General features: G+C 67.0%; 52 protein-coding genes and 2 pseudogenes (2 of these 54 running past the window's edge). 43 read left to right on the top strand and 11 right to left on the bottom strand.

Annotation, left to right across the window (positions count from 1 at the left end):
* The 18 genes from BVG12_RS30745 to BVG12_RS30830 all read left to right on the top strand — a co-directional run.
* Positions 1-1,447 carry the end of a sarcosine oxidase subunit alpha family protein gene (locus tag BVG12_RS30745; protein ID WP_075795721.1) on the top strand. It extends 1,592 nt beyond the left edge of the window, so the window shows 1,447 of its 3,039 coding nt (coding positions 1,593-3,039); its start codon lies off the left edge, out of view; the stop codon is at positions 1,445-1,447.
* The gene (locus BVG12_RS30750) at positions 1,440-2,135 is read left to right on the top strand and encodes a sarcosine oxidase subunit gamma (RefSeq protein WP_083685539.1); all 696 of its coding nucleotides are present in this window, start codon (positions 1,440-1,442) and stop codon (positions 2,133-2,135) included. Before BVG12_RS30745 ends, BVG12_RS30750 begins: the two co-directional genes overlap by 8 nt.
* Positions 2,136-2,146: 11 nt before the next feature.
* Complete coding sequence (locus BVG12_RS30755; protein WP_075795722.1) at positions 2,147-3,523, top strand: L-serine ammonia-lyase; 1,377 nt, start codon at positions 2,147-2,149, stop codon at positions 3,521-3,523.
* A 19-nt stretch (positions 3,524-3,542) separates the two neighbouring features.
* Complete coding sequence (glyA, locus tag BVG12_RS30760; protein ID WP_075795723.1) at positions 3,543-4,814, top strand: serine hydroxymethyltransferase; 1,272 nt, start codon at positions 3,543-3,545, stop codon at positions 4,812-4,814.
* 26 nt (positions 4,815-4,840) lie between these two features.
* Positions 4,841-5,812: a dipeptidase gene (locus BVG12_RS30765; RefSeq protein ID WP_075795724.1), complete on the top strand. Its 972-nt coding sequence runs from the start codon at positions 4,841-4,843 to the stop codon at positions 5,810-5,812.
* A gap of 43 nt (positions 5,813-5,855) precedes the next feature.
* Positions 5,856-6,377 (top strand): DUF5943 domain-containing protein, encoded by a 522-nt coding sequence (locus tag BVG12_RS30770; RefSeq protein WP_075795725.1) that lies wholly within the window; start codon positions 5,856-5,858, stop codon positions 6,375-6,377.
* A gap of 9 nt (positions 6,378-6,386) precedes the next feature.
* The gene (locus tag BVG12_RS30775) at positions 6,387-8,447 is read left to right on the top strand and encodes an NADH:flavin oxidoreductase (protein ID WP_075795726.1); all 2,061 of its coding nucleotides are present in this window, start codon (positions 6,387-6,389) and stop codon (positions 8,445-8,447) included.
* Position 8,448: 1 nt separating this feature from the next.
* Positions 8,449-10,317, top strand: coding sequence for a (Fe-S)-binding protein (locus BVG12_RS30780; protein ID WP_075795727.1), 1,869 nt, complete (start codon positions 8,449-8,451; stop codon positions 10,315-10,317).
* Complete coding sequence (locus BVG12_RS30785; RefSeq protein ID WP_075795728.1) at positions 10,318-11,424, top strand: electron transfer flavoprotein subunit alpha/FixB family protein; 1,107 nt, start codon at positions 10,318-10,320, stop codon at positions 11,422-11,424.
* A gap of 17 nt (positions 11,425-11,441) precedes the next feature.
* Complete coding sequence (locus BVG12_RS30790) at positions 11,442-12,218, top strand: adenine nucleotide alpha hydrolase family protein (protein ID WP_075795729.1); 777 nt, start codon at positions 11,442-11,444, stop codon at positions 12,216-12,218.
* 1 nt (position 12,219) lies between these two features.
* Entirely contained in the window at positions 12,220-12,591 is a 372-nt protein-coding gene (locus BVG12_RS30795; RefSeq protein WP_075795730.1) for a hypothetical protein, read from the top strand.
* Between the two features lie 62 nt (positions 12,592-12,653).
* Complete coding sequence (locus BVG12_RS30800; RefSeq protein ID WP_075795731.1) at positions 12,654-13,643, top strand: GlxA family transcriptional regulator; 990 nt, start codon at positions 12,654-12,656, stop codon at positions 13,641-13,643.
* Between the two features lie 153 nt (positions 13,644-13,796).
* Positions 13,797-15,347 (top strand): BCCT family transporter, encoded by a 1,551-nt coding sequence (locus BVG12_RS30805; protein WP_075796665.1) that lies wholly within the window; start codon positions 13,797-13,799, stop codon positions 15,345-15,347.
* 81 nt (positions 15,348-15,428) lie between these two features.
* The gene (locus BVG12_RS30810) at positions 15,429-16,619 is read left to right on the top strand and encodes a hypothetical protein (protein ID WP_075795732.1); all 1,191 of its coding nucleotides are present in this window, start codon (positions 15,429-15,431) and stop codon (positions 16,617-16,619) included.
* Positions 16,620-16,760: 141 nt separating this feature from the next.
* Positions 16,761-18,002, top strand: a complete 1,242-nt coding sequence (locus BVG12_RS30815) for an aromatic ring-hydroxylating oxygenase subunit alpha (protein WP_075795733.1) — start codon at positions 16,761-16,763, stop codon at positions 18,000-18,002.
* A gap of 3 nt (positions 18,003-18,005) precedes the next feature.
* Positions 18,006-19,097: an FAD-binding oxidoreductase gene (locus tag BVG12_RS30820; protein WP_075795734.1), complete on the top strand. Its 1,092-nt coding sequence runs from the start codon at positions 18,006-18,008 to the stop codon at positions 19,095-19,097.
* 33 nt (positions 19,098-19,130) lie between these two features.
* A complete protein-coding gene (gene fdhA / locus BVG12_RS30825) occupies positions 19,131-20,333 on the top strand; it encodes a formaldehyde dehydrogenase, glutathione-independent (protein ID WP_075795735.1) in 1,203 nt (400 codons plus the stop codon).
* A gap of 60 nt (positions 20,334-20,393) precedes the next feature.
* Positions 20,394-21,362 (top strand): GlxA family transcriptional regulator, encoded by a 969-nt coding sequence (locus tag BVG12_RS30830; protein WP_083685543.1) that lies wholly within the window; start codon positions 20,394-20,396, stop codon positions 21,360-21,362.
* Here the strand turns inward: BVG12_RS30830 and purU are convergent, their stop codons facing one another.
* Positions 21,363-22,235, bottom strand: a complete 873-nt coding sequence (gene purU, locus BVG12_RS30835; protein ID WP_075795737.1) for a formyltetrahydrofolate deformylase — start codon at positions 22,233-22,235, stop codon at positions 21,363-21,365.
* A 197-nt stretch (positions 22,236-22,432) separates the two neighbouring features.
* Between purU and BVG12_RS30840 the strand changes: the two genes are divergently transcribed.
* Entirely contained in the window at positions 22,433-22,939 is a 507-nt protein-coding gene (locus BVG12_RS30840) for a prolyl-tRNA synthetase associated domain-containing protein (protein ID WP_229503760.1), read from the top strand.
* A complete protein-coding gene (locus BVG12_RS30845; RefSeq protein ID WP_156895784.1) occupies positions 22,936-23,334 on the top strand; it encodes a dihydroneopterin aldolase in 399 nt (132 codons plus the stop codon). Before BVG12_RS30840 ends, BVG12_RS30845 begins: the two co-directional genes overlap by 4 nt.
* Here the strand turns inward: BVG12_RS30845 and BVG12_RS30850 are convergent.
* A pseudogene (locus tag BVG12_RS30850) lies at positions 23,327-24,207 on the bottom strand (LysR family transcriptional regulator). The gene BVG12_RS30845 and the pseudogene BVG12_RS30850 overlap by 8 nt on opposite strands.
* 114 nt (positions 24,208-24,321) lie before the next feature.
* On the opposite strand from BVG12_RS30850, the gene sdhC reads away from it, so the two are divergent.
* The 4 genes from sdhC to BVG12_RS30870 all read left to right on the top strand — a co-directional run bounded on the left by sdhC (position 24,322) and on the right by BVG12_RS30870 (position 27,748).
* A complete protein-coding gene (sdhC, locus tag BVG12_RS30855) occupies positions 24,322-24,735 on the top strand; it encodes a succinate dehydrogenase, cytochrome b556 subunit (RefSeq protein ID WP_075795739.1) in 414 nt (137 codons plus the stop codon).
* 5 nt (positions 24,736-24,740) lie between these two features.
* Positions 24,741-25,112, top strand: coding sequence for a succinate dehydrogenase, hydrophobic membrane anchor protein (gene sdhD / locus BVG12_RS30860; protein WP_075792592.1), 372 nt, complete (start codon positions 24,741-24,743; stop codon positions 25,110-25,112).
* 2 nt (positions 25,113-25,114) lie between these two features.
* Positions 25,115-26,893, top strand: a complete 1,779-nt coding sequence (gene sdhA, locus BVG12_RS30865; RefSeq protein WP_075792591.1) for a succinate dehydrogenase flavoprotein subunit — start codon at positions 25,115-25,117, stop codon at positions 26,891-26,893.
* A 144-nt stretch (positions 26,894-27,037) separates the two neighbouring features.
* Positions 27,038-27,748, top strand: a complete 711-nt coding sequence (locus tag BVG12_RS30870; RefSeq protein WP_075795740.1) for a succinate dehydrogenase iron-sulfur subunit — start codon at positions 27,038-27,040, stop codon at positions 27,746-27,748.
* 126 nt (positions 27,749-27,874) lie between these two features.
* On the opposite strand, the gene BVG12_RS30875 is transcribed toward BVG12_RS30870, so the two are convergent.
* A complete protein-coding gene (locus tag BVG12_RS30875) occupies positions 27,875-28,726 on the bottom strand; it encodes an alpha/beta fold hydrolase (RefSeq protein ID WP_075795741.1) in 852 nt (283 codons plus the stop codon).
* A gap of 89 nt (positions 28,727-28,815) precedes the next feature.
* Between BVG12_RS30875 and BVG12_RS30880 the strand changes: the two genes are divergently transcribed.
* From BVG12_RS30880 to BVG12_RS30895, 4 genes are all read left to right on the top strand, one after another.
* Positions 28,816-29,667, top strand: a complete 852-nt coding sequence (locus BVG12_RS30880; protein ID WP_179966248.1) for a LysR family transcriptional regulator — start codon at positions 28,816-28,818, stop codon at positions 29,665-29,667.
* A 114-nt stretch (positions 29,668-29,781) separates the two neighbouring features.
* Complete coding sequence (locus BVG12_RS30885) at positions 29,782-31,023, top strand: benzoate/H(+) symporter BenE family transporter (RefSeq protein ID WP_083685545.1); 1,242 nt, start codon at positions 29,782-29,784, stop codon at positions 31,021-31,023.
* Between the two features lie 12 nt (positions 31,024-31,035).
* Entirely contained in the window at positions 31,036-32,379 is a 1,344-nt protein-coding gene (locus BVG12_RS30890) for an MFS transporter (RefSeq protein ID WP_075795742.1), read from the top strand.
* 97 nt (positions 32,380-32,476) lie between these two features.
* Positions 32,477-33,562, top strand: a complete 1,086-nt coding sequence (locus tag BVG12_RS30895) for a porin (RefSeq protein WP_075795743.1) — start codon at positions 32,477-32,479, stop codon at positions 33,560-33,562.
* A gap of 60 nt (positions 33,563-33,622) precedes the next feature.
* Here BVG12_RS30895 and pcaD read toward each other — a convergent pair whose 3' ends face one another.
* The 8 genes from pcaD to BVG12_RS30935 are packed head-to-tail and all read right to left on the bottom strand — an operon-like array spanning position 33,623 to position 40,475.
* Positions 33,623-34,402 (bottom strand): 3-oxoadipate enol-lactonase, encoded by a 780-nt coding sequence (pcaD, locus tag BVG12_RS30900; protein WP_075795744.1) that lies wholly within the window; start codon positions 34,400-34,402, stop codon positions 33,623-33,625.
* 4 nt (positions 34,403-34,406) lie between these two features.
* On the bottom strand, positions 34,407-35,186 hold the full coding sequence (locus BVG12_RS30905) for a 1,6-dihydroxycyclohexa-2,4-diene-1-carboxylate dehydrogenase (RefSeq protein ID WP_156895902.1): 780 nt from the start codon (positions 35,184-35,186) through the stop codon (positions 34,407-34,409).
* Positions 35,186-36,217: a benzoate 1,2-dioxygenase electron transfer component BenC gene (gene benC / locus BVG12_RS30910; RefSeq protein WP_075795746.1), complete on the bottom strand. Its 1,032-nt coding sequence runs from the start codon at positions 36,215-36,217 to the stop codon at positions 35,186-35,188. Before benC ends, BVG12_RS30905 begins: the two co-directional genes overlap by 1 nt.
* Before the next feature lie 28 nt (positions 36,218-36,245).
* Entirely contained in the window at positions 36,246-36,737 is a 492-nt protein-coding gene (benB, locus tag BVG12_RS30915; RefSeq protein WP_075795747.1) for a benzoate 1,2-dioxygenase small subunit, read from the bottom strand.
* Positions 36,734-38,104: a benzoate 1,2-dioxygenase large subunit gene (gene benA, locus BVG12_RS30920; protein WP_075795748.1), complete on the bottom strand. Its 1,371-nt coding sequence runs from the start codon at positions 38,102-38,104 to the stop codon at positions 36,734-36,736. Before benA ends, benB begins: the two co-directional genes overlap by 4 nt.
* 9 nt (positions 38,105-38,113) lie before the next feature.
* On the bottom strand, positions 38,114-39,034 hold the full coding sequence (gene catA / locus BVG12_RS30925) for a catechol 1,2-dioxygenase (RefSeq protein WP_075795749.1): 921 nt from the start codon (positions 39,032-39,034) through the stop codon (positions 38,114-38,116).
* A 22-nt stretch (positions 39,035-39,056) separates the two neighbouring features.
* On the bottom strand, positions 39,057-39,347 hold the full coding sequence (catC, locus tag BVG12_RS30930; protein ID WP_075795750.1) for a muconolactone Delta-isomerase: 291 nt from the start codon (positions 39,345-39,347) through the stop codon (positions 39,057-39,059).
* A gap of 18 nt (positions 39,348-39,365) precedes the next feature.
* Positions 39,366-40,475, bottom strand: a complete 1,110-nt coding sequence (locus BVG12_RS30935; RefSeq protein WP_075795751.1) for a muconate/chloromuconate family cycloisomerase — start codon at positions 40,473-40,475, stop codon at positions 39,366-39,368.
* A 102-nt stretch (positions 40,476-40,577) separates the two neighbouring features.
* Here BVG12_RS30935 and BVG12_RS30940 point away from each other — a divergent pair, with 102 nt between their 5' ends.
* The 15 genes and pseudogenes from BVG12_RS30940 to BVG12_RS31010 form a co-directional block, all read left to right on the top strand.
* Positions 40,578-41,492 carry a LysR family transcriptional regulator gene (locus BVG12_RS30940; RefSeq protein WP_075795752.1) on the top strand — a complete coding sequence of 305 codons (915 nt, stop codon included), beginning with the start codon at positions 40,578-40,580 and terminating at the stop codon, positions 41,490-41,492.
* Between the two features lie 97 nt (positions 41,493-41,589).
* A complete protein-coding gene (locus BVG12_RS30945) occupies positions 41,590-42,255 on the top strand; it encodes a TetR/AcrR family transcriptional regulator (RefSeq protein ID WP_075795753.1) in 666 nt (221 codons plus the stop codon).
* Positions 42,256-42,424: 169 nt separating this feature from the next.
* Positions 42,425-43,714: an acyl-CoA dehydrogenase family protein gene (locus tag BVG12_RS30950; protein ID WP_075795754.1), complete on the top strand. Its 1,290-nt coding sequence runs from the start codon at positions 42,425-42,427 to the stop codon at positions 43,712-43,714.
* A gap of 2 nt (positions 43,715-43,716) precedes the next feature.
* Positions 43,717-44,352: a hypothetical protein gene (locus tag BVG12_RS30955; protein WP_075796669.1), complete on the top strand. Its 636-nt coding sequence runs from the start codon at positions 43,717-43,719 to the stop codon at positions 44,350-44,352.
* A complete protein-coding gene (locus BVG12_RS30960) occupies positions 44,349-45,077 on the top strand; it encodes a hypothetical protein (RefSeq protein ID WP_075795755.1) in 729 nt (242 codons plus the stop codon). The genes BVG12_RS30955 and BVG12_RS30960 overlap by 4 nt, the downstream gene beginning before the upstream one ends.
* A 107-nt stretch (positions 45,078-45,184) precedes the next feature.
* A pseudogene (locus BVG12_RS30965) lies at positions 45,185-45,496 on the top strand (nitronate monooxygenase); the annotation flags it as partial.
* A 171-nt stretch (positions 45,497-45,667) separates the two neighbouring features.
* Positions 45,668-47,032 (top strand): DUF1329 domain-containing protein, encoded by a 1,365-nt coding sequence (locus BVG12_RS30970; protein WP_075795756.1) that lies wholly within the window; start codon positions 45,668-45,670, stop codon positions 47,030-47,032.
* 25 nt (positions 47,033-47,057) lie between these two features.
* Entirely contained in the window at positions 47,058-48,971 is a 1,914-nt protein-coding gene (locus BVG12_RS30975) for a DUF1302 domain-containing protein (protein ID WP_229503761.1), read from the top strand.
* A gap of 1 nt (position 48,972) precedes the next feature.
* Positions 48,973-51,351: an efflux RND transporter permease subunit gene (locus BVG12_RS30980; RefSeq protein WP_075795757.1), complete on the top strand. Its 2,379-nt coding sequence runs from the start codon at positions 48,973-48,975 to the stop codon at positions 51,349-51,351.
* Positions 51,352-51,361: 10 nt separating this feature from the next.
* The gene (locus tag BVG12_RS30985) at positions 51,362-52,309 is read left to right on the top strand and encodes a WD40/YVTN/BNR-like repeat-containing protein (protein ID WP_075795758.1); all 948 of its coding nucleotides are present in this window, start codon (positions 51,362-51,364) and stop codon (positions 52,307-52,309) included.
* Positions 52,310-52,336: 27 nt separating this feature from the next.
* Entirely contained in the window at positions 52,337-53,818 is a 1,482-nt protein-coding gene (locus BVG12_RS30990; RefSeq protein WP_075795759.1) for a flavin monoamine oxidase family protein, read from the top strand.
* Between the two features lie 22 nt (positions 53,819-53,840).
* Positions 53,841-55,310: a flavin monoamine oxidase family protein gene (locus BVG12_RS30995; protein ID WP_075795760.1), complete on the top strand. Its 1,470-nt coding sequence runs from the start codon at positions 53,841-53,843 to the stop codon at positions 55,308-55,310.
* On the top strand, positions 55,307-56,026 hold the full coding sequence (locus BVG12_RS31000; protein ID WP_083685547.1) for a c-type cytochrome: 720 nt from the start codon (positions 55,307-55,309) through the stop codon (positions 56,024-56,026). Before BVG12_RS30995 ends, BVG12_RS31000 begins: the two co-directional genes overlap by 4 nt.
* 54 nt (positions 56,027-56,080) lie before the next feature.
* Positions 56,081-57,214 (top strand): saccharopine dehydrogenase family protein, encoded by a 1,134-nt coding sequence (locus tag BVG12_RS31005; RefSeq protein ID WP_075795761.1) that lies wholly within the window; start codon positions 56,081-56,083, stop codon positions 57,212-57,214.
* A 12-nt stretch (positions 57,215-57,226) separates the two neighbouring features.
* Positions 57,227-57,671 carry the beginning of a class I adenylate-forming enzyme family protein gene (locus tag BVG12_RS31010; RefSeq protein WP_075795762.1) on the top strand. Its footprint extends 1,109 nt past the window's final position, so the window shows 445 of its 1,554 coding nt (coding positions 1-445); its start codon is at positions 57,227-57,229; its stop codon lies beyond the right edge, outside the window.

The raw sequence follows: 57,671 nt of genomic DNA on the forward strand, positions 1-57,671 counted from the left end.
CTTCCAGAACGACGTCGCCGCGTCCGACATCGAACTCGCGGTGCGCGAGAATTACCGCTCGATCGAGCACGTCAAGCGCTACACGGGCCTCGGCTTCGGCACGGACCAGGGCAAGCTGTCGAACGTGAACGGCTTCGCGATCGCCGCCCGTGCGCTCGGCAAGCCGATCGGCGAAGTCGGCACGACGACGTACCGCCCGGCCTACACGCCGGTCGCGTTCGGCGCGCTGGCCGGGTCGATGGTCGGCGACACGTTCGATCCGCGCCGCTACGCGCCGGCCCAGCAGGCGCACGTCAAGCGCGGCGCGCTGTTCGAGACGGTGGGGCAGTGGATGCGCCCCTGGTACTTCCCGAAACCGGGCGAGGACATGCACGCGGCCGTGAACCGCGAGGCCGTGGCCGCCCGCACCAGTGTCGCCATGATGGACGCGTCGACCCTCGGCAAGATCGACATCCGCGGCCCGGACGCGCGCGAATTCCTCAACCGCGTGTATTCGAACGCGTGGAGCCAGCTCGCGCCGGGCAAGTGCCGCTACGGCCTGATGCTGGACGAGAACGGGATGGTGATGGACGACGGCGTGACCTCCTGCCTCGGCGACCAGCACTTCATGATGACCACCACGACCGGCGGCGCGGCGCGCGTGCTGACGTGGCTGGAGAAGTGGCTGCAGACCGAGTGGCCGGAGCTGAAGGTGTACCTGACGTCCGTCACCGACCACTGGTCCACCTGCGCGGTGGTCGGCCCGAACAGCCGCGCCGTGCTGGAAAAGCTGTGCACCGACATCGACCTGTCGCCGGAAGCCTTCAAGTACATGGATTGCCGCGTCGGCACCGTGGCCGGCGTCCCGGCGCGCGTGTTCCGCATCAGCTTCTCCGGCGAGCTCGCGTACGAGGTCAACGTCGACGCCAGCTACGGCCACTACATGTGGGAGACCTTGATGGCGGCCGGCCAGGAGTTCGACATCACGCCGTACGGCACCGAGACCATGCACGTGCTGCGTGCGGAGAAGGGTTTCATCATCGTCGGCCAGGACACCGACGGTTCGGTCTCGCCGATCGACCTCGGCATGGGCTGGGCGGTGAGCATGAAGAAGCCGTTCAGCTTCCTCGGCAAGCGCTCGCTGGCCCGCGCCGACACGGCCCGCTCCGACCGCAAGCAGCTGGTCGGCCTGACGACGGAAGACCCGAACGTGGTGCTGGCCGAGGGCGCGCAGATCGTCGACGGCAGCGCAGGCAGGGGCCAGGGCGGTGCGCAGCGCAGCGTGGGCCGCGTCACGTCGAGCTACCACAGCGCCTTCCTCGGCCGCTCGATCGCGCTGGCGCTGATCGAAGGCGGCCTCGCCAAGGAAGGCCAGGTATTCCACGCCTGGGACGGCGGCGCCATGACGGCCGCGAAGATCGTCTCGCCGGTATTCATTGATCCTGAAGGGAAGCGTCAACATGTCTAACTCCAATCTGCAGTTTGCCGACGTCGTCGAACCGCAAGCGCGCGCGAAGGTCGCGTTCGCGCCCTACGCGCAAAGCCCCCTGCATGATTTCGGCCTGCCCGCCAAGGCGCGCCGCCCGGACGGCAGCTGCGGCGTGTGGATGAACGAATTGGCCCTGCTGGGCTACGTGATCGTGCGCGGCGACGCCCAGGACCCGGCTTTCGTGCGCGCCGTCAAGAGCGTGCTGGGCATCGCCTTGCCGACCGTCCCCGGCACCGTGACGCCGTTCGCGAACGGCGTCGCCCTGTGGCAGGCGCCGGACGAATGGCTGCTGGTGTGCGCCCGGTCGGCGCGCCAGGCCTGCATCGCCGGCCTGGAAGCGGCCCTGGCGGACATGCATGCCCAGGTCGTCGACAACTCGGGCGGCCTGACGATGGTCTACCTGACCGGCGCCCAGCAGGTCACGTTGCTGCGCCACGTCGGCGTGTACGACTTCGAGACCCTGGGGCCGGGGCGCCTGGCGAGCACCGTCTGCGGCAAGGCCACGATCACCGTGTTCCGCCACGACGACAAGGGCATCTTCCTGATCTTCCGCCGCAGCTTCGCCGACTACATCTGGCGCCTGCTGTCGAAAACCGCACGGCCGTATGGCCTCGGCATCGCCGCGCTCGAGCACAGCACGGCACATCCGGTCCTGCGCCTGGTCTGAGGAGACACACCATGCCATTCAGTGTATTCGACGTGTTCCGCATCGGCATCGGCCCATCCAGCTCGCACACCGTGGGCCCGATGCTCGCCGTGAGCCGCTACCTGCAGGCGCTGCGCCCGCAACTGGCGGAAGTGGTGCGCGTCCGCACCGATCTGTACGGATCGCTGGCGCTGACCGGCGTCGGGCACCGCACCGACTTCGCCGTGCTGCTTGGCCTGTTGGGCGAACAGCCGCACCTGGTCGATCCGGCCGCCTCGCAACTGTACGTCGACCGTGTGCTGCGCGACGGGCGCCTGCTGCTGGGCGGCGTGCATGCGGTGCCGTTCGATGTCGCCACCGACCTGCTGTTCCACAAAAGCGAGACGCTGCCGCAGCATCCGAACGGCATGCGCCTCACCGCGTTCGACGACCGCGGCAACGTGCTGCTGGCCCGGTCGTATTTCTCGATCGGCGGCGGCGCCGTCAAGGACGAGGACGAAATCAACGTGCGCCATGCCGACGCCCACGCCGCGCACGAGGAGCCATGCCCGTTCGCCAGCGCCGCCGAGCTGCTGGCGTGGTGCGAACGGCGCCGCTGCAGCATCGCCGACGTCGTGCTGCACAACGAGTCGCGCTACCACGACCCGGCCGTCACGCGCGACCGCGTGCTGGAGATCTGGCACGTGATGCGCGATTGCGTCGAGCGCGGCTTGCAGACCGAGGGCGTGCTGCCCGGCGGCCTGAACCTGAAGCGCCGCGCGCCCGGCCTGTACCGCCAGGCCATGCACGGCGCCGACGGCAAGCTGCCCGCCGATTTCGCGATCATGGACACGCTGTCCGCGTTCGCGATCGCGGTCAACGAAGAGAACGCGTCCGGCGGCCGCGTCGTGACGGCGCCCACCAACGGGTCGGCCGGCGTGATCCCGGCGGTGCTGAGCTACTACACGCGTTCCCACCCGCGGGCCGGCGACGCGGCCGTGCTGACCTTCCTGCTCACGGCGGCCGGCATCGGCATGCTCTACAAGCGCAATGCGTCGATCTCGGCGGCCGAGATGGGCTGCCAGGGCGAGATCGGCGTGTCGGCCTCGATGGCGGCGGCCGGCCTGGCGGCCGTCATGGGCGGCACGCCGGAACAGGTCGAGAACGCGGCCGAGATCGCGATGGAGCACTTCCTCGGCATGACCTGCGATCCGCTGAACGGCCTGGTGCAGGTGCCCTGCATCGAGCGCAACAGCATGGGCGCGATCAAGGCCGTCAACGCGGCGCGCATGGCGCTGATGAGCGACGGCAGCCACATCGTCTCGCTCGACCAGGTCATCGAAACGATGCGCCAGACCGGCGTCGACATGCAAGTGAATTACAAGGAAACCTCGCTCGGCGGCCTCGCCGTCAACGTCGTCAGCTGCTGAGCCCAACAACGGAGACACCATGTCCAATTCCGCATTCTTCCGCAATACCCTGGCCGAGTCCGACCAGGCCGTCATGGCCGGCATCACCGGCGAACTGCAGCGCCAGCGCGACCAGATCGAGATGATCGCGTCGGAGAACATCGTGTCGAAAGCCGTGCTCGAAGCCCAGGGCTCGGTGCTGACCAATAAATACGCCGAGGGCTATCCCGGCAAGCGTTACTACGGCGGCTGCGACGAGGTCGACGTCATCGAGACCCTCGCGATCGAGCGGGCCAAAGCGCTGTTCGGCGCCGCCCACGTCAACGTGCAGCCGCATTCGGGCGCCCAGGCCAACGGCGCCGTCATGCTGGCGCTGCTGCAGCCGGGCGACACGGTGCTGGGCATGGCGCTGTCGGCCGGCGGCCACCTGACGCACGGCGCCAAGCCGGCGCTGTCCGGCAAATGGTTCAACGCCGTGCAATACGGCGTGCGCCGCGAGGACAGCCGCGTCGACTACGACGAAGTCGAACGCCTGGCCAAGGAACACAAGCCGAAGCTGATCATCGCCGGCTTCTCCGCCTATCCGCGCGAACTGGACTGGGCACGGTTCCGCGCCATCGCCGATGCCGTCGGCGCCTACCTGATGGTCGACATGGCGCACATCGCCGGCCTGGTGGCGGCCGGCGTGCACCCGAGCCCCGTGCCGCATGCGCACATCACCACGTCGACGACGCACAAGACGCTGCGCGGTCCGCGCGGCGGCATCATCATGACCAACGACGACGAGATCGCGAAGAAGATCAACGCGGCCGTGTTCCCCGGCCTGCAGGGCGGCCCGCTGATGCACGTCATCGCCGGCAAGGCCGTGGCGTTCGGCGAAGCGCTGCAGCCTTCGTTCAAGACGTATATCGAGCGCGTCGTCGCCAACGCGAAGGCGCTGGGCGAGGTGCTGGTGGCGGGCGGCGTCGACCTGGTCACGGGCGGCACCGACAACCACCTGCTGCTGGTCGACCTGCGCCCGACGGGCCTGAAGGGCAACGCCACCGAACAGGCGCTGGAACGGGCCGGCTTCACCTGCAACAAGAACGGCATCCCGTTCGACGACGAGAAGCCGACCGTCACGTCGGGCGTGCGCCTGGGAACGTCCGCCGGCACCACGCGCGGCTTCGGGGAGACGGAATTCCGCCGCATCGGCGCCCTGATCCTGGAAGTGCTGCAGGGCCTGCGCGCCAACCCGGCGGGCGACCCGGCCGTCGAACAGCGTGTGCGCAACGAAGTCGCGCTGCTGTGCAAGGAATTCCCGATTTATTAATAACACCATCGACAGGAGGAGAAGACATGAGCAAACTGCACGACGAGTCGGTGGTCATCGACGGCCTGATCATCGCCAAATGGGACAAGGAGATCTTCGAGGACATGCGGCGCGGCGGCCTCACGGCGGCCAACTGCACGGTCTCGGTGTGGGAAGGCTTCAACGACACGGTCGCGAACATCGCCGACATGAAGAAGCTGATCCGCGAGAACAATGAGATGGTGTCGCTGGTGCGCAGCACCGAGGACATCCTGGACGCCAAGCGCAAGGGCAAGACCGGCATCATCCTCGGCTTCCAGAACGCCCACGCGTTCGAGGACAATCTGGGCTACATCGAGGCGTTCGCCGACATGGGCGTCCGCGTGGTCCAGCTGTGCTACAACACGCAGAACCTCGTCGGCACCGGCTGCTACGAGCGCGACGGCGGCCTGTCCGGCTTCGGCCGCGAGGTCATCGCCGAGATGAATCGCGTCGGTATCATGGTCGACCTGTCGCACGTCGGCGGCGCCACGTCGGAAGAGGCGATCCTCGCGTCCACGAAGCCGGTGTGCTATTCGCACTGCCTGCCGTCGGGCCTCAAGGAACACCCGCGCAACAAGAGCGACGAGCAGCTGCGCTTCATCGCTGACCGCGGCGGCTTCATCGGCGTGACCATGTTCCCGCCTTTCCTCAAGCGCGGCATCGAAGCGACCGTGGACGATTACGTCGAGGCGATCGACTATGTCATCAACCTGGTGGGCGAGGATTGCGTCGGCATCGGCACCGACTTCACCCAGGGCTACGACAAGGGCTTCTTCGACTGGATCACCCACGACAAGGGCCGCCACCGCCGGCTGACCAATTTCGGCCGGATCATCAACCCGGAAGGCATCCGCACCATCGGCGAATTCCCGAACCTGACCGCCGCCATGGAGCGCGCCGGCTGGACGGAGTCGCGCATCCGCAAGGTGATGGGCGGGAACTGGGTCAACACGTTCCGCGAAGTCTGGGGCGCTTGAACGCCTCTGCTGTCATTAAAGAATCCACTGAAAGGTTTTGCCGATGAAGCCCCAACTTCCGATCGACGTCAACGAGGAAACCGGCGTCTGGACCACCGACGGCCTGCCGATGTTGTACGTGCCGCGCCACTTCTTCACCAATAACCATCTCGCCATCGAAGCGGCCCTCGGGCGCGATCGCTATGCGGACCAGTTGTACGATGCGGGCTACAAGTCGGCGTATTTCTGGTGCGCGAAAGAAGCCGCGACGCACGAGCTGTCCGGGATGGACGTGTACGAACACTACCTGAAGCGCCTGTCGCAGCGCGGCTGGGGCCTGTTCGCCTTCGAGTCGGCCGATGCCGACACGGGCCACGCCCGCATCACCCTGCACAACTCGTCGTTCGTGCTGGCCCAGCCCGAGGCGCACGACAAGCTGTGCTACATGTTCGCCGGCTGGTTCGCCGGCGCCATGGACTGGGTGGGCAAGGACACCGGCCGCGATTACGTCACCACCAGCCGCGAGGCGCATTGCGCGGCCGAGGAAGGCCACGACCACTGCGTCTTCATCGTCGAACCGAAATAAGAGGCCAGCATGCGTTACCCGAACCTGTTCGCGCCGCTCACCATCAACAAGCTGACGATCCGCAACCGCATCGTCAGCACCGCCCACGCCGAGGTGTACGCGGAAAACGGCGTGCCGGGCGAGCGCTATATCCGTTATTACGAAGAGAAGGCGAAGGGCGGCGTCGGCCTGTGCATCTGCGGCGGCTCGAGCCCGGTGTCGATCGACAGCCCGCAAGGCTGGTGGAAGTCGGTCGACCTGTCGAACGACCGCGTGATCGAGCCGCTGGCGCGCCTGGCCGCGACGATGCACAAGCACGGCGCCAAGATCATGATCCAGGCGACGCACATGGGGCGTCGTTCGAACTACCACGGCGAGCACTGGCCGCACCTGCTCACGCCGTCGGGCGTGCGCGAACCGGTCCACCGCGGCAACGCCAAGACCATCGAGCTGCACGAGATCCGCCGCATCGTCGGCGACTTCGCCGCCGCCGCGAAGCGCGTCAAGGCGGCCGGCATGGACGGCATCGAGATCTCGGCCGCCCACCAGCACCTGATCGACCAGTTCTGGAGCCTGCGCACCAACAAGCGCACCGACGAATACGGCGGCTCGCTCGCCAACCGCATGCGCTTCGGCGTCGAAGTGTTGACGGCCGTGCGCGACGCGGTGGGACCGGACTTCGTCGTCGGCCTGCGCATGTGCGGCGACGAATTCCACGAGGACGGCCTCTCCCACGAGGTGCTGAAGGAGATCGCGGTCGCGATGGAGAAGACGGGGCTGATCGACTACATCAGCATCGTCGGCTCCGGCGCCGACACGCACAACACGCTGGTCAACTGCATGCCGCCGATGGCCTTGCCGCCGGAGCCGTTCGTGCACCTGGCCGCCGGCATCAAGTCGGTCCTTACCCTGCCGGTGATGCACGCGCAAAGCATCCGCGACCCCGTCCAGGCCGAGCGCATCCTGGCCAACGGCATGTGCGACCTGGTCGGCATGACGCGGGCCCACATGGCGGACCCGCACCTCGTCATCAAGATCCGCGACGGCAAGGAAGACCAGATCAAGCAGTGCGTCGGCGCCAACTACTGCATCGACCGCCAGTACAACGGCCTGGACGTGCTGTGCATCCAGAACGCGGCGACCAGCCGCGAACAGACGATGCCGCACACGATCGAGAAGTCGCGCGGGCCGAAGCGCAAGGTGGTCGTCGTCGGCGCCGGGCCGGCCGGCCTCGAGGCGGCGCGGGTGGCGCGCGAGCGCGGCCACGACGTCGTGCTGTTCGAGAAGAACGAGCAGGTGGGCGGCCAGGTGCTGCTGGCCGCGAAGGCGCCGCAGCGCGAGCAGATGGCGGGCATCGTGCGCTGGTTCGACATGGAGACCAAGCGTCTCGGCGTCGACCGCCGCCTCGGTACCGCGGCCACCATCGGCGCCATCATGGCCGAGAAGCCGGACATCGTCGTCATGGCCACGGGCGGAAACAGCCACACGGGCGAGAACCCGAACTGGCACGTGGCCGACGGCCTGGCCGTGAGCAGCTGGGACATCCTGTCCGGCAAGGTCGCGCCGGGCAAGAACGTGCTCGTGTACGACGGCATCAGCGCCCACGCTGGCGCCGGCACGGCCGACTTCATCGCCAGCCGCGGCAACGTCGTCGAGATCGTGACGCCGGACGTGAAGGTGGGCGACGACGTGGGCGGCACCACGTTCCCGATCTTCTACCGCCGCATGTATTCGCAGGGCGTCGTGATGACGCCGAACTACTGGCTGGATTCGGTGACGCGCGAGGGCGACAAGCTGATCGCCACGATCCGCAACGAGTACACCGAGGAGCTGGAAGAGCGCGAAGTCGACCAGGTCGTGATCGAAAACGGCATCACGCCGAACGACGGCCTGTATTGGGAACTGAAGGAGCGGTCGCTGAACCGCGGCGAGACCGACGTGCACAAGCTGTTCGCCGCCGAGCCGCAGCCGCGCCTGGACCAGGAGATCGGGCCGGGCGACTTCCTGCTGTTCCGCGTGGGCGATTGCGTCTCGATGCACAACATCCACGCCGCGATCTACGATTCTCTGCGCCTGTGCAAGGACTTCTGACATGTTCGCCAACATCCTCACCATCTCGTTCTGGGCCAGCATGGCGCTGATGCTGCTTGGGCTGGCACAACGCGCCCGGCTGTGGAGCAACGGCCGCGCCCAACCGGTCGCGCTAGCCAAGCTGTTCGCGATCCCGAAGCGTTATTTCGTCGACCTGCACCACGTGGTGGCGCGCGAGCCGTTCATCGCCCGCACCCACGTGGCGGTGGCCGGCGGCGCCATCCTGGCCATGCTCGTCATCGGCATCAACTACGGGCTGGCGCTGTACTCGCCCGTGCTCGACCGGGTGCTGTTGGGCGCGTCGTGCCTGATGCTGGCCGGCGCCGCCATGGTCGCGTGGCGCCGTCTCGCGCCGCCGGCGCGGCTGTCGCGCGGGCCGTGGATGCGCCTGCCGTTCACCCTGGCCGCGTTCGCGCTCGGCGCCGCGCTGGCCGCCTGGTACGCGCCGCAGGGCGCGCAGGCGCCGGCGCTGCTGGCCATCGTCCTGCTCGCGCTGGGGGCCGCCGAGCTGGCGCTGGGCATCGGCATGGGCGGCCCGATGAAGCATGCCGTCGCCGGCCTGCTCAATCTGGCCTTCCACCCGCGCCAGCAGCGCTTCGAGGGCAAGCGGTCGACCGACCTGCGCCCGCTGAACCTGGAAGGCGGCGACTTCGGCGTGGCCAAGCCGGCCGATTTCGCCTGGAACCGCCTGCTGCAGTTCGACGCCTGCGTCCAGTGCGGCAAATGCGAGGCCGCGTGCCCGGCGCTGGCCGCGGGGCAGCCGCTCAATCCGAAAAAACTCATCCAGGACATGGTCGTCGGCCTGTCCGGCAAGACGGACGCCGGCTATGCGGGCACGCCGTATCCCGGCAAGCCGGTCGGCAAGCATGGCGGCGCGCCGCAGCAGCCGATCTTCCCCGGCCTGCTCGACGCCGACACGGTCTGGTCGTGCACGACATGCCGCGCCTGCGTGCAGGAGTGCCCGATGCTGATCGAGCACGTGGACGCCGTCGTCGACATGCGGCGCTCGCTGACGCTGGTCGACGGCGCCGTCCCCGGCAAGGGCGCGCAGGCGCTGGACAACCTGCGCCACACGCAGACCGTGGGCGGCTTCCCGCGCGCCGTGCGCTACCACTGGGCCGTCGACCTCGACGTGCCCGTGCTCGGCCCGGGCGACCGCACGGACTATCTGCTGATCGCGGGCGAGGGGGCGTTCGACATGCGCTACCAGCGCGCGCTGCGGGCGCTGGTGAAAGTGCTGAAGCATGCGAAGGTCGATTTCGCCGTGCTGGGCGAGGCGGAAATCGACAGCGGCGACCTGGCGCGCCGCCTCGGCGACGAAGCGGGTTTCCAGCAGCTGGCGCGCGCCAATATCGCCACGCTCGGCAAGCTGCACTTCAAGCACATCGTCACGCCCGACCCGCACGTGTTCCATTGCATGAAGAACGAGTACCCGGCGCTGGGCGGCCGCTACGACGTCGTGCACCACAGCGGCTTGATCGCGAAGCTGTTCAGGGAAGGCCGCATGCGCCTGAAGGGCGAGGCGCTGGAAGCGCCGCTGACCTACCACGACCCGTGCTATCTGGGCCGCTACAACGGCGAGCTCGACGCGCCGCGCGACGTGCTGGCCGCGCTGGGAATCGCCGTGCGCGAGATGGAGCGGTCGCGCGAACGCGGACGCTGCTGCGGCGGCGGGGGCGGGGCGCCGTTCACCGACATCCCGGGCACCACGCGCATCCCGGACATCCGCATCGTCGATGCGCGCACGATCGGCGCGGAGGTGGTGGCCGTCGCGTGCCCGAACTGCACCGCGATGCTGGAAGGCGTCGTCGGGCCGCGTCCCGAAGTCATGGAACTTGCTGAGCTGGTTGCCCAGCGCTTGGGAGATTAAATGGAACGTCGTCAATCAACCGCGCGCCGGGTCAATCCGCGCCGCCCGTACGTCATCTCGGCCCGTGGCCTGAAGCGCATCATCCTCGGCGCGGAGGAGGGCTCGCGCGACCTGCTGCTGTCGCACCACGCCGCCGCGCGCAAGCAGCTGCGCACCACGCAGCCGTTCGAGCGGCATATGCTCGTGCTGGTGCACACCGACCGCGGCATGCTCGACGAGCATGCGCGCCAGGCGATCGCCGCGGCCGCACTGCTGGCCGACGGCGTCACCGGCGTCGTCGTGGCCGTGCTGGGCGGCACCACGGCCGACCTGGGGGCTTGCGGCGCCGACGCGGTGATCAATCTGCCGCAGCTGGACGCGATGCGCTTCTGCCCCGAACAGACGCTGGCGCTGGCGCAGCAGTTGATCGCGCGCTACCAGCCGGTCCACATCTTCCTACCGGACCGCAGCGCCGACGGCGACCTGGGACGGCGCCTGGCCGCGCGCACCGGCCGCACCATCGCCACCGACGTCGTCGAGCTGGATGCGAGCGGCGCCTGCCGCCTGGTGCCGGGCGGGCGCTTCGCACGCTGCGCGCTGCCGCAGGTCATGCTGCTGGCGCGCCACGCGGCGGATGCCGACCTGCCGTTCATCGGCCACGGCACGATCGAGGAAGTGGACATTCCCGCGGCGTTGCAGCCGGGCGTGCGCGACCTGGGCCTGGAAACGAGCAGCCCGGATCAGATCGGGCTGGAAGAGGCGGACTTCATCCTCTCGGGCGGCAACGGCATGCGCGACATGGACACGTTCGGCGCGCTGGCCAAGGCGCTGGGCGCCGCGACCGGCGCGTCGCGGGTGGCCGTGGACGACGGCCGCTTCCCGCGCGCCAAGCAGATCGGCGCGACCGGCAAGACCGTGCAGGCCAGCGCCTATCTCGCCCTCGGCATCTCGGGCGCGGTGCAGCACCTGCAGGGCATCAAGGACTGCCGCCACGTCATCGCGGTGAATCTCGACGACAGCGCCCCGATCGTCAAGCGCGCCAACCTCACGCTGGTCGAGGATGCGCAGGCGCTGATGGGGGCCCTGCTGCGGCAGGTGGAAGCGGCGCGCGCGGCCGCCGCGGCATAACGAAGGAAAGGGAAACCATGACGACTACGCTCAGGATCGCGGTACTGGTGTCGACCGCGCGCCATCCCGTCAGCGGCCAGCCGGTGCGCAGCAGCAGCGACGCGGCCGCGTTCGAACTCGGTTGCGGCCTCGCGCCGGCCGGGCGCCTGACGGTGCTCTCGGCCGGCATGACCGGCAAGGAGAATCTGGAAGAGTACCTCGGACTCGGTGTCGAGGCCATCGAAGTGCTGACCGTGGCCGCGACGGCCGACGTGCTGCCGGCGCTGCTGGCGCGCCTGAAGGGCTTCGACCTCGTGCTGTGCGGCATGCGCTCGGACGGCCAGTCCGCGTCCGGCATGCTGCCGTATCTGCTGGCCGAAGGGCTGGGCGTGCCGCTCGTCGGCGACGTGCTGGAAGCGAAGGCGGACCACCGCACGCTGACGGTGCGCCAGTTCCTGCCCAAGGGGATGCGCCGGCGCCTGGAAGTGAGCCTGCCGGCCGTGCTGGCCGTGCATCCGCGCGCGCCGCAGACCCGCCAGTACGCCTATGCGCGGGCGCGGGCCGGACGCGTCACGTATGTCGCGGGCGCGATCGGCGGCGGCCCGGCGGCGCCGGCCTGGCAGTTCGAGCTGGCCACGCGGCGTCCGCGCCCGCTCAAGGCGAAGGTGGTGCAGAGTGGCCACAGCCGGATGATGGGCGCGATCGGCGGCGACGCCGGTGCGCGCGGGGGACAGGTCGTCAAGCAGGGCAGCGCCGAGCAGAAGGCGCAGGTCCTGCTGGACTACCTGCGCGAACACCGGCTGATCGACTTCTGACATGGCCGGCCGATTCATCCCCTGGACCATCGAGGTCCGCGCGCTGGCCACCGAGTTGCGGCGAGGCGGCGCATGGCGGCGCCAGGCCGCCACGGTCGACATCACCGTCCACGCGCTCGCGCCGGCGTTTCCGCAGACGATAGACGACTGCATCGATTACCAGCCGATCTGCGAACACGTGTTGGGCGCCTGGTCGGACGACGCCTCGGGCGCGCTGCCGGAGCAGGCCGTGCGCGATCTGATCGCGTACATCCTCGACCGCGACGGGCGCGTCAAGCAGGTCGACGTGGCGCTGACGACCGGCGGCGTCACCTTGCGGGTGGCGCAGGCGCGCGAAGCATGGGTGATCCGGGAGTCCCGTCTGGTCGCGTGATTGACACGGTGGTAACGCACGGCTAGCATGAATGACGCTGCGCGTTGCCATCCAAGGAAGTCATGTCTCCGTCGTCGGGCCGCCCGGCCCTGCATATCGCTTTTCTCACGTTGCCCGATTACTCGATGATCGCGTTGGCGAACGCGCTCGAAGTGCTGCGCATGGCCAACCGCGCCAGCGGCAAGAACCTGTACCGCTGGACGATCGTCACGCCCGACGGCCGCCCGGCGCGCGCCAGCAACGGCCTGCCGCTCAGCCCCACCGTGGCGCTCGGGCAGGCGGATTCTCCCGACATGGTGTTCGTCTGCGGCGGCGTGCGGGTGCGCGCGGCCTGCGACGCCTCTCTGGCCGCATGCCTCACGCGTCTCGCGCGCAGCGGCGTCGTGCTGGGCGCGCTGTGCACCGGCAGCTATGCGCTCATCAAGACCGGCCTGATGAAAGGCTACCGCTGTGCCGTCCACTGGGAACAGATGGCGGCCCTGCGCGAGGAATTCCCGGACGTCGACTTCAGCGACGGCCTGTTCGTCATCGACCGCGACCGCATCACCTGCTCGGGCGGCACCGCGCCGATCGACCTGATGCTGCACCTCACCGAATCCCGCTACGGCAAGCCCGTGGCCGCCGCCATCTCGGCGCAGTTCACCGTCGAGCGCATCCGCGACGCGGCGCACCCCCAGCACGTGCCGCTCGCCGCGCGCCTCGGCTTCGGCCGCGCGGAGCTCGTGCAGGCGTCCACGCTGATGGAAAGCCATATCGAAGAGCCGCTGGCGATGGCCGAGCTGGCGCGTCGCGTCGGCCTGTCGCCGCGCCAGCTGCAGCGCATGTTCCGGCATTACCTCGACATGGCGCCGCACCAGTACTACCTGCGGCTGCGCCTCGGCCGCGCGCGCGAGCTGCTGACGCAGACCGACATGTCGATCATGGACGTGATGGTCGCCTGCGGCTTCGAATCGTCGCCCCATTTCAGCAGGGCGTATCGCGAACAGTTCGGCCATCCGCCCAGCGCCGCGCGGCGCGGCGGCGCCGTTCAATTACCGGCCGTTACAGGCTGACGAACACAGTCAACAGATTGTCGCAATCCAGACATTTGCCGATCGATGCCCAGCGTATGTTTGAGTCTGGCCGCTGACGAGCAGGCCATGGGGCCCGGGCCCGTCATTCTTACAAAAAACACCGCGACCAATTGCGTCGATTTGGGAGGCAAGATGAAGCACACTGCGGGTGGGGTGGATTTTCGCCCTGAAGCCAATATCAAAGTCCTGGGGTTGAACTTCCATAAGTTCATATTTCCAGTCTCTATCCTTTTCATGCTCGTGGCCGTGGTGGCCGCCCTCGTCGATCCCCCGGCTGCCGGCCGGTTCCTCGAAGAGCTGAAGCAGGCCAGCCTCAAGCATTTCGATTCGTTCACTATGCTTGCTGGCAACATCATGGTGCTGTTCTGCGCGGCGCTGGCGATCACGCCTTGGGGCAGCATCCGGCTCGGCGGCAAGCATGCAAAGCCGGAATTCAAGACGCTCTCGTGGTTCTGCATGATGTTCGCCGCCGGCATGGGCGTCGGGCTGCTGTACTGGGGCGTGGCCGAGCCGGTCGCGCACTACACCGCATGGTTCAAGACGCCCTTGAACGTCATAAAGGACACGCCGGAGGCGGCGCATGCCGCGATGGGCGCGACCATCTTCCACTGGAGCTTCCACCCGTGGGCCATCTACCTGACGACCGCCGTCGTCGTCGGCTACTTCGGCTATAACAAGGGCTTGCCGTTTTCGCTCAGCTCCGGCCTGCAGCCGTTCATCGGCAAGGCGCACAAGGGCACCCTCGGCCACGTCGTCGACGTCTTCACGGTGGTGCTGACGGTGTTCGGCCACGCGACGTCGATCGGCCTGGCCGCCATGCAGGCCACGGCCGGCATCACCCACGTGCTGGGCGTGCCGAACAGCTTCGCCTACCAGATGCTGTTCATCGGCGTCGTCGTCGTCGTCGCCGGATTCACCCTGATGCGCGGCCTCCACAACGGCGTCAAGGTGCTCAGCAACATCAACATGTTCATCGCGCTGTCGCTGTTCCTGGCCGTCGTGGCGGGTGTGGGCTTCACGACCTTCGGGTCGAACGTCGTGAGCACCACCGTCGACTACGCGAAATACTTCCTCCCGTTGAGCAACTGGATCGATCGTCCGGACCAGGAATGGCTGCACGGCTGGACCGTGTTCTACTGGGCCTGGTGGTGCACGTGGGGGCCGCTGGTCGGCGTGTTCGTCGCGCGCATCTCGAAAGGCCGCACGCTGCGCCAGATGGTGGGCGTGGTGCTGGTGGCGCCCACCCTGGTGTCGATCCTGTGGTTCACCGCGTTCGGCGACAGCGCCATCGGCAGCATCCTGCATGGCTCGCCGGCGTTCGCTCAGGGACTCGGCAACGTCGACACGGCGATCTTCCGCTTCCTCGAAACGATCCCGATGTTCGCCTTCACGTCGGTCGCCGTCGTGATGCTCCTCGTGATCTTCATGGTCACGTCGGTCAACTCGGCCGCCATCGTCGTCGACAACCTCGCTGCGGGCGGCAATCCGAACACGCCGGCCATCCAGCAGGTGATCTGGCTGGTCATGATCGCGCTGGTGACGGTGATCCTGTTCGTGATCGGCGACGAATCCGCGCTGAAGGGCATCGAGGCGGGCGCCATCGCGATGGGGCCGCCGTTCCTCGCGCTGATCCTGGTGCTGATGGTCGGCTTCATCAAGGCCGTCGCCCAGGAACCCCGCTAAGCATCCGGCGCGGCCCCGCGCCGCGCCGTTCCCCCATCGACCCGCACATGGCGCCCGCCGGCGCCAGGAGGAGACACGTCCGTGAACGACATCAAATGCCTGTGCTGCGCCGCGCTGCTGGTCGCGGCGTCCGCGCATGCCGAAGACGCCGCCAAATCGCCGCTGCAGATCGGCGGCGCGATCCGTTTCAATTATGTGTATAAAAGCTGGCAGGAAGACCACCCGAACGGCTTCTTCGGGCTGGACACGGCGCGCCTGGACGTCAATTACGACGACGGCACGCTGATCGGCTCCGCGCAGTACCGCTACAACCGCTTTCCGAAGGGGCAGGGCGGCTACTGGCAGACCTTCCTGCATCACGGCTGGGTGGGCATGCGCTTCGCCGACAAGAGCACGATCCATGTGGGGCTCGACAAGAACATGTTCGGCCTGTCGCCCTTCGCATCCAATAACTTCTACGAATCCATCGCGTTCTACACGGGCTTCGAGGACAAGTACGACCTGGGCGCGACGTATGCGAGCCGCCCCGGCCCCGTCGAGTGGCAGCTCGGCTTTTATCCGCGCGACGGCGGTTCCTACAGCGGCGGCAGCAACACGGCCAGCGCCTCCAACCGCTACTCTTACAACATCGTGCCGGACGACGACAAGCAGGGCTTCGGCACCGGACAGAGCGACCGCGAGCGCAACACGCTGATCGGCCGTGTGGTGTGGCACGTCGGCGACGCGCCGCAGCACGAATTCGGCGTCTCCGGGCTGGCGGGCGAGATCCGCAATGGTGCCGGCACCGACACCCGCCGCCATGCCGTGGCGGTGCACTACAAGGGCGCGTACGGCCCGTTCGGCGTGATGCTGGAAGCGCTGCGCTACGACTACCGCACGCGCCACACGGCGACGCAGACCTATGGCGGCCTCGATCCGAACAGCTTCGTGATGCTGGGCGCGTTCGGCTATCCCTACCCGGTGGCGACGAAAGGCGACATCTATATCGCCAACGTCAGCTACGACATTCCCGGCACGCTGGGGCCGTTCAAAGGGTTCAAGGTCTACAACGACTACGGCGTCCTGCGCAAGCGCGTCGCCGGGTACAAGGACTCGGTGCAGAACGTGACCGGCATGAGCTTCGCGGCCGGGAAGTGGTTCTTCTACACCGACTTCATGCTCGGCAAGCACCATCCGTACATGACGCCGGACTTCGGCGGACTGGCCTCGACGTCCGCGGCGCACGACGGCTACACCCGCCGCGTGAACCTGCAGGCAGGTTATTACTTTTGACCGCCGGCGCACGTCGTAAAGCTCGCCAAAGTCGTCGCAAAAAGACAAGTCCCGGCAACGGCTTTGGTCGAACATGAAGTCATACACAAGCGTCATATGTATTCATTTTCGTGTCATATACCTAGCAAGAAAGCGACCGCAATGAACCGTACTCCCGACCTTCGCACCCTCCTGGCCCGCCGCAAGCCCGGCTACAGCCTCGAGGCGCCGTTCTACCTCGACCCTGCGGTGTTCGAACAGGACCTGAAACTCATCTTCGGCCGGCACTGGATCTACGCAGGACCCGAAGCCGCCGTGCCGGAAGACGGCGATTTCTTCACCATCGACATCGGCACGACATCGGTTCTGCTGGTGCGCGACGGCGACGGCGCGGTCAACGCCTTCCACAACGTGTGCCGCCACCGCGGCTCGCGGCTGTGCAATGAGCACAAGGGCGCGGTCGGCAACCTGGTGTGCCCTTACCACCAGTGGACCTACGACCTGAAGGGCGCGCTGATGTTCGCCGAGCACATGGGGGACGATTTCGATCGCAAGACCCACAACCTCAAGCCGGTCCACATCCGCAACATCGCGGGCCTGCTGTTCATCTGCCTCGCGGAGAATCCGCCGGCCGACATCGAGGAACTCGCGGCCGCGATGACGCCCTACATCGAGCAGCACCGCGTGGCCGACTGCAAGGTGGCGGCGCAGATCGACATCGTCGAGAACTGCAACTGGAAGCTGACGATGGAGAACAACCGCGAGTGCTACCACTGCCGCGGCAGCCATCCGGAGCTGACCCGTTCCCTGTTCGAATACGGCTTCGGCTACGCGCCGACGCCCGAGACCTGCGACGGCATCAACGAATACAACCGCATCCTGGAACAGCGCCACGCGCAGTGGGAGGCGCTCGGCCTGCCGTGCCGCGAGATCGACCACCTGGACGACCGCGTGACGGGCTTCCGCACCCAGCGCCTGCCGCTGGACCGAGGCGGCGAAGCGCAGACGATGAACGGCAAGGCCGCCAGCAGCAAGCGCCTCGGCGCATTCCAGCAGTCCGACCTGGGCGCGCTGTCGTTCTGGACCCAGCCGAATTCCTGGCACCACTTCATGGCCGACCACATCGTGACCTTCACCGTGCTGCCGATCGCCGTCGACAAGACGCTCGTGCGCACGACCTGGCTGGTGCACAAGGACGCGGTCGAAGGCGTGGACTACGACGTCGCCAACCTGACCGCCGTGTGGAACGCGACCAATGCCCAGGACCGCAAGCTGTGCGAGCAGTCGCAGGCCGGCATCGCCAGCCCGGCGTACGAACCGGGGCCGTATTCGCCGTTCACGGAAGGCCTGGTCGACAAGTTCTGCAACTGGTACATCGGCCGCCTGTCGACCGAGATCGGATAAGTCATGCACAACCCCACGCTCGCCAACCTGGCCGTCCCGTGGGACGGCGACCGCGACGACACGCTCGTCTGCCGCGCCGTGCGGCAGGAAACGCATGACGTCAAGACCTTCGTCTTCGCGGCCCCGGAACCGCGCCTGTTCCGCTACGCGCCCGGCCAGTTCATCACGCTCGAACTCGAGGTCCAGGGCCAGGCGGTCCAGCGCTGCTACACGCTGTCGTCCACGCCGTCGCGGCCGGACACGGTGTCGATCACGGTCAAGCGCGTGCCCGGCGGCCCGGTCTCGAACTGGCTGCACGACAACCTCGAAGCCGGGGGGCGGGTCAAGGTGCGCGGTCCGGCCGGCGGCTTCTCGTGCTTCCTGCATCCGATGCCGGAAAAGCAGAAATACCTGTTCCTGTCGGCCGGCAGCGGGATCACGCCGCTGATGTCGATGGCGCGCGCGATGCACGACCTGGTGCTCGACGCCGACATCGCGTTCGTGCACAGCGCGCGCACGCCCGACGACATCATCTTCGCGCGCGAACTGGAGCTGATGGCGCACAACCGCGACGGCCTGTTCCGGCTCGGCACCGTGTGCGAACGGCGCGGCGCGCAGGCCGCGTGGTCGGGCTTCAACGGCTTCCTCAGCCTCGCCGTGCTGCAGAACGTGGCGCCCGATTTCCGCGAACGCAAGGTGTTCACGTGCGGTCCCGCGCCCTACATGGCGGCAGTGCGGACGATGCTCGAAGGCGCCGGCTTCGACATGGCCGGCTACCACGAGGAGAGCTTCTCGTTCGAGACCCTGGCGCGGGAATCGGCCGACGAAGCGCCGGCCGCCGCGACGGAGGAATCCGCGTTCAAGGTGACCTTCAGCCGCAGCGGCGACGAGCTCGCGTGCGCACCGGGCCAGACGATCCTCGCCGCCGCCAAGGCCGCGGGCGTCCGCTTCCCGGTCTCGTGCACGCAAGGCCTGTGCGGCACCTGCAAGACCAAGATGGTGTCCGGCCAGGTCGACATGCGCCACGCGGGCGGCATCCGCCAGCGCGAGATCGACCAGGGCTGGATCCTGCCGTGCTGCAGCAAGCCGCTGGCCGACGTCGTCCTCGAACGCTAGGCCATTCAACAATCACATCAAGGAGACAGACAAATGCCGGAAAATCGCGGTGTCGTATATATCGAACAGGGCAGGGTGGAGGTGCAGTCCATCCCGTTCCCGAAACTGCAGGCGCCGAACGGGCGCAAGATCGGCCATGGCGTGATCCTGCGCGTCGTGTCGACCAATATCTGCGGCTCCGACCAGCACATGGTGCGCGGCCGGACGACCGCGCCGGCGGGCCTCGTGCTCGGCCACGAGATCACCGGCGAGGTGATCGAGGTCGGCGCCGACGTCGAGACGCTGAGCGTGGGTGACCTCGTGTCGGTGCCGTTCAACGTGGCGTGCGGCCGCTGCCGCACCTGCAAGGAACAGCACACGGGCGTGTGCCTGTCCGTGAACCCGTCGCGCGCCGGCGGCGCCTACGGCTACGTCGACATGGGCGGCTGGATCGGCGGCCAGGCCGAATACGTGATGGTGCCGTATGCCGACTTCAACCTGCTGAAATTCCCGGACAAGGCCCAGGCGATGGCGAAGATCCGCGACCTGACCTGCTTGTCCGACATCCTGCCGACCGGCTTCCACGGCGCGGTGACGGCCGGCGTCGGTCCCGGCTCGACCGTGTATGTCGCCGGCGCCGGCCCGGTGGGCCTCGCCGCCGCCGCGTCGGCCCGCCTGCTGGGCGCCGCCGTCGTGATCGTCGGCGACGTCAATCCGGCGCGGCTGGAGCATGCGCGCAAGGTCGGCTTCGAGACGGTCGACCTGTCGCAGGACGCCACGCTGGGCGAGCAGATCGAGCAGATCCTGGGCACGCCGGAAGTGGATTGCGCGGTGGACTGCGTGGGCTTCGAGGCGCGCGGCCACGGCCACGCGGGCGCGCAGCACGAGGCGCCCGCCACCGTGCTGAACTCGCTGATGGAAGTCACGCGCGCGGCCGGCAAGATCGGCATCCCGGGCTTGTACGTGACGGACGATCCGGGCGCCGTCGACGCCGCGGCCAGGAAGGGCAGCCTGTCGATCCGCTTCGGCCTGGGCTGGGCCAAGTCGCACAGCTTCCATACCGGCCAGACCCCGGTCATGAAGTACAACCGCCAGCTGATGCAGGCGATCCTGTGGGACCGCCTCAACATCGCGGAGATCGTCGGCGTGCAGCTGATCACGCTCGACCAGGCGCCGGAAGGCTATGCCGCGTTCGACGCGGGCGCGCCGAAGAAGTACGTGATCGACCCGCACCGCCTGCTTGCCGCAGCGGCCTGACTTGCCACGCCACGCCGTCTGTGCCATCTTACGGGGCTCAAACGGCTGGTGGAGGCTCGCATGCCCGCGACGACAGACTTGTGCGCCCTGACGCACTTCGGCTTTGCGCCGCTCGACAGTTTTTCGATGATCGCGTTCACGAACGCGATCGAAGTGCTGCGCATGGCCACCTATCTCGGCTACGAACCGGGCTACCGCTGGTCAGTGCTCAGCGTCGACGGTGGTGAGGTCACGGCCAGCAACGGCCTGTCCATCCCGTCGCAGCGCTTCGATCCCATTGACGCGCCTGACATCGTGTTCGTCTGCGGCGGCGTCGAAGTGGAGGCGGCCACGGGCGCGGACACGCTGGACTGGTTGCGCGCGATCGCGCAACACGGCGTCGCGCTGGGGAGCCTGTGCACGGGCGCGCACGCGCTGGCCGCCGCCGGGCTGCTCGACGGCTACCGCTGCACCAGTCATTGGGAAAACGCGGCGAAGCTGGCCAGGACCTTCCCGCAGGTGACGTTCGCGCCGGAGCTGTTCGTGATCGACCGCGACCGCATCACGTGCAGCGGCGGCATCGCGCCGCTCGACATGATGCTCAACATCGTCGCGGCCCGGCTGGGGCCCGCCGCCGTGGCGCTGATCGCCAGCCAGTTTATCCACGAACACGTGCGCGAGCGCGACCACCGCCAGGCCGTGCCGCTGGCGGCGCGCCTGGCCGATGCGCAGCCGGCCATGCGCGACGTGGTGCAGCTGATGGAGGCGAACGTGGGCGAACCGCTGGCGCTCGGCGAGCTCGCGGCGCTGGCCGGTTCGTCGCCGCGCCAGCTGCAGCGCATGTTCAAGCAGCACCTCGGCATGTCGCCGCTGCACTACTACCTGGAACTGCGCCTGCGCCGGGCGCGCGCGCTGCTGCGCCAGACCGACCTGCCGCTTGCCAGAATCGGCGCGGACTGCGGCTTCCACTCGCCCGCGCGGTTCAGCAAGGCCTATCGCGACATGTTCAAGGTCGCGCCAGGCGCCGAGCGGCGCCTGCACAAGCCTTGATCAGCGCAGCACGACGGTGCGCTGACCGTTCAGGAACACGCGCCGTTCGACCTGCAGCCGGATCGCGCGCGACAGCGCCACGCATTCCATGTCGCGGCCCGTGGCGCGCAACTGGTCCGGGTCGTAGCTGTGGTCGACGCGCTCGACCACCTGCTCGATGATCGGCCCTTCGTCCAGGTCCGACGTGACGTAGTGCGCGGTGGCGCCGATCAGCTTCACGCCGCGGCTGTGCGCCTGGTGGTACGGGCGCGCGCCCTTGAAGCCGGGCAGGAAGGAATGGTGGATGTTGATCGCGCGGCCGGACAGTTGCGCACTCAGGTTCGCCGACAGGATCTGCATGTAGCGGGCCAGCACGACGAGGTCGGCCTGCGTGCGGTCGATCAGCGCGAGCAGCGCCGCTTCCTGCGCGTCTTTCGTATCGGGCGTTATCGGCAGGTGGTGGAACGGGATGTCGTGCGCCGCCGCCAGCGGCCGCAGGTCCGGGTGGTTCGAGACGACGGCGACGATGTCGATCTTGAGTTCGCCCAGCCGCCAGCGGTACAGCAGGTCGTTCAGGCAGTGGTCCAGTTTCGACACCATGATCAGCACGCGCGGGCGCTCCGCGGCGGCGCTGATCGTCCACGCCATGTCGAAGCGCGCGCCGATCGGTGCGAAGCCCGCGCGCAGTTCGGTGAGCGCCAGTCCGGCTTCGGACGTGGGGTGGAACACGAAGCGGGCGAAGAAGCGCTGTTCGAGCTTGTCGTCGAACGCGGCGATGTCGTCGATGTAGCAGCCGCGCTGCTCGAGAAAAGCCGTGACGGCGGCCACCTGTCCGGCCGAACTGGCGCAGGACAGGGTCAGGATGTAATTCGATTCCGCGTGGTGCAAGGTCATGATGGTCTCTAGGGGTGGTCTTCCCCCATTACACAGCAAGCACCGCGCGCCATCGGTCACGGGAGCGCCAGCCAACGAGACAAATGCGACACGATGCGCTTGGCGCCGCGGGACAAGCACATGTCGTTTTCAGTCATGGCGGCTCGGGGCGCGCCACTACAATCGGGACTCGACTGACATTTTGGAAGGACATCGACGTGGAACTTTTGGAAGCGAGTGAGGCGGGCAGTCTGCTGGATCTGTTTTCGCAGCAGAAGTGGGCGTGGGAGGCGGTCGAACACGACCCCGTGTTCACGATCGACGAGGCGCTGGCCGCGGTGCCGCACCTGGGCGGCCTGAAAACCAAGAACGTCTTCGTCCGCGACGGCAAGGGCCAGCGTCACATCCTCGTGATCGTCCCGCACGACCGGCGCGTGGACATGGCCGAACTGGGCCGCCAGTTGCCGGCCACGAGATTGAGCATGGCGTCGCCCGACCGCCTGCAGCGCCATCTCGGCGTGACGCCCGGCGCGGTGAGCATCTTCGCCGTCATCAACGACAAGGACAATGCCGTCGAACTGGTCATCGACGAAGCCGTCTGGAAGGCCGCCAAGGTGCAGGGCCACCCGCTGCGCAACACGGCGACGCTGGCCGTGCCGCACGCCACGCTGGAAGCCTTCCTCGCCCACACCGGACACACGCCGCGCGTGATGCGGGTGCCGTGATGGACCCGTTCGGCGGGCGCAAGGGCCCGGTGATCGCCATCTCCAACCTGGACACGCGCCTCAGGGTCGGCATCTGGGACCACGAGCGCGAATTCCAGCCCGTGCACGTGAACCTGGTGATGGCACCGGATGCGGCGCGCTTGCTGCCGGGCGGCGGCGGCATCGACTACCGGCCCATCGTGCGCTGGGTGAAGGAAGAGTGGCCGTGCGCGCCGCACACGCCGCTGCTCGAGACCCGGCTGCGCGAGCTGATCGACTATGTGTTCGCGTGCGATCTCGGCGTCGTCTGGCTCGACGCGGCGCTGTCGAAGCCGCAGGCGTGTCCGGAGGCGCGCGGCGTCGGCGTGCGCATGGCGTTGTCGCGCGACGACCATGCGGTGTGGTTCGCTAGGTAGACCGCGCGAGCGTCAGAAAGTTGTTCACCTTCGCCGACGTATCGGCCTCGCGCGACGCCAGCGCCAGCTGCGTGACGGCTTCGGCGTCGGTGATGTCCACGTACACCACGCCTTCCGCCTGGATCTGGCCGACCGACGCCGGCACGATCGACACGCCGAATTCCGCCGACACCAGGTTGACCACGGACGACAGCTGCGGCGCCTGCTGGCCCAGCAGCGGTTCGAACCCCGCGTGCCGGCACGCGGACAGGATTTCGTCGTGCAGCATGGGACTGTCCACCCGCGGGATCAGGATGAAGGATTCGCCGGCCAGCGCCGACAACGGAATCCGGCGTTGTTGCGCCAGCGGGTGGGCGACCGGCAGCACGGCCTTGAACTGCTCGCTCGCGATCGGGTGGAGCGCCACCCCCGCGAACGTATGCGTGCCCGGCCGCAGCAGCGCCAGGTCGAGCCGGCCGTCGTTCAGCAATTCCAGCAGCTGCGCCGTCGTGTCTTCGGTGAGGGTGAGGCCCACGCCGGGATACACGCTGCGGTAGGCCCGGATCAGCGACCGGACGATCGGGTGGAACGTCGCGGAGGCCGTCAGCCCCAGGTTCAGGTGGCCGGTCTCGCCGCGGCCCGCGCGCTGCGCATTCAAGACCGCGTCCCGCGCGTCGTTCAATAACCGCTTGGCGTCGACCAGCAGCGTCTTGCCGGCTTCGGTCGGCACGACGCCGTGGCCCGTCCGATAAAAAGCTGCACGTCGAGCTCGCGCTCCAGCGCGATGATCTGCTGGCTCAGCGGCGGCTGGCCGATTCCGAGCCGCTCCGCCGCCCGCGTCACATTGCCTTCTTCCGCCACGGCGATGAAATAGCGAAGATGTCGTAACTCCATGCTGGTATCTGTTTTAGATATGGATCCCAAACGATCCATATATTGGACAGTATAGCCTTTCTTTACGATAATGCATATTACATCCCCTCCACCCCAACCAAGGAAGTCGTGTCAATGTCCGAAGCCCTGCAAAAACAAAGGCAGCCGATCCGTAATGTGAGCATTACGGACATCACGATGAATTACAAACAGCCGCCGTCGGCGATCGTGTCGATCCTGCACCGTATCAGCGGCTTCGTGCTGTTCCTCTGCCTGCCGTTCCTGCTCTACCTGTTCGAGCAAAGCATCCGCTCCGAGATCTCGTTCGCGCACTTCGCCGGGATCGTCAGCCATCCGTTCACGAAGATCGTCATCCTGGGCCTGTCCTGGGGCTACCTGCACCATTTCTGCGCCGGTATCCGCCACCTGTTCATGGACAACCACATGGCGCTCGACAAGGATGCGTCGCAGCGCACCGCGCGCTACGTGTTGTCAATCAGCCTGGTCCTGACGCTGCTGGTCGCTCTCAAACTGTTCGGAGTGTTTTAATTATCATGGCTACTACCCCCAAGAACATCGGACAGCGCCGCCTCGTCGTCGGCGCGCACTACGGCATGCGCGACTGGCTGGCCCAGCGCGTCACCGCCATCGTGATGGTCGTCTTCACCGTCATCCTCTTGGCCTCGTTCCTGACCGGCCAGAATTTCACCTACGAAGGCTGGGCCGGCTTGTTCGCCCGCCAGTGGTTCAAGCTTTTCACGATGGTCACGTTCTTCGGCCTGTTCTACCACGTGTGGGTCGGCATCCGTGACATCTGGATGGACTACGTCAAACCGGTCGGCATCCGCCTGACCCTGCAGATCGCCACGGTGCTCTGGCTGCTCGCCTGCGCCGCCTGGACTGTGCAAATTCTCTGGAGCGTGTAATCGTGGCAGCAATCAACAACAACATCCCCGTCCGTCACTTCGACGTGGTCATCGTCGGCGCCGGCGGTTCCGGCCTGCGCGCCGCGCTGCAATTGTCCGAAGCGGGCCTGAACGTGGCCGTGCTGTCGAAAGTCTTCCCGACCCGTTCGCACACCGTCGCCGCCCAGGGCGGCATCGGCGCCTCGCTGGGCAACATGAGCGAGGACGACTGGTACTGGCACATGTTCGACACCGTGAAAGGGTCGGACTACCTGGGCGACCAGGACGCCATCGAATTCATGTGCCGCGAAGCGCCGAAGGTCGTGTACGAGCTCGAACACTTCGGCATGCCGTTCGACCGCAACCCGGACGGTACGATCTACCAGCGTCCGTTCGGCGGCCACACGGCGAACTTCGGCGAAAAGCCGGTGCAGCGCGCCTGCGCCGCCGCCGACCGTACCGGCCACGCGCTGCTGCACACGCTGTACCAGCGTAACGTCCGCTCGCGCACCCACTTCTTCGTCGAGTGGCAGGCGCTGGACCTGGTGCGCAACGCCGACGGCGACGTGCTGGGCGTCGTCGCGCTCGAGATGGAAACGGGCGACGTCATGATGCTGCAGGCGAAAACGACCGTGTTCGCCACGGGCGGCGCCGGCCGCATCTTCGCCGCCTCGACCAACGCCTTCATCAACACCGGCGACGGCCTGGGCATGGCGGCGCGTGCCGGCATCCCGCTGCAGGACATGGAGTTCTGGCAGTTCCACCCGACCGGCGTGGCCGGCGCGGGCGTCCTGATCACGGAAGGCGTGCGCGGCGAAGGCGGTATCCTGATCAACGCCAACGGCGAACGCTTCATGGAGCGCTATGCGCCGACCTTGAAAGACCTGGCGCCGCGCGACTTCGTGTCGCGTTCGATGGACCAGGAAATCAAGGAAGGCCGCGGCGTCGGCCCGAACAAGGACCACGTGCTGCTGGACCTGCGCCACATCGGCGCGGACACGATCCGCAAGCGCCTGCCGTCGATCCTGGAAATCGGCCATAAATTCGCCAACGTCGACGCGACCAAGGAACCGATTCCCGTCGTCCCGACCATCCACTACCAGATGGGCGGCATCCCGACCAACATCCACGGCCAGGTCGTCGTCCCCGACGGTACCGGTTCGCAGAAAGTGGTCAACGGTTTGTATGCGATCGGCGAATGCTCGTGCGTGTCGGTGCACGGCGCGAACCGCCTGGGCACGAACTCGCTGCTCGACCTGGTGGTGTTCGGCCGCGCGGCCGGCAACCACATCGTCGCGCAGAACCTGAAGGAGCAGGGCAACCGCGCGCTGCCGAAGGATTTCGCGGACTACGCGCTGGGCCGTCTGAACCGCCTGGAAAACTCGACGGGCGGCGAGAAGGTGCAGGACGTGGCCAACGCCATCCGCGCCACGATGCAGAAGCACTGCGGCGTGTTCCGTACGCAGGCGCTGATGGACGAAGGCGTCAAGGAAATCATGGCGCTGGACGAGCGCCGCAAGCACGTCTCGTTCAAGGACAAATCGAAGGTGTTCAACACGGCGCGCATCGAAGCGATCGAGCTGGACAACCTGATCGAAGTGGCCAAGGCGACCGTGGTGTCGGCCGCGGCGCGCAAGGAATCGCGCGGCGCCCACGCCCACAGCGACTACGAGCAGCGCGACGATGTGAACTGGATGAAGCACACCCTGTTCTACTCGGAGGGCAACCGTCTCGACTACAAGCCGGTCGTGACCAAGCCGCTCACCGTCGACACGTTCAAACCGAAGCCCCGCACGTTCTAATAGCTAAAAAGGGCCTCGATAAACCGTCGCGAGCGGCAGCAATGTTGTCCGAGAAGCGCAGCTGTACGAGCAGTACAGCGAGCATCGCAGGACGACAGTGCAACGCGCAGCAGGTTTTGCGAGGTCCCAACCGATAGGCACACCATGGCACGCACAGTTCACCTGAAAATCTACCGCTACGATCCGGACAAGGATGCGAAGCCCTATATGCAAGACGTCACCGTCGAGCTGAAAGACACCGACAAGATGCTGCTGGACGCACTGCAGCGCATCAAGTCGGACGTCGACGACTCGCTCGCGCTGCGCCGCTCGTGCCGCGAAGGCGTGTGCGGTTCGGACGCGATGAACATCAACGGCAAGAACGGCCTGGCCTGCACGACCAACCTGAACGAGCTGACGCAGCCGATCGTGCTGCGTCCGCTGCCGGGCCTGCCGGTCATCCGCGATCTGATCGTGGACATGACCAACTTCTTCAAGCAGTACCACTCGATCAAGCCGTACCTGATCAACGACTCGATTCCGCCGGAGAAAGAGCGCCTGCAGTCGCCCGAAGAGCGCGAAGAGCTCGACGGCGTGTACGAGTGCATCCTGTGCGCGTGCTGCTCGACGTCGTGCCCGTCGTTCTGGTGGAATCCGGACAAGTTCGTGGGCCCGGCCGGCCTGCTGCAGGCGTACCGCTTCATCGCCGACTCGCGCGACGAGGCGACCAGCGAGCGCTTGGACAACCTGGAAGACCCGTACCGCCTGTTCCGCTGCCATTCGATCATGAATTGCACGGACGTGTGCCCGAAGGGTTTGAACCCGAACAAGGCCATCGGCAAGATCAAGGAATTGCTGGTCCGCCGGGCGATCTAAAAGCAGGGTGGGCGGTCCTCCGCCCACGCGGCGATACGCGGCATGGATACATGGTATCCGTGCCGGCGGTTGCCGAGCGCGTGGGGTCATCCGGGCCGGCGGCCCGGATGACCCCACGCTACAACATCATTTCCCCACGAAGGCTTCGATCGTCCGGTTGAATTCCGCCGCGTGCGTGACATTCATGCCGTGCGAGGCGCCCGCAATCACGCGTTGTTCGGCGTCCGCAATCCACTCCACGAGCGTTTCCACATTTTGCCGATACACGCGCGGGCTCTTCGCCCCGGCGATCAGCAACGTCCTGCATCTGATGCTCTCCGCCGCGGCGCGCGTGTAGGCGGGCAGCGGATCGCGGAACTGCTTCGGCAGCGTGTCCGCATTGTCGATCGCCATCGTGCGGAACGCGGTCGGGCTCTTGCGCCAGATGCCCGGCATGCTGACCGAATCGACGAACAACTCCAGCCCCGCATCGATATCGCCGTTTCCGATCAACGCCGCGGCTTGCGCGCGCAGGGCGTCGGTTGCCGGTGCGGTGGGCGCTTCCGGCATGCCGTCGATCAGCAACGGGCCGCCCGGATCGGCGAGCGTCAGCGACTGCACCAGGTATGGATACTCGCGCGCCAGGTGGAAGGCGACGCAGCCGCCGCGCGAGTGGCCCACCAGGTGCACCGGACCGATGCCCATCGCCGTGATGAATTCGGCAAGTTCCGCGACGTGCGTGCTCCAGCTGAAGGCGCCCGGAATCGACGTGTCGTCGACCGGCCAGTAATGGCTGAGACTGACGGACACGCATTGGAAGCGTTGCGACAGCACGTCCAGCTGGCCGTTCCAGTAGCGGTAGTCGCACAGCGACCCGTGGACGAACTGCAGCGGTGCGCCGGTTCCGCGCGTCACGTACGGCATGCGCACGCCCGAGGGAAGGGTGGCAAAAAAGACTTCCGGCGTGGCGAGGGCGTGTTGATCGGTTCGTGCGTTCATGATTGGGCTCCTTTCCGCTACTATGCCCCACAGCGAATTCCAAGAAAATCGCATAATATTGATCGTATCAATCAGATTTTCTGAACCTTATGAAAGCACTCGATCTCGACGTCCTGACCATGATCGTGGCCGTGGCGGACACCGGTAACATCAGCCGCGCGGCCGAAGTCGTGCACCGCTCGCAATCGGCGGTGAGCATGCAGATCAAGACGCTGGAGACGGCGCTCGGCAAGCCGCTGTTCGTGCGCGGGCCCCGCAGCGTCACGCCGACGCAGGACGGCGAAGTCCTGCTGACGTACGCCCGGCGCATGCTCGCGCTGCGCGACGAGGCATGGGCGGCCGTCGTGCGGCCGGATATCACGGGGCGCGTCGTCATCGGCGTCCCCGACGATTACGCGTCGTCGCTGCTGCCGTCGATCCTGAAGAAGTTCTCCGCCACGTATCCGAAGGTGCAGATCCAGGTGGTCGGATTGCCGAGCGTGGCGCTCGCGCCGATGGTCAAGGACGGCTCGGTCGACCTGGTGTGCGCGACGCGCGTGAAGGGCCTGTCGGGTGAATTCATCCGCTTCGAACCGATGGTGTGGGCCGCGACGCCCAGCGCGCGCGGCATCTGGAGCGAACGCCCGCTGCCGATCGCCGTTTTCCTGCCCGGCAGCGTCGCGCGCGAGAACGCGATCCGCAGCCTCGAACGGGCGAAGATTCCCTACCGGACGTCGTATGAAAGCCCGAGCCTGATGGGGCTCCTGAGCATGGTCGAGGCGGGACTCGCGGTGGCGCCGCTCGCGCGCTGCGCGGTGCCCGCGCACCTGACCTTGCTCGGCCAGGCGCAGGGACTGCCGGAGATCGACCCGCTCGAGGTGATCCTCGCGCGCAGCACGAAATCGAAGCGGCCGCCGTGCGACTTCCTGGCCGAGAAGATCATGTCGGAGCTGCGGCGCTGACGCGCGGGAAGAACCCATACCTCCCAGGTATCGAAGGAATACCAAAACGGTCTTGGACTGGTCTTGGCAATCTCTCTACTCTTCAATCCGATAACGATAAAGAGTGGAGACGGCATGACCCAAGAGGCACAACTGCGCCGCCACGCGCAAGGGCAGGACGCGGCCGACGCTGAAGCATGCGGCGGGCGCTGGTCCGACTGGTCCGTGTCGGCCGTCGCCGCCGGCTTCCTCGCCGTGCTGGTCTCGTTCTCCGGACCGCTGGCGATCTTTTACCAGGCCGCCCAGGCCGGCCACATGCCGGACCGCGTGTTCGCGTCCTGGGTCTGGGGCATCTCGACCGGCGCGGGCGTTGCCGGCATCCTCCTGAGCTGGCGCCTGCGCGCGCCGGTGATCACGGCATGGTCGGCGCCGGGCACGGCGCTCCTCATCCCGCTGTTTCCCCAGCTGCCGCTCGGCGAGGCCGTCGGCGCCTATCTCACCGCCGCCGTCATCCTGCTCGCGATCGGCCTGTCCGGTTCCCTCGAACGCATCATGGCCCACGTACCCAAAGGGATCGCGAGCGGCATGATGGCCGGCATCCTCGTGCCGTTCGGGATGAACGCGTTCAGGACGGCCGGCACTTTCCCGCTGCTGGCGTTCGGCATGATCGCGGCCTATCTGGTGTTCCGGCGCGTCGTGCCGCGTTACGGCGTCGTGCTGCTGCTGGCCGTCGGCACCGGCATCGCATGGCTGTCCGGCGCGACCCATTTTGCCGATGTCCGCTTCGCGCTGGTCGTGCCGCAGGCGATCGCGCCCGCGTGGAGCTGGACCGGCACGTTCAGCCTCGCGCTGCCGCTCGTGCTGGTGACGCTGACCGGCCAGTACCTGCCCGGCATGGCCGTGTTGAAGACGTCCGGCTATGCGACGCCCGCGCGCCCGGTGATCGTCACGTGCAGCCTCGCGTCGCTGGCGGTCGCCTTCACGGGCGGCATCACGATCGCGATCGCCGCCATCACGGCCGCCATGTGCACGAGCCGCGACGCGCACGAGGATCCGCGCCGCCGCTACGTCGCCGGCATCGCCAACGGCGTGTTCTACCTGCTCGCGGGCATGTGCGGCGGCTCGATCGTCATGCTGTTCGCGGCGCTGCCGAAGGAATTGATCGTCTGCCTGGCCGGGCTGGCGCTGCTCGGCGCCATCGCCACGAACCTCGCCGGCGTGATGGCGGCCGAGGATCACCGCGACGCCTCCGTGATCGCCTTCCTCGCCACGGCCTCGAGCATGTCCTTCCTCGGCCTCGGTTCCGCGTTCTGGGGCATCGTCATCGGCATGGCGGCGCACCGCATCCTGCACCACACCACAACGACCCATCAATAAGGAGACAACCGTATGCGGCACATCGACATCCACGCACTGGCCGACGGGGCCAGGTTCAACCGCTTTCACGCCGGTATCCTGGCCTGGTGCGCCCTCATCATCATCTGCGACGGCTACGACCTGGCCGTGGCCGGCATCGCGCTGCCGTCGATCATGAAAGAGATGGGCGTGACGGCGCAGAACGCCGGCTTCATGGTCAGCGCCGCCCTGTTCGGCATGATGTTCGGCGCGATCTTCCTCGGCACGATCGCGGACCGCATCGGCCGCCGCCATGCGATCGTCATCTGCCTCGCGCTGTTCAGCGTGTTCACGGCCGCCGCCGGCATGAGCACCGATCCCTATGTGTTCAGCGCGATGCGCTTCCTCGCGGGCCTCGGCATCGGCGGTGTGATGCCGAACGTGGTCGCGCAGATGACGGAGTATGCGCCCAAGCGCATCCGCGCCACGATGGTCACCTTGATGTTCAGCGGCTACGCGGTGGGCGGCATGCTGGCCGCGCTGCTGGGCAAGGGCCTGATCGAGCATCACGGCTGGCAGTCCGTGTTCCTCGCGGCCGGCGTGCCGGTCCTCTTGATCCCGTTCATCCTGAAAAGCCTGCCGGAATCGATGCCGTTCCTCGTCAGGCGCGGCCGCGTGGCCGAACTGCAGCGCACCCTGGCGCGCATGGACCCGTCGTATCGTGCCGAGACCGGCGACCGCTTCGACTTGCCGGCGACCGATCGCATGCAGGGCGCGCCGATCGGACAGCTGTTCCAGGACGGCCGAGGATTCTCAACGATGATGTTCTGGATCGCCTTCTTCATGTGCCTGTTCATGGTGTACGCGCTCAGTTCCTGGCTCGCCAAGCTGATGGCCGGCGCCGGCTACAGTCTCGGTTCCGCGCTGACCTTCGTGCTGGTGCTGAATTTCGGCGCCGTCATCGGCGCCGTCGGCGGCGGTTGGCTTGCCGACCGCTTCCACATCAAGTACGTGCTGGTGGCGATGTACGCGCTGGCCGCCGTCTCGATCACCTTGCTCGGCTATCCGGTGCCGACGCCTGTGTTGTTCGTGCTCGTCGGCTTCGCCGGCGCGTCGACCATCGGCACGCAGATCGTCACCTACGCCTATGCGGGCCAGTTCTATCCGACCGCGATCCGATCGACCGGCATCGGCTGGGCGTCCGGCGTCGGCCGCGGCGGCGCCATCCTCGCGCCCATCGTGATCGGCACGCTCGTCGGCATGGCGCTGCCGCTGCAGCAGAACTACCAGGCCATGGCCATCCCGGCCGTGATCGCCGCGGTGTCGGTCGCCCTGATCCGCCACGGCCGCTCGGCGTCCGCCGCGTCAAGGCACGCCGGCGTCATCGCCGAAGCCTGACCGGATTCCCTATCATGCAGTGTCATGGGTGCGCAGCATCCAGGGCGGAGCTTTGCCTCCGCCCGAACCATCAGTAAAACAATCAACAGGAGACAAGATGAAAAAGGCAGTAGCGATCGCCCTCGCGGCGGGTCTGGGGGCGGGCAGCGCGCATGCGCAAAGCCAGGTGACGGTGTACGGCATCATCGACGTGGCGCTCGCGCACATGAACAACGCGGACGCGGCGGGCCACGGCGTCACGCGTGAACCGTCGCTGACGGGCAGCCTGCCGTCGCGCATCGGCTTTCGCGGCAGCGAGGATCTCGGCGGCGGCCTGTCCGCCGTGTTCAACCTGGAGAGCGGCTTCAACCCGGACGTCGGCACGCTGGGGCAGGGCGGCCGCATCTTCGGACGCCAGGCGTGGGTCGGCCTGCGCGGCCGCTGGGGCACGCTGCAGCTGGGCCGCATCCTCAACATGACGTACCAGGCCACGATGAAGAGCGACGTGCTGGGCCCGAATCTCTTTTCGATCAACAGCATCGACCTGTATCTGCCGAACGCGCGCAGCGACAATGCGATCGGCTACCTCGGCACCTTCGACGGCCTGACGGTCGGCGCCACGTGGAGCTTCGGCCGCGATGCGTCGGGCGCCGGCGGCCCATCCGCCACCGGCTGCGCGGGCGAGGTGCCGGGCAATGCGCGCGCCTGCCGCCAGTACACGGCGCTGCTGGGTTATGACACGAAGGCCTACGGCATCGACGCCACGTACGACAAGCTGTACGGGAACACGGGCGCGGCGGGCGGCCTGACGAGCAGCGCCGATTATGACCGCCGCGCCACGGCCAACGGTTACGTCATGATCGGTGCGGCGAAGATCGGCGCGGGCGTCATCGACCGCAAGACGGTTGCCGCCACCGGCCTCGTCGAATCCGATCTGGTCTACCTCGGCGCGAGCATCCCGGTCGCACCGCGGCTGACGCTCGACGCCCAGGTCGCGCGCAGGAACGTCAAGGGTTCGTCCGACGACACGAATCTCGTGGTCGCCCGCCTCACCTATGCGCTGTCGGTGCGCAGCGCCGTGTATGCGGGCGCAGGGCGCATGGACAACCACGGCGCCGCCGCGATCGCGCTGGACGCCGGCGGTACGACGGCGCCGGGCAGGACGCAGAGCGGCGTGATGGCGGGGCTGCGCCACACCTTCTGATTTCCGTGATCGAAAAAAAGGCACCGTGCGCCAGGGGCGGACGGTGCGCATGAAGGAGGCTCAGGCGGCCAGGAAGTGCAGCAGGTGCGTCGTGAACGGCGCGTCCGCCTCGACGTTCGAGATGTGCGACGCCGGCACGACGGCCAGTTCCGCCGTGCGGATCGTCGCCGCCAGCGATTCGCCGTCGGCGACGGTGGTGACCGGATCGTGGGCGCCGGCGATGACGAGCGTAGCCGCGGCGATCGTTGCGGCCGCGCCGCGCAGATCGGCATCGGCCAGCGCGGCGCAACAGGCCGCGTAACCCTCGCGGTCCTGCTCGCGCAAACGCGCGATCATGCGCGCGACGCGCGGCGGCTCGCGCGCGATGAACGCCGGCGTGAACCAGCGCGCGGCGGCGCCGTCGGCCACGCCGCCCATGCCGTCGGCCCGCACCTGGGCGGCGCGCGCGCTCCAGGCCTCGGGCGTGCCGATGCGCGCCGAGGTGTTCGCCAGCACGAGTTTGCCGAGCCGCTGCGGACGGTGGATGCCCAGCCACTGGCCGATCATGCCGCCCATCGAGATGCCGCAGAAGTGCGCGCGCGGGATCGCCAGCGCATCGAGCAGCCCGACGACGTCGCGGCCCAGGCGTTCGAGCGTCACCGGCGCCGTGCCGCGCCCCGACCGGCCGTGGCCGCGCGTGTCGTAGCGCAGCACGTGAAAATCGCGCGCCAGAAAGGCCACCTGCGGATCCCACATCGAGAGGTCAGTGCCGAGGGAGTTCGACAGCACGATGCAGGGCCGCGCCGGGTCGCCGTCGGCCCGCAGGTGCACGCGGACGTCATCCACTTGAACGAAGCTCATGGCATCACCCCTGGTCGCCGCCGCCCACGGGCAGGACGGTACCGGTGATGTACGACGCTTCGCCGGAAGCCAGGAACAGGATCGCCGCGACCTGCTCGTCGATGGTGCCGTAGCGGTGCATCAGGCTCGAGCCTCTCGTCTGGTCGACGATGCCCTGGTACCACACCTGTTCCTGCTCGCTGAGCGGCTTGGGATTGCGCGGCACCTTGCGTGGCGGCGCGTCCGTGCCGCCGGTGGCGACGGCGTTGACGCGGATGCCGTCCTGCGCATGTTCCATCGCCAGGCTGGCCGTCAGCGCATTGACGCCGCCTTTCGCCGCCGAGTAGGGAATGCGGTAGATGCCGCGCGTGGCCACCGACGACACGTTGACGATGGCGCCCGCCTGCGCCGCGATCATCGCCGGCAGCACGGCGCGGCAGCACCACAAGGTCGGGAACAGCGAGCGGCGGATCTCGGCCTCGATCTGGTCCGCCTCGTATTCCTGGTAGGGCTTGGCCCAGATCGTGCCGCCGACGTTGTTGACGAGGATGTCGATGCGGCCGTAGTCCGCCAGCGCACGTGCCGCCAGCGCGGCGGCGCCTGCCCATGTCTCCAGGTCGACCTCGGCCACGACGACCTGCGCGCCGACGCCGGCCTCCCGGGCCACCTCGTGCACGAGCGGCGAGCGGTCCGCCAGCACGAGCTGTGCGCCTTCCCGCGCCGCCGCCAGCGCCACGCCGCGGCCGATGCCCTGGGCGGCGCCGGTGACGATCATCACCTTGTTCTTGAACCGGTCCGGATGCATCATGCCGTCGCTCCCGCGGTGCTGGTGGCCGAGAATTTCTCGAAGTGGAAAGCATGCGGCTTCACGCCGGTGGTGCCGAGCCAGCCGCGCACGGCTTCCACCATCGGTACGGGGCCGCACAGGTAGATGTCGACGTCGCCGCCGTTCAGCCAGTCCGGCTGCACATGCGCGGTGGCGTAGCCCTTGCGCGGATGGCTGCTGGATGCCGCCGCCACGCAGGTCACGTACTCGAACTGCGGGTGCGCGGCGGCGATGCGGTCCAGCTGGTCCAGGCCGACCAGGTCGTGGTCGTTGGTGACGGCATAGACCAGGCGGACCGGATGCGGGAAGCCCTTCGCCGCCAGCACGTCCAGCATCGCCAGGAACGGCGCGATGCCGGTGCCGCCGGCCAGCATCAGCACGGGTCGCGCCACGTTGCGCAGGTAGAAGCTGCCGTACGGACCGGAGAACGAGATCGCGGCACCGGGCTGCGCCTGCGCGGTCAGCCAGGTGCTCATCAAACCGTCCGGCACGTTGCGCACGACGAAGCTGGCTTGCTCCGCGCCCGGCGCGGAAGCGAACGAGTACGAACGCGTCTGGTCCGTGCCCGGCACGGTGACGTTCACGTACTGGCCGGGCAGGAAGTCCAGCTGTTCGGGCTGCGCCAGCGCGACCGAGAAGCGGATCGTGGACGGCGACAGCTGCGTAACGGACGTGACCTTGCCGGGGAAGTCGCCCACACCCGTCTTGCAGGCGGCGGACGTGGCCGGGATGCGCACGACGCAGTCCGAGGTCGGACGCATCTGGCATGCCAGCACGTAGCCGGCTCGCGCGTCCTTTTCCTCGAGCGCATCCTCGATATAGCTGTCGGGCGGCATGTCGTAGCTGCCGGACTCGCACAGCCCGCGGCACGTGCCGCAGGCGCCGTCGCGGCAATCGAGGGGAATGTTGACCTTCTGCCGATATGCCGCGTCGGACAGTTTTTCGTTGGGGTTGCAGCTGATGAAGCGCGTGACGCCGTCCTCGAACTGCAGTGCGATCGTATGGCTCATGACCGTCTCCTGCTTGTTTGCGTGAATCTCAGATGTGATAGATGTCGATGACCTGGCTGATGTAGTCGTTCTTGAGCACGACGTACTTGTCCATGATCTTCGGCTGCGGACCGGAAAAGTCGATCACGTAGCGCGACATGCCGAAATAGCTGTGGTTCGTGTGATAGCGGTGGCTCAGCGTGTTCCAGTTGAAGCGCACCGTGTGCACCGGTCCCTCGACCTTCTCCAGTTCCACGTTGGCGATGTTGTGGCTGGTGCGCGTATCGGGAATGGTCGCGCTGGACCGCTCCGTCTTGATGCGGAACACGCGGTCTTCCAGGCCCTGGCGGTTCGGGTAGAAGATCAGCGAGATCTCGCGTTCCGGGTCCTGGACGAGCGTGCCGTCGTCGTCCCACGACGGCATCCAGAAGCGGGCGTCCGGGTCGTAGCACTGGAGCCAGTCGTCCCACTGTTCGTCGTCCAGCAGGCGCGCTTCGCGGTAGAGGAAGGCCTGGATGTCCTGTATCGTGACCGCGCTCATTTTGCGTCTCCTTTCGCGTCGAATGCCTTCTTCATGACGTCGAGCCAGTAGCGGTGCTGGATCGTGTACAAGCCTTCGTCCTCGGTGCGCACGCCGCTCATCACCGGCGCGAGGCCGATGTCCTTCGCCGCGTCGTCCGCGCCCTGGATCCAGTGCGCGGCGCCGCGGCACATGTCGTTCCATTGCATGGCCGCGCCGTTGTAGCCCTGCTGGCAGGCGCGGAATTCTTCCAGGTCGTCCGGCGTCGCCATGCCGCTCACGTTGAAGAAATCCTCGTACTGGCGGATGCGGTGGGCACGCGCTTCCGCCGACTCGCCCTTCGGCGCGATGCAGTAGATCGTCACCTCGGTCTTGTCCACGGCGAGGGGACGCAGCACGCGGATCTGGGAGCTGAACTGGTCCATCAGGTACACGTTCGGGTACAGGCACAGGTTGCGCGAGCGGCCCACCATCCAGTCGGCCGTGGCACGGCCGTACTTCTCGGCGTACTCGGCGTGGCGCGCGAAGTTCGGGCGGTCTTCCGGATTCGCCCACTGCGACCACAGGAGCATGTGGCCGTGCTCGAAGGCGTAGAAGCCGCCACCCTGACGGCCCCAGTTGCCGGCGTCCATGGCGCGGATCTTGTCTTCGCACGCCGCGTGCTCCTGCTTCCTGCGGTTGGTCGTGGCCGCGTAATTCCAGTGCACGGCCGTCACGTGGTAGCCGTCCGCGCCATTCTCGGCCTGCAGCTTCCAGTTGCCGTCGAACGTGTAGGTCGACGAACCGCGCAGCACTTCCAGGCCTTCGGGCGACTGGTTGACGATCATGTCGATGATCTTGCCGGCCTCGCCAAGGAATACTTCCAGCGGTTCGACGTCCGGATTCAGGCTGCCGAACAGGAAGCCCTTGTAGTTGCCGAAGCGCGCCAGCTTTTTCAGGTCGTGCGAGCCTTCCTTGTTGAAGCATTCCGGATAGCCGGCGGACTCGGGGTCCTTCACCTTCAGCAGCTTGCCGCTGTTGTTGAAGGTCCAGCCGTGGAACGGGCAGGTGTAGGTCGCCTTGTTGCCGCGCTTGTGGCGGCACAGCTGCGCGCCGCGGTGGCTGCAGGCGTTGATGAACGCGTTCAGTTCGCCGTTGCGGTTGCGCGCGATGAACACCGGCTGGCGGCCGATGTGCGTCGTGTAGTAGTCGTTGACGTTGGCGACCTGGCTCTCGTGCGCCAGGTAGATCCAGTTGCCCTCGAAGATGTGCCGCATCTCGAGGTCGAACAGGGCTTCGTCGGTGAAGGCGCTGCGGTGCAGGCGATGGTCGCCCGTTTGCGCGTCTTCGATCATGTAGTCGTCCAGACTCTTCGGCTTGAACGCGTCGACAGGAACGATCGGGATCATGGCGTCTCCTCAGGCGGCGGCGCGCGGACGGTCGACCAGCGTGGTCGGGGCGGCGGCGGTGTCGTGGTACAGGCGGAAGTCGAAGTCGATCGAGGCGAACGGTTTGTCCAGGCGCTTGGCGTCGATCTCGGCCGGGTCGTCGATGCGGTTCACCTTCGGCACCAGGCCTTCGCGGCTGGCGAACGCGAAGTCGTCCCAGAGGTAGTCGTCGCCGTCGATGTTGATCTGCGTGGTCAGCTTGCGGTGGCCGGGGGCGCTCACGAAGAAGTGGATGTGCGCGGGACGCTGGCCGTGGCGGCCCAATTGGTTCAGCAGCGCCTGGGTGGTGCCGTCCGGCGGGCAGCCGTAGCCGACCGGGATGATCGAGCGGAACTGGTAGCGGCCATGTTCGTCCGTGATGATGGTGCGGCGCAGGTTGAAATGCGACTGGGTCCGGTCGAAGAACGAGTAGTTGCCGAGCAGGTTGGCATGCCACACCTCGACCTTCGCGCCCGGCAGCGGCTTGCCCTGCTGGTCGAACACGGTGCCCTGCATGAACAGGACTTCGCCGCGGTCGGATTCCGTGCCGTCGTCCAGGCGGGCGAAGCCCACGCTTTCCGGCGCGCCGGCCACGTACAGCGGGCCTTCGATGGTGCGCGGCGTGCCGCCTTCCAGGCCGGCCTTCCGTTCCGCCTCGTCGGCGCGGATGTCGAGGAAGCGTTCGAGGCCAAGGCCCGCGGCCAGCAGGCCCAGTTCGTTGGCGGCGCCGGCGGCCGACATGTACGACACGCCGCGCCAGAATTCGGTCGGGGTGATGTCGAGGTCCTCGATCGCCTTGCACAGGTCGCCCAGCAGGCGCAGCACGACCTGCTGCACGCGCGGGTTGGCGGGACGGTCGGCGGCGTCCACGACCCAGCTCTTGGCCAGTTGTTCGATGTCTGCGTGATTCATATTGGTCTCCTTGATGGTCTGATTAGAAGTCGCCGTCGCGGACGGACGAGGGATGGCGGCACAGCGGCGTCACGTCGATGTGCATGTACGGGAACAGGGGCAGGGTGGTCAGCAGCGTGTGCAGCTCGTCGATACTGTCGACGTCGAAGATGCTGACGTTGGCGTACTGCCCGGCGATGCGCCACAGGTGGCGCCACTTGCCCTCGCGTTGCAGGCGCTGGGCGAAATCCTTTTCGGTCTGCTTGAGCGTTACCGCTTGCTCGGGCGGCATCGAGGCCGGCAGATCGACGGTCATTCGTACATGGAAGAGCATGGTGGTCTCCGAAAGTCGTTATTTGCGCTGCAGGCTGCGCAGCTTGTCCATGTCGATCTCGACACCGAGACCGGGGCCGGCCGGCACCTGCAGCTCGAAGTCGCGGTACACGAGCGGTTCGCGCAGCACTTCCTGGGTCAGGAGCAGGGGGCCGAACAATTCCGTGTCCCAGGCCAGGTCGGCGAAGGTCGCGCAGACGTGGGCGGTCGCCGCGGTGCCGATGCCGCCTTCGAGCATCGTGCCGCCGTACAGGCCGACGCCGGCCAGGCGGGCGACGGTGGCGACTTCCAGCGCGGGCAGCAGGCCGCCGGACTGCGCGATCTTGACCGCGTAGACGTCGGCGGCCTCGATGCGGGCGAGGGCCAGCGCATCGACCGGGCCGTGCAGCGCCTCGTCGGCCATGATGGCGACGTCGAAGCGGCGCGTCAGGCGGGCCAGCATGGCCGTGTGATGGGCTTTCACGGGTTGCTCGATCAGGTCGATGCCGCCCGCTTCCAGCTGCGCGATGCCGCGCACCGCGTCGGATTCGTTCCACGCCTGGTTGACGTCGACGCGCACGCTGGCGCGGTCGCCCAGGGCGCGCTTGATCGCCAGCACGTGGGCGACGTCGTCGTCGACGCTGCGCAGGCCGATCTTCAGCTTGAAGATGCGGTGGCGGCGGATCTCCAGCATGTGTTCCGCCTCGGCGATGTCCTTTGCCGTGTCGCCGCTGGCCAGGGTCCAGGCCACCGGCAGCGTGTCGCGCACGCGGCCGCCCAGCAGGTCGGACAACGGCACGTTCAGGCGGCGCGCATGGGCGTCCAGCAGGGCCGTCTCGAGGGCGCACTTGGCGAAGCGGTTGCCCTGGATGGTCTTGCGGATCTTCGCCATCGCCTTGGCCGGCTGCGTCGCGTCCATGCCCACCAGCAGCGGGGCGATATGCGTGTCGATATTGACCTTGACGCTCTCGGGGCTTTCGTCGCCGTAGTTCAGGCCGCCGATGGTGGTCGCCTCGCCCCAGCCCTGGATACCGTCGGCGCAGCGGACGCGGACGAGCACCAGGGTCTGCGTGTTCATCGTCGCGACGGACAGCTTGTGCGGCCGGATCGTCGGTACGTCGAGTAAGAAGGTTTCGATATGTTGTATCATATTTAATGCGTATAATTCGCTGTGGTGATGACACGATATTCCTCGGTAAGGAGGCCGTCCAACACCGTTTTGGTATCAACTCAATACCCTATAGGTATCATCATGGAATTAAGACACCTGCGCTATTTCGTCGCGGTCGCGGAAGAAAGGAATTTCACGCGGGCCGCGGAGCGCCTGCACATCGCCCAGCCGCCGTTGAGCCGGCAGATCCAGCAGCTGGAAGAAGACCTGGGTGTGACGCTCATCGAAAAAGGCGTGCGGCCGCTGCGCCTGACGGAGGCCGGCGCGTTCTTCCTGGCGCATGCCAGGCCGCTGCTCGACCAGGTGCGCGACCTGCGCACGATGACCCAGCGCGTGGGCAAGCTGGAACGCACGCTGTCCGCCGGCTTCGTGGCGTCGACCTTGTACGGTCTTCTGCCGGACATCATCCGCCGCTACCGCGAAAACAATCCGGAAGTGGAAGTGACGCTGCACGAGATGACGACGGTGGAGCAGCTCAAGGCGCTGAAGGAGGGACGCATCGACGTCGGCTTCGGGCGCCTGAAAAGCGAGGATCCGAGCATCCGCCGCATCCTGTTGCGCGAGGAGCCGATGGTGGTGGCGCTGTTCCCGGGCCACCGCCTGACGGAGAAGGAGGGCGACCTGCGCCTGACCGACCTGGTCCACGAACGCCTGCTGGTCTATCCCAAGGCGCCGCGCCCCAGCTTCGCCGACCAGGTGCTGGCCGCGTTCAGCCAGGCGAACCTGCGGGCCGACCACGTGACCGAAGTGCGCGAACTGCAGATCGCCATGGGCCTGGTGGCCGCCGGGGAGGGCATCGCGATCGTGCCGGAGAGCGTGCAGGGCATGCATCACCGGAACGTCATCTACCGCAGGCTGGCCGACAAGCATGCGTTCTCGCCGATCTTCTTCAGCGTACGCCTGATGGACCGCTCGCCCGAGCTGGAAAACATGCTGGCCGCCGTGTATTCGATCTACGACGACCTCGGCATCCCGTACGTCAAGGAAGTGCTGTAGGGCGTCCCGGCGCCGCAAATTTGACGATTTTTGTATACCTGCATAAGATTGGTGTTTTGTCACATTAATTTTAAGTTTCCCAAAGGCAATGAAACCAATGAAAGAACCTAGCGACCAACCCAACGGCAAGAAAGCCCCGGCGGAACCCGAGCGCAATCTGCGCGCCCAGGGGCAGCGCACGCGCAATGCCATCATCGAGGTTGCGAAGGGCCTGCTGCTGGAAGGGGGGAGCCTGGAATTCACCTTGCGCGAGGTCGCGCTGCGAGCCGGTATCAGCATCAGCAATCTCCAGTATTACTTTCCGACGCGGCTCGCGGTGCTGCGGGCGGTCGTCGAGCCGGTGGTCGAGGCCTATTTGGGTGAGCTGCGGCAGGCGCTGACCGCCGAAGCGTCGTCCCGCGCGATGATCGATGCCTTGGTCGATCGCGCCCTCGAGGATGCGAAAAATGCCGAGCGCACGGCGCTGTGGTGGCATTTCGTTTCGCTGGCCGCCATCGATCCGGAGTGCTCGCAGCTGCTCGACGAATGGTACGAGGAAGTGACGCCGGGGATCGCGAAGTTCATCCGCGCCGTCGACCCTGCGTGCAAGCCGGCCGACAGTCTGCACCGCGCCACGCTGCTCATCGCAATGGCCGACGGCCTCAGTTTCCAATTGGGTGCCGGCCGCCGCAAGCGCAGCTACACGCGCGGCCTCGACGCCAAATTCCGCGCGGCCGTCGACTGCATCCTTCTGGGCGGGATGCCGCGCGCGGCGGACGGCTAGTACCTCCTTATCGCAATATGCCGCCGCAAGGCGCAGGACGACAGGCAAGCCTGTCGTTTTTTTTGCGCTTTATTTTTGTACTTTGTCCTAACTTCGGTAATATGTTCTAATATCAGGGCAGGGCGACCGGTACCGACAGCCGGCGGCCATACTTCGAAAGGAGACAACCATGATTCGTCTGTACAAGACCACGGCATTGCCGCTGGCGGGCCTGAGCGGCTTCGAGACCCCGCTCTCGGAAGAGGAAACCGCAATCCAAAACACGGTGCACCGCTTCGCGCGCGACGTGTTGCGCCCCGTCGGCCGCCAACTCGACGGCATGGCGCCGGAAGAGGTGATCGCGCCGGGCTCGCCATTCTGGTCCGCGATGTTCGAGAGCGCGAAACTCGGCCTCGATCCGCAGCTGATCGCCCAGTTTCCGCCGGAAATGGCGATCCGCATCGAATCGCTCATCGGCGAGGAACTCGGCTGGGGTGATCCGGGCCTGGCCATCTCGATCGGGGTCGCGACGGCGCCGCTGATGATGGCGCAGTCGCTCGGCAACCAGGAGCTGATCGACCTGTGCACGGGCAAGATCGGCTGCTGGATGAACACGCAGCCCGACCGCGGGTCCGACGCGGCGATCCTGTACCGCGAGGAACTGAGCGCCAGCGGCCGCCAGCCGGTCGGCAACGTCAGCGCGAAAGTGGGCGAGGACGAGATCGTCATCAACGGCCAGAGCTCGGCGTGGATCTCGAACGGCTCGGTGGCGCAGGTCGCGCTCGCGTACATGGCGGCGGATTACGGCGACGGTTTCTACGGCACCGGCGAAAACAGCGCATTCACCAACGGCATCGGCTTGATCATCCCGCTCGACCTGCCGGGCGTCTCGCGCGGCAAGCCGCTGGACAAGATCGGCCAGCGCGCCCTGCCGCAGGGCGAGATTTACTTCGACAACGTCCGGGTGCCGAAGCGCTTCGCCGTCGCGCTGCAGGACGAGTATCTCGGCAACCTGACGTCGATGTGGTCGTACGCCGGCACGCATATGTGCCAAGTGTTCGTGGGCGCCGCGCGCGCGGCGTTTGAACTGGCGCTGGCGTACTGCCACGAGCGCAAGCAGGGTGGGGCACTGCTGATCGAGCACCAGATGACGCAGCTGCGCCTGGGCGATATGCTGCGTCGCCTGGAGATGGCACGCGCGATCGCCCGCCGCAGCCTCGCGTACGCACGCATGTCGCCGCAGAGCCATCCGTTCGTGACGGCCCAGGCCAAGGTCAGCGTGACGGAAGAGGCGATGAAGATTACGCACGAGGCGATGCAGCTCCTGGGCGGCAACGCGACCACGCGTGAATTCCCGATCGAGAAGATGTTCCGCGACGTTCGTTCCGCACTGATCGAGGATGGCGAAAACTACGTCCTGACGTCGCGCCTGGGTGTGCTGGCTGGACGCCTGTACCAGAACGGCTGGACGCGGGAGTGATCATGGACGCCAAAACCATCATCCTCTGCAGCGCCACGGTCCTGCTGCTGGCGACCTCGCTGATCTACGGCCTCAAATTCCTCGGGCGGCGCAACTACCTGCTCGGCGTCGAGTGGCTCGTTGTGACCTTGTCGACGTCGAACCTGCTCGTCTACCTGCTGAGCGGCGCGCAGACCGCCTACAAGATCTCGTACTTCTGCGACGCGTTTTCGCGCGGATTCGGCATTCCCGTCATCGCCACGGCGGGCCTGATGGCGGTGACGCACCGCTACAAGCCGTCGACGTTCACGGACATCGTGTTCTTTGTCGGTGCCATCGCCGGGACGGCCGTGCTGGTGTCGGGTGGACTCGTCGCGAAACCGCTGCCGTACTTCTATGTGCTCATGTGGACCGCGTACTCGGTCTATCTCGCATACTTCGCCTGGCGCCTGATGCGCGCCGGGCAGACCGGCTACGCGCTGGGCGTGGTCGTCGCGCTGGTGCTCGGGGAGGCTGTCGCCTGGACCTACGACCTGTTCCAGTTCCCCCACGACGACGGCCGCCTGATGTTTTACACGTTCGCGCTGACGACCTGGTCGTACACGGTGGTGCAGCTGTATTACGCCTATGGCGCGCTGGAACGCGTGGAGGCCAAATGAGAGCCGCGCGTTTCACGGCCTGGACGGCCATCGTCGGCGGCCTGTTCGCGTACACGAACGTCGCCCTGGTATTGATGGCTACGGGCGGGAACACGGAGGCGATCCTGCACGGCGCCACCATGTTGGCCCTGCCGACAGGCACCCGCGACCTGTTCCGGTGGGGGATGTGCGCCGATATCGTTGGATTTTATTTGCCCGTCCTCGCTATCGGGGCGTATCTATGGCACCGCCAGCGCGAGCAGACCGGTGCCATGGGCGACATGGCGCTGCTGGCGATCCTTTTATACGCGGTGGTTGGCGTCGCGGGAGCATCGCTGCAGCTTGCGGCCCTGCATCCGCTGGCGCAGATGTACGCGGGCGGGAACGAGTCCGTCAGGGCCGCCGCTGACGCGGCGTGGACCGCCATTGCGCAGGGGAGTCAGCGTGGCCTGTGGTGGAGCGAAGGGCCCGTCGTGCTGTTCTGGGGCCTCGTCGTCGGTCCCCAGCTCGGCAAGGAGGAATGGGGCAGACCGCGCCTGTTCCTGCTGAAGGCGACCGGCTGGTGCTTCGGCCTGTTCTTCGTGTGCGGCATGTTCGACGCGCTGGCGCCCCTGATGAAGGCGATGCTAGTGATCGTCGTGCTGATCTTCCCGTTGTGGATGCTGTCGTTCGGCGGCCAGTTGCTGCGCCATGCGCGCTACCAATCCGCGCCGGGACAGGCAACGTTGACCGGGAAGGGGCTATAAGGCATGAAGACCGGAATCACGGAGCTCCTCGGCATCGAACATCCCATCGTTCAGGGCGGCATGCATCATGTCGGCCTGGCCGAGCTGGCGTCCGCCGTCTCCAATGCCTGGACACGCGCCTCGTCATGCGGCCGCTGCGCAATACCGAGCGCGTGTTGCGCAACGCTGCCGTCGACCGTCTGATCGAGAAGGAGCGTGCGCTGGGCAGTGCCATCCGCATCGAAGGCATCGCGGACGAGGTGGCCGGCGTGTACCCGCGCATCATGAAGGAGGGCGCCATGAACAGCGGCGCCTGGTCGTGCGGATTGGTGGCGGGGCTCATCCGCGACATCCCGACCGTGCGTGACCTCATCGACCGCGTCGTGCGCGAGGCGACGGCGATCATCTCGGGGCGCCTGCACGGCATGCTGGCGGCCTGACCCACCGCGCGCCCACGCGAGGCCGGATCCGACGTTCGTTCGGATCCGGCCTTTTTGTTTACCTCCCAAACATTACCGCGTCGTTGTTTTTCAATTTTCTGTTTGTATGTTTGACCTAAGTTTAGTAGAATGTCCTAAAAGAGCGACAACCTTCATCAACAGGAGACGAAGATGGACATCAAGACGATTTTTCTCGGTACGACGCTCGTACTCGGCGCGGCAGCCCACGCCGCGGTCGGCGAGCAGGAAGCGGCGAAGCTCGGCAAGGAGTTGACACCGGTGGGTGCCGAGCGCGCGGGCAACAAGGACGGGACGATTCCCGCCTGGACCGGCGGCGACATGAAGGCGCCGGCCGGCTGGAAGACGGGCGCGCCGCGCCCCGATCCGTACGCGGCCGACAAGCGCCTGTTCTCGATCGACGCGTCGAACGTCGACCGCTACAAGGACAAGCTGGCGCCTGGCCAGGTCGAGATGGTGAAGACGATCCCCGGCTACCGCATGGACGTCTACGCGACGCACCGCTCGTGCGGCTACCCGGAGTTCTTCTACGAGCGTACGAAGAAGAATGCATCGACCGCGAAGATGGCTGCCAACGGTCACGACATCGCCGAGGCCATCGGCGCCGCCGTGCCGTTCCCGATCCCCCACAGTGGCGCCGAGGCGGTCTGGAACCACAAGTTGAACTGGAAGGGCGAAGGCTTCACGTCGCATTACGCCGGCTACATCCCGCCCAAGGGCAGCGACAGCATCGGCGAGCCGATCGCGCAGGACGAATTCGAAACGTCGCCCATGTGGTCGCCGTCGAACAAGGGCATCGCCGACGCGCGCGGCATCGAATACCAGATGCTCAACGTGTTCACCGGCCCGCCGTCCATCGCCGGCGATGCGACGCTCGCGCAATACAACTTCTCCAAGCCGAACGACGTCTGGCTGTACTTCGCGAGCCAGCGCCGCGTGCGCCGCGCACCGACGTATCAGTACGACGCGCCGGTGCTGAACACCGAAAACCTGGAAATCGTCGACCAGTACCTGCAGTTCAACGGCCCGCTGGACCGCTACGACTGGAAGATCGCCGGCAAGAAGGAGGTCTACGTCCCGTACAACACTTATCGCCTGAATTCGCCGGCGAACAAGGTCGCGGACGTCGTCAAGCCGAAGTTCTTCAGCCGCGACCTGACCCGCTACGAGCTGCACCGCATGTGGGTTGTGGAAGCGACGCTCAAAGAAGGCATGCGCCACATGTTCCCCAAGCGGACCTTCTACATCGACGAAGACACGTGGACGATCCTCGTCGAGGACATGTACGACGCTCAGGGCAAGGTCTGGCGCACGTCCGAGATGGGACCGTACATGGCGTGGGAAGTGCCCGCGTGCGTGTGGGCGGCCAACAGCAGCTATGACCACGTCACGGGCCGCGTCCTGCTGGACCGCGTCCTCGCCGGCGGCAAGGAACCCGACTGGCTGGCCGCGCGTGAAGGCCGGCTGAAGGCGGGCACTTTCGAACCGGACGGCCTGCGCCGCGCGACGACGCGCTAATCACACGATAAAAGGGGATGCGGAGATGAAGACACGTGATGATGTGGAAGTGCGCCTGGTGCGCACTCTGGCCGCGACGGCCGTCCTGGGCGCGCTGGCGGCGGCGGGATCTGCCCGCGCCGCCGAGTGGCCGCTGGCCAGTGGCTGGTCGGTGAACCTGGATTCGACGGTGTCGTTCGGCCTGGCCGTGCGCACGTCGAAGACGGATTGCCGCAACGTCGGCAATGACAACGGCGGCTGCGTCGGCGATGCGGTGACGCCGCTGCAGGCGGCGTATCCGAATGCGTATTCGATGAACCTGGATACGCTGCGCCTGAACCAGGACCTGGGCAACCTGCACTACAAGAACGGGCAGGTCGTATCGGCCAACCTGCAGTACACGGCCGACCTGTTCGTGAAAGGCGAGGACGGCTGGAGCGGCCTGCTGCGCGGCGTCGTCAACCACGACTTCGCCATCGACCATACGAAGCGCGGCCCGCTCGATCCGGACGCGAAGCATTTCGCCGTCAGCAATCCGCGCTGGCTCGACGCCTATGTGACGAAGGAATTCGACCTCGGCGACCAGCAGGCGCGCGTCCGCGTCGGCAACCAGGTGCTGAGCTGGGGCGAGGACCTGTACATCACGGGCGGCGTGAACTCGATCAATCCGATCTACGTGCCGGCCGCGCACCAGCCGGGCACGCCGCTGAAGAATCTGTTCATCCCGGCACCGATGGTGTCGTTCAGCACCTCGCTCGCGCACGGCCTCGGCGTGGAAGCGTTCTACCAGTGGAAGTGGAACCGCTTCGAATTCGACGCGCCCGGCACGTTCTTCTCGACCAGTAACTTCCTCGGCAAGGGCGGACGCGGGATCTACCTGCCGACGTCCGTCCTGAACGCGGCCGTGGCGCCGTTCGGCCTGCCGCCGTTCCCGGCCGGGACGATCGGCAACACGGGCACGGTCATCACGGGACCGAATCCCGCCACCGGCCTGCCGTACGACCGGCGGCTAAGCTTCGGCGAGCTGGCGAATCCCGCGACCAACCCGGCCGGGGCAATCATCGGCGCGGGTACCGTCATCCCGCGCGCCGCCGACCGCACGCCGAGAAACGGCCAGGGCGGTATCGCACTGCGCTACCAGTTGCCCGACTCCGGCAATGAACTGGGCCTGTACTACACCCGCTACGACGACAAGGTGCCGTTCGTGAGCTATCAGGTGGTCGGCACCAATGCGAATCCGTTCGGCTGGGAGGCCGCGCTGGACTACGGCCGCAACCGCAACCTGTTCGGCGTGTCGTACAACTTCCAGGCCGGCGAATGGGCCATCGGCACCGAACTGTCGTTCCGTCCGCGCGACGGCGTGGCGATCGACCCGAGCTCCGTGATCGACCCGCGCAATGCCCATTACTGCAATGCGCTCACTGATTTCACGGCGGCGCCCGTCGGCACGTATTGCCGCGGCTGGGTCGACACGCAGCACTACCAGCTGCACATGACGGGCATCCACATCATGTCGCCCTCGGGTTCGTTCGGCGGCCTGCTGCGGCTGCTCGGCGCGAGCGAGGGCACGATCACGGCGGAGACGGCGGTCGCGCACTATCCGAAGTTGAGGCTGGACGGCAGCGTGCCGTACGCCGTCACGGCCGACTACAAGCTGCCGACCAAGACGTCGTGGGGCATGGTGGTCGCGAGTTCCGTGACGTATCCGAACGTGTTCGGCACGCGCGCGTCGGTGGCGCCCGACATCGCAATCTCGCAAGGCCTGTCCGGCGTGGCCGCGACGGCGTTGCCGGGCTTCGTCAAGGGGGCGGGTGCGGCGGTGCTCGGCGCGACGATCGACTTCAAGGTCAAGCCCGAGACGAAGCTGCGCGTGGACGTGACGCAGAACTGGGGCGGTGGGGCGAGCAATCTGCTGCGCGACCGTAATTTCATGACCATCAGCCTGACGTCGTCCTTCTAAAATGCTTGCGCACCTCATCCTCCGTCTCGAGCGCACCCTGTTTGGGCATCGCCTCGCATTCCTCCTCGTGCTGGCGGGCTTCACGGCCTTCATGGGGCTGAACGCGACGAAGCTCCAGCTCGAAGCCGGATTCGAAAAGCAGCTGCCGCAGGGCCACGAGTACATCCGGACGTTCGAGAAGTTCCGCACGCAGCTGTTCGGTGCCAACCGGCTGACCATCGCCGTCCACGCCCGCCACGGCGACATCTGGAACCCGGCCGCGCTCACGCAGGTGCTCAAGGTCACGGACGCCGTGACGTACCTGCCGGGCGTGGACCGCACGAGCGTGACGTCGCTGTGGACACCGAATGTGTTCTTCACCGAGATCACGGAAGACGGCTTCCGGGCCGAACCCGTGGCCGGCGGCGACATCGTGCCGGAGAAGCTGTCCGCGGACGTTATCGCGCAGATGCGCCAGCGGACGACGGCCGGCGGCCACGTCGGCACGCTCGTCGCGCGCGACCAGACGAGCGCCCTGATCACGGCGCAGCTGACCGACGTCGATCCGCGCACCGGCAAGAAGCTCGACTACATCGCGTTCAACCGGCTGCTCGAGGAAAAGATCCGGCGCCCGTTCGAGAACGATCAGGTCGAGGTCGAGATCATCGGCTTCGCCAAGCAGATCGGCGACATCGCCGACCGGTCGGATGAGGTGACGCACTTCTTCGCCATCGCCTTCCTGCTGACCGGCATCGCCGTGTACTGGTATTGCCGTTCGATCCGCCTGACCCTGCTGCCGCTCGCGTGCTCGCTCACGTCGCTCGTGTGGCAGTTCGGTACGCTGCACCTGCTGGGCTTCGGGCTCGATCCGCTCGCGATCCTCGTGCCGTTCCTCGTCTTCGCGATCGGCGTCTCGCACGGCATCCAGCAGATCAACTTCATCATCCGCGAAGTCGCGCAAGGCAAGGATTCGTTCGCCGCCGCGCGCCACAGCTTCACGGGCCTGTTGATCCCCGGTTCGCTGGCGCTCATCACGGCGCTCGTGAGCTTCGTGACGCTCGTGCTCATCCCGATCCCGATGATCCGCGAGCTGGCGATCACGGCGGCCATCGGCGTCGGCTACAAGATCCTCACGAACCTCATGATGCTGCCCGTCGCGGCCTCGTATTTCCGCTTCACGCCGGAGTATGCGCAGCGGGCGCTCGTGCGGCGCGAGAAGCAGGGCGCCTGGCTGGGCATCGTGGCCCGTATCGCCAAGCCGCGCAATGCCCTCGTCATGACCCTCATCGGCGCGACGGTGTTCGGCCTCGCGTTCTGGAAGAGCCAGGGCCGCCACATCGGCAGCCTGCAGGCCGGGGCGCCGGAGCTGCGCGCCGAGTCGCGCTACAACCGCGACGCCGCCGCCATCGTCGACCGCTTCGACGTGGGCCTGGACTGGCTGACCGTCGTGTTCGAGGCGACGCCGGAACGCCAGGGCGAAGTCTGCTCGCGCGCCGACGAGCTCCTGTTCATCGACGAATTCGCGTGGCACATGGAGGGCGTGCCGGGCGTCGTGTCGGCCGATTCGGCGGCCGGGCAGCTCAAGCTGTACAACGCGGGCCTCAACGAGGGCAACCCGAGGATGGCCACCGTGGCGCGCGATCCGCGCGGGCTCGGCTCGCAATTCCAGGGCGTGAACAACCGCATCGCCGGACTGGCGTCGAACGACTGCCGCGTGCAGGGCGTGAACCTGTACTTGCCGGACCACCGCGCGACGACGATCAAGAGCGTGATCACGGCAGTGAAGGACTACCGCGCCGCGAACCGGCTGGACGGCGTGAACGTCAGGCTCGCGAGCGGCAACGCGGGCGTGCAAGCGGCCACGAACGAGGTGCTGGAAGAGAGCGAGATGCCGATGATGCTGTACGTGTACGCGGCGATCCTCATTCTCGTGTTCCTCGTGTACCGCGACTGGCGCGCGATGATCGCCTGCTGCCTGCCGCTCACGGTGGCCACGTGGATCGGATACTGGTTCATGAAGGAATTCCAGATCGGCCTGACGGTGGCCACTCTGCCCGTGATGGTTCTCGCGGTCGGCATCGGCGTGGACTACGCCTTCTACATCTATAACCGCCTGCAGGTGCAGCTGGCGAACGGTCTGGATTTCACGCGTGCCCTCGAACTGGCGCTGACGGAAACGGGCCTGGCCACCGTGTTCACGGCCATCACGCTGTCGATCGGCGTCGCGACGTGGACGTTCTCCAGCTTGAAATTCCAGGCCGACATGGGGGCGCTGCTGACCTTCATGTTCATCGTGAACATGGTCATGGCCATCACCTTGCTGCCGGCCTTCGCAGCGGTGCTCGAGTGGCTGTTCCCGCGCCGCGGTCCGGTGCACATGCCGGCGATCCTGCACCACTGAGAGGTCAAACATGAAACTCATCCGATTCCTTCCGTTCGTCGCCCTGGTCTCGTGCGCTGCGGGCGCAACGACGGCGCAGCACTGGCCGACGATGACCGCATCCCAGCACGTCGCCAACGCGGTCCGCGCGCCGCTGCTGGCCGCCGCGCGCGTCGGTAACCGCATCGTCGCCGTCGGCGACCATGGCGTCGTGCTGCTGTCCGACGACGGCAAGACGTACCGGCAGGCGAAAACTGTCCCGGTCCGCTCGATGCTGACGTCCGTCCAGTTCCTCGACCCGCAGCACGGCTATGCGGCTGGCCACGACGGCGTCGTCCTCGGCACGCAGGACGGCGGCGAGACGTGGACGCTGCTGCGCGCCACGCCGGGCGAAGAGCAGCCCATCCTGTCGTTCCACTTCGACAGCCAGGAACACGGCATCGCCGTGGGCCTGTACGGGTGGGCGATCGAAACGCGGGACGGCGGCCGCACCTGGACCGAGCGCCACGTCGGCGCGGGCGAAGACGCCGACCGCCATCTGTTCCACGTGTTCGCGTCGCCCCACGGGACGCTGTTGATCGCGGGCGAGGCGGGGACCTTGTACCGCTCGGCCGATGGCGGCAAGACCTGGGACGGGATCTCCACCGGCAACAAGGGCTCCCTGTGGTACGGGACGGCGCTCGTCGACGGCACCTTGCTCGTCTGCGGCATGCGCGGCCACCTGTATCGCAGCAGCGATGACGGCCGCACATGGCAGGCCGTTCAATCAGGCACGACGCAGTCGCTGACCGGCATCGCGCAGATGGGGGACGGCAGCGTCGTCGTCGCCGGCATGGCCGGGACGGCATTGCGCAGTCTGGACGGCGGCAGGACGTTCACGCTCACGCAGCGCCCCGAGCGCGAACCCCTCACGGCGGTCATTGCTGCCGGCGTCCGGTCGCCCGTGCTGATGTCGATGGCGGGGCCGGTGGCGCACTGATTCATTCGAACGGGCAGGCAAAGCATCATGAAACACAAGAACTTGAAAGAACCGGGACCCGCGCTCACGCGGCGCGGCTTCCTCGGCGCGGCGGCTTCCGTCACGGCGGCGGCGGCCGTGCTGCCGACGGGCGCCAGCGGCGCGGCGACGGCGAAAGCGGACGGCGACGTGCTCGACGTCGCGATCATCGGCGCGGGTCTCGCCGGCCTGACGGCGGCGCGCGACCTGCGCCGCGCCGGCTGCGAATCGTTCGTCGTCCTGGAAGCGCGTGACCGCGTCGGCGGCCGCACGCTCAACCACGATCTCGGCAACGGCTATGTTTCCGAAGCGGGCGGTCAGTGGATCGGCCCCGGCCAGACGGCGATCCTGGACCTCGCGCGCGAACTCGGCGTCGGGACGTTCCCGACGTACTGGCAGGGCAAGCTCACGATCCTCGCGGACGGCAAGCGGGCCACGGTCGAAAGCGATGGCGGTTTCGGGACCGATCCTGTGCTGCGCCGCGAGCTGGAGGAGATGGCGAAGCTGGTGCCGTCGGGCGCGCCGTGGACGTCGCCGCGCGCCGCGGAGTTTGACGCGATGTCGCTGGCCGACTGGCTGGCGAAGAAGAACCTCGCGCCGGCCGACCAGTTCAACTGGGTGCTCGCGGCGACGCTGACGAGCGGCACGGCGCCGACCAAGATCTCGCTGCTGCACTACCTCGCGCTGATCAACTCGGCCGACTGCAATTACGAACGGCTCGAAGCCGTGAAGGGCGGTGCGCAGGAGACGCGCATCGCGGGCGGCTCGCAGATCCTGGCGACGAAGATGGCGCAGGCGCTGGGCGACAAGGTGCGTCTGGCCAGCCCCGTGCTGCGCATCGAGAACTGGACGGACGGCCCCGTCGCCATCCACACGCCGCGTGGCGTCGTCCGGGCGCGTTCCGTGATCGTCGCGCTGTCGCCGCCGCTGTGCAACCAGATCGCGTTCGAGCCGCCGCTGCCGGACAAGCGCCGCGAACTGCAGCGGCGCTGGCCCGCGAATGCGCCGATGCGCAAGACGGTGCACGTCTACAAGAAGGCGTTCTGGCGCGAGAAGGGCTTCAACGGCTGGGTGGTGCAGGCGCAGGGTCCGGTGCTGTGGGCGTTCGACAACTCGCCGGAAGACGTTTCGATCGGCGTCCTCACGGCGTTCGTGAACAACGGGATGCTGCCGACCGACCCCAAACAGGCCGAGGCCGAATTGTCGCGCATCTATGCCCAGGCGTTCGGCGACGAAGCGCTGCACCCGGTCGCCTACCACGACTACGACTGGGGCAAGGCCGACCGCTGGTCGCTCAGTTGCGCCTCGCCGGTCCCGCCCGGGTTCTATACCACCTATGGCGACGCGCTGCACCCGGCCGTCGGGCGCCTGATCTGGTCGGGCACGGAGACGGCGGACATCTGGGCGACGTCGATGGACGGCGCCGTGCGCTCGGGCCACAAGGCCGCACTGCAGGCGCTGCGCGATGTCGCGGCGCGCAAAACGGCATGAACTGATTTCTGAAGGTGACAACATGGACAAAGAAGACAATCGCAACGATGGGCCCGCGCTGACGCGCCGGGGCTTCCTGGGCATGGCGACGGCGGCGGCCGCGACGGCGGCGTTGCCGCGCGTGGCGGCGGCCGGCGCGGGCATCGATCCGGACGTGCTCGACATCGCGATCATCGGCGCCGGCCTGGCCGGCCTGACGGCGGCGCGCGACCTGCACCGCGCCGGCTGCGAATCGTTCGTCGTGCTGGAGGCGCGCGAGCGCGTGGGAGGGCGCACGCTCAACCACGATCTCGGCAAGGGCTATTTCACGGAAGCGGGCGGCCAATGGATCGGTCCGGGCCAGACGGCGGTCGCCGACCTGGCGCGCGAGCTCGGCGTCGGCACGTTCCCGACCTACTGGGAGGGCAAGACGACGTTCTTCGCTGGCGACGCGCATGCGACGGTCGCCCTCGACGGCGGCTTCGGCACCGACCGCAAGCTGACGAGCGAGCTCGAATCGATGGCGAAGCTCGTGCCGTCGGGTGCGCCCTGGACGTCGCCGCGCGCAGCGGAATTCGATGCGATGTCGCTCGGCGACTGGCTGTCGAAAAAGAATATCGCGCCGCAGGACCAGATCGGCTGGACGACGGGCTCCGTGCTCTCGGGCGGCAACGTGCCGTCGCGGCTGTCGCTGCTGCACTGGCTGTCGATGATCAATTCGGCCGACTGCATCTACGACCGTCTGGAATCGGTCAAGGATGCGGCACAGGGCACGCGCATCTCGGGCGGCTCGCAGATCCTGTCGATCAAGATGGCCGAGGCGTTGGGCGACAAGGTGCGGCTGTCGAGTCCCGTGCTGCGCGTCGAACACTGGCACGACGGTCCGGTCACGATCCACACGGCGAGAGGCGTGATTCGCGCGCGCCACGTGATCGTCGCGCTGTCGCCGCCGCTGTGCAACCAGATCGCGTTCGATCCCCCACTGCCCGAAAAACGTCGCGAGATGCAGCGGCGCTGGCCCGCCGTCGCGCCGGCGCGCAAGACGGCGCACGTCTACAAGAAGACGTTCTGGCGCGACAAGGGCTTGAACGGCTGGATGATTCAGGCGAAGGGCCCGATTCTCTGGGCTTACGACAATTCGCCGGAAGACGCGTCGTTCGGCGTGATCAACGCGTTCGTCGCCAACGGCCACCTGCCGTCCGACCACGACGCTGCGGGCAAGGAGTTGGCGCGCATCTATGCGGAGGCTCTGGGCGAGGAAGCGCTGCATCCCGTCGCCTACTACGACCACGACTGGGGCAAGGCCGACCGCTGGACGCTGACGTGCGTGTCGGCCATTCCGCCCGGCTTCTATATGAAATACGGGGAGGCGCTGCACCCGCCCGTCGGCCGGCTGATCTGGTCGGGCACGGAAACGGCCGATATCTGGGCCGGCTATATGGATGGCGCCGTGCGCTCGGGCCACAAGGCGGCGCTGCAGGCGCTGCAAGCAATGAATGCAAGGAGAGCATGATGAGTACGACAACGACACCGCGCAAGCCGGACATGGCGGCCGGCGCACGCAAGCCGCGCAGCCGCGCCAAGCGGATCTTCGCCTGGTCGGGCGGCCTGCTGCTGGCGGCCGCCGTGGTCGCCGGCGCGATCTACGGACCGCAATTCGTCGGCCTGTACCAGGTCGGCAAGCAGATCGACACGATCGCGGAAGACAACGCCCGCACCGGCGGCCCGTGGCCGCGCGCGACCGACGCGTGCGTCTACTGCCACGGTTACGACGGCAACGCGCGAGCGCAGACCTATCCGCGCCTCGCGGGCCAATCGAAGGACTACCTCAAGAAGCAGCTCGAGGGCTTCGCCGCAGGTACGCGCAGTGACCCGACCATGACGCCGCTGGCGCTGGGCATGTCGGAACAGGAGATCGATGCCTTCGCGGCGCATTTCTCGAAGATGGTCCCGCAGCCCAATGTGACCTTCCACGCCGATCATGCAGGCGCGGTGCGCGGCGAGGCGCTGGTCACCTCGAGCAGCTGCACGTCCTGCCACGGCCAGAAGCTGGAAGGCAATGGCGGCTTTCCACGCCTGGCGGGACAGGGCTACGACTACGTGCGCGACCAGCTGATGCGCTTCAAGGACGGCACGCGCCACGATCCGTCGGGCGCGATGACGGCCGTCGCCGGCCAGCTGTCGCAGCAGAACATCGACGACCTCGCGCAGTACATCGCCAGCAAATAACCCAGCAACACCGCAGTACGTATCCACCAAAACTTTTATTTCAAGGAGACTCTCATGGCTAAGCATCCTGTCGTCGTCTACGGCGCAAGCGGTTACACCGGCATGTTGATCATGGACTGGCTGATCGATCAGAACATCCCTTTCACGGCCGTGTCGCGCAATGCGAAGCGGACGAAGGAAATGATGGAGCAGCGCGTCGTGCGCCTCGAATCGGCGCAGTACGAAATCATTGAAGCGGAGCACAACGTCGAATCGCTGACGAATGCTTTCCGCGGCGCGAAGGTCGTGTGCAATACCGTCGGACCGTTCAGCAATTTCGGGCTCGTCGCCGTCGAAGCGGCGCTGAAGGCAGGTTGCCATCATCTCGATCCGGCTGGCGAGCAGGCTTACATCCGCCAGGTGCGCGACGAGTTCGGCGAGCAGTACCGCCAGGCCGGCCTGCTGGTGTCGTCGTCGAACGCCTATATGTACACGTATTCCGAAATCGCCGCCGAGCTGGCGCTCGAGACGCCCGGCGTGGACTCGCTGCAGACGGCGGCGCTGTGCCGTGGCGCGCGCGGCGCCGGCGCTGGCGTGAGCGTCGGCTCGACGGCGACGATCTTCGAAGGCTATCGCCAGGAATCGTTCTACCTGTGGGAAAAGCAGCTGATGGCGCATGCGCCCGATGCGTCGTTCGACATCGTCGACCCGTCGTTCACGCAACCCGTGTTCAGCCTCCCATGGGGCGGCACGTCGCTGCCCATCTACTTCGAACACGATGCGCGTGTGCGCAGCTGCATTTCCAGCGTGGGCTTCTACGACAACGACGCGATGCGGATGGTGCATGCGCTCGGCAAGAAATGGGAGGCGGAATACAAGCACCTGCCGCGCGAACAGCAGGACGCGGTATTGAAGCAGATCGTCGATTCCACGACGCCTTCGATGCCGCCGCGCGAGCGCACGACACTGCACCGCACCGTCGATTTCGCGATCGGCCGCGGCCAGCTGGCCGCCGTGCGCGCGACCGTGCACGGCATCACGCCTTACATCGCGACGGGCGCGATCCACGCGGCCGCCGTCCTCAAGCTGCTGGACGGCGACACCGCGAAGGTCGGCTTCGCATCCGGCTCGAAAGCGTTCGGCCACCGCTACCTGCTCGGCTTCCTCGAGCAGCGCGGCCTCGCCCGCGCGACGGTGACCCAGCTGTAAGAGGAACCCGGAATGGCTATCATCGATTTCTTCGACCGCGGCTGGCGCATCAACCCGCGCGGCACCGCCTACATCCAGGACGAGCGCAATTTCTCGTTCCAGGACGTCGGCGAGCTGTCGTGCCGGATCGCCAACGCGCTGATCGACACCGGCTTCGGTAAAGGCGCCAACGGCGCGGTCTGGGCCGACAACGACGTCGGCGCCTGGACCTGCACCTTGGGACTGTGGCGGGCCGGGATGGCGTACATTCCCGTCAACGGCCGCAACGTTCCCGAGGAAAACGAGTTCATCCTCGATTCCTTCGACTGCGAGGTCGTGTTCTTCCAGCAGGCGTTCGCCGGCATCATCAACGAGCTGCGCCCGCGCCTGCCGAAGGTAAGGCGCTGGGTGTGCATCGACGCGGACCTGCCGTGGGCGCCGTCGCTGAGGGAATGGAGCGACGGCCAGTCCACGGAAG

The organism is Massilia putida (assembly GCF_001941825.1).
GTDB lineage: Bacteria > Pseudomonadota > Gammaproteobacteria > Burkholderiales > Burkholderiaceae_D > Telluria > Telluria putida.

What these genes read in the sequence shown, in the direction of transcription:
- BVG12_RS30765 (WP_075795724.1), top strand. Translation starts at nt 4,841, where the DNA reads ATGAGCAAACTGCACGACGAGTCGGTGGTCATCGACGGCCTGATCATC.
- BVG12_RS30795 (WP_075795730.1), top strand. Translation starts at nt 12,220, where the DNA reads ATGGCCGGCCGATTCATCCCCTGGACCATCGAGGTCCGCGCGCTGGCC.
- BVG12_RS31005 (WP_075795761.1), top strand. Translation starts at nt 56,081, where the DNA reads ATGGCTAAGCATCCTGTCGTCGTCTACGGCGCAAGCGGTTACACCGGC.
- BVG12_RS30815 (WP_075795733.1), top strand. Translation starts at nt 16,761, where the DNA reads ATGAACCGTACTCCCGACCTTCGCACCCTCCTGGCCCGCCGCAAGCCC.
- BVG12_RS30895 (WP_075795743.1), top strand. Translation starts at nt 32,477, where the DNA reads ATGAAAAAGGCAGTAGCGATCGCCCTCGCGGCGGGTCTGGGGGCGGGC.
- benB (WP_075795747.1), bottom strand. Translation starts at nt 36,737, where the DNA reads ATGAGCGCGGTCACGATACAGGACATCCAGGCCTTCCTCTACCGCGAA.
- pcaD (WP_075795744.1), bottom strand. Translation starts at nt 34,402, where the DNA reads ATGAGCTTCGTTCAAGTGGATGACGTCCGCGTGCACCTGCGGGCCGAC.
- BVG12_RS30955 (WP_075796669.1), top strand. Translation starts at nt 43,717, where the DNA reads ATGGACGCCAAAACCATCATCCTCTGCAGCGCCACGGTCCTGCTGCTG.
- BVG12_RS30970 (WP_075795756.1), top strand. Translation starts at nt 45,668, where the DNA reads ATGGACATCAAGACGATTTTTCTCGGTACGACGCTCGTACTCGGCGCG.
- BVG12_RS30805 (WP_075796665.1), top strand. Translation starts at nt 13,797, where the DNA reads ATGAAGCACACTGCGGGTGGGGTGGATTTTCGCCCTGAAGCCAATATC.
- BVG12_RS30800 (WP_075795731.1), top strand. Translation starts at nt 12,654, where the DNA reads ATGTCTCCGTCGTCGGGCCGCCCGGCCCTGCATATCGCTTTTCTCACG.
- BVG12_RS30885 (WP_083685545.1), top strand. Translation starts at nt 29,782, where the DNA reads ATGACCCAAGAGGCACAACTGCGCCGCCACGCGCAAGGGCAGGACGCG.
- BVG12_RS30880 (WP_179966248.1), top strand. Translation starts at nt 28,816, where the DNA reads ATGAAAGCACTCGATCTCGACGTCCTGACCATGATCGTGGCCGTGGCG.
- catC (WP_075795750.1), bottom strand. Translation starts at nt 39,347, where the DNA reads ATGCTCTTCCATGTACGAATGACCGTCGATCTGCCGGCCTCGATGCCG.
- BVG12_RS30980 (WP_075795757.1), top strand. Translation starts at nt 48,973, where the DNA reads ATGCTTGCGCACCTCATCCTCCGTCTCGAGCGCACCCTGTTTGGGCAT.
- sdhD (WP_075792592.1), top strand. Translation starts at nt 24,741, where the DNA reads ATGGCTACTACCCCCAAGAACATCGGACAGCGCCGCCTCGTCGTCGGC.
- BVG12_RS30820 (WP_075795734.1), top strand. Translation starts at nt 18,006, where the DNA reads ATGCACAACCCCACGCTCGCCAACCTGGCCGTCCCGTGGGACGGCGAC.
- BVG12_RS31000 (WP_083685547.1), top strand. Translation starts at nt 55,307, where the DNA reads ATGATGAGTACGACAACGACACCGCGCAAGCCGGACATGGCGGCCGGC.
- glyA (WP_075795723.1), top strand. Translation starts at nt 3,543, where the DNA reads ATGTCCAATTCCGCATTCTTCCGCAATACCCTGGCCGAGTCCGACCAG.
- BVG12_RS30775 (WP_075795726.1), top strand. Translation starts at nt 6,387, where the DNA reads ATGCGTTACCCGAACCTGTTCGCGCCGCTCACCATCAACAAGCTGACG.
- BVG12_RS30785 (WP_075795728.1), top strand. Translation starts at nt 10,318, where the DNA reads ATGGAACGTCGTCAATCAACCGCGCGCCGGGTCAATCCGCGCCGCCCG.
- benA (WP_075795748.1), bottom strand. Translation starts at nt 38,104, where the DNA reads ATGATCCCGATCGTTCCTGTCGACGCGTTCAAGCCGAAGAGTCTGGAC.
- BVG12_RS30870 (WP_075795740.1), top strand. Translation starts at nt 27,038, where the DNA reads ATGGCACGCACAGTTCACCTGAAAATCTACCGCTACGATCCGGACAAG.
- BVG12_RS30990 (WP_075795759.1), top strand. Translation starts at nt 52,337, where the DNA reads ATGAAACACAAGAACTTGAAAGAACCGGGACCCGCGCTCACGCGGCGC.
- BVG12_RS30790 (WP_075795729.1), top strand. Translation starts at nt 11,442, where the DNA reads ATGACGACTACGCTCAGGATCGCGGTACTGGTGTCGACCGCGCGCCAT.
- BVG12_RS30960 (WP_075795755.1), top strand. Translation starts at nt 44,349, where the DNA reads ATGAGAGCCGCGCGTTTCACGGCCTGGACGGCCATCGTCGGCGGCCTG.
- BVG12_RS30830 (WP_083685543.1), top strand. Translation starts at nt 20,394, where the DNA reads ATGCCCGCGACGACAGACTTGTGCGCCCTGACGCACTTCGGCTTTGCG.
- purU (WP_075795737.1), bottom strand. Translation starts at nt 22,235, where the DNA reads ATGACCTTGCACCACGCGGAATCGAATTACATCCTGACCCTGTCCTGC.
- BVG12_RS30950 (WP_075795754.1), top strand. Translation starts at nt 42,425, where the DNA reads ATGATTCGTCTGTACAAGACCACGGCATTGCCGCTGGCGGGCCTGAGC.
- fdhA (WP_075795735.1), top strand. Translation starts at nt 19,131, where the DNA reads ATGCCGGAAAATCGCGGTGTCGTATATATCGAACAGGGCAGGGTGGAG.
- BVG12_RS30780 (WP_075795727.1), top strand. Translation starts at nt 8,449, where the DNA reads ATGTTCGCCAACATCCTCACCATCTCGTTCTGGGCCAGCATGGCGCTG.
- BVG12_RS30975 (WP_229503761.1), top strand. Translation starts at nt 47,058, where the DNA reads ATGAAGACACGTGATGATGTGGAAGTGCGCCTGGTGCGCACTCTGGCC.
- BVG12_RS30770 (WP_075795725.1), top strand. Translation starts at nt 5,856, where the DNA reads ATGAAGCCCCAACTTCCGATCGACGTCAACGAGGAAACCGGCGTCTGG.
- BVG12_RS30905 (WP_156895902.1), bottom strand. Translation starts at nt 35,186, where the DNA reads ATGCATCCGGACCGGTTCAAGAACAAGGTGATGATCGTCACCGGCGCC.
- BVG12_RS30935 (WP_075795751.1), bottom strand. Translation starts at nt 40,475, where the DNA reads ATGATACAACATATCGAAACCTTCTTACTCGACGTACCGACGATCCGG.
- benC (WP_075795746.1), bottom strand. Translation starts at nt 36,217, where the DNA reads ATGAGCCATACGATCGCACTGCAGTTCGAGGACGGCGTCACGCGCTTC.
- BVG12_RS30890 (WP_075795742.1), top strand. Translation starts at nt 31,036, where the DNA reads ATGCGGCACATCGACATCCACGCACTGGCCGACGGGGCCAGGTTCAAC.
- BVG12_RS30995 (WP_075795760.1), top strand. Translation starts at nt 53,841, where the DNA reads ATGGACAAAGAAGACAATCGCAACGATGGGCCCGCGCTGACGCGCCGG.
- BVG12_RS30985 (WP_075795758.1), top strand. Translation starts at nt 51,362, where the DNA reads ATGAAACTCATCCGATTCCTTCCGTTCGTCGCCCTGGTCTCGTGCGCT.
- BVG12_RS30755 (WP_075795722.1), top strand. Translation starts at nt 2,147, where the DNA reads ATGCCATTCAGTGTATTCGACGTGTTCCGCATCGGCATCGGCCCATCC.
- catA (WP_075795749.1), bottom strand. Translation starts at nt 39,034, where the DNA reads ATGAATCACGCAGACATCGAACAACTGGCCAAGAGCTGGGTCGTGGAC.
- BVG12_RS30875 (WP_075795741.1), bottom strand. Translation starts at nt 28,726, where the DNA reads ATGAACGCACGAACCGATCAACACGCCCTCGCCACGCCGGAAGTCTTT.
- sdhC (WP_075795739.1), top strand. Translation starts at nt 24,322, where the DNA reads ATGTCCGAAGCCCTGCAAAAACAAAGGCAGCCGATCCGTAATGTGAGC.
- BVG12_RS30940 (WP_075795752.1), top strand. Translation starts at nt 40,578, where the DNA reads ATGGAATTAAGACACCTGCGCTATTTCGTCGCGGTCGCGGAAGAAAGG.
- BVG12_RS30945 (WP_075795753.1), top strand. Translation starts at nt 41,590, where the DNA reads ATGAAAGAACCTAGCGACCAACCCAACGGCAAGAAAGCCCCGGCGGAA.
- BVG12_RS30750 (WP_083685539.1), top strand. Translation starts at nt 1,440, where the DNA reads ATGTCTAACTCCAATCTGCAGTTTGCCGACGTCGTCGAACCGCAAGCG.